At 38.2% G+C, this 42129-nt stretch carries 32 protein-coding genes and 1 tRNA gene; 9 read left to right on the plus strand and 24 right to left on the minus strand.

What is annotated here, in order from left to right; translation table 11 throughout:
• The first annotated feature begins 170 nt into the window (after positions 1-170).
• The 3 genes from nrdA (at position 171) to yfaE (ending at position 3921) form a co-directional block, all read left to right on the plus strand.
• Positions 171-2453 carry a class 1a ribonucleoside-diphosphate reductase subunit alpha gene (gene nrdA, locus I6F10_RS07565; protein ID WP_002961160.1) on the plus strand — a complete coding sequence of 761 codons (2283 nt, stop codon included), beginning with the start codon at positions 171-173 and terminating at the stop codon, positions 2451-2453.
• 65 nt (positions 2454-2518) lie between these two features.
• Positions 2519-3649: a class Ia ribonucleoside-diphosphate reductase subunit beta gene (gene nrdB, locus I6F10_RS07570; RefSeq protein ID WP_002961159.1), complete on the plus strand. Its 1131-nt coding sequence runs from the start codon at positions 2519-2521 to the stop codon at positions 3647-3649.
• Positions 3649-3921: a class I ribonucleotide reductase maintenance protein YfaE gene (gene yfaE / locus I6F10_RS07575; RefSeq protein ID WP_007583035.1), complete on the plus strand. Its 273-nt coding sequence runs from the start codon at positions 3649-3651 to the stop codon at positions 3919-3921. The genes nrdB and yfaE overlap by 1 nt, the downstream gene beginning before the upstream one ends.
• Positions 3922-4000: 79 nt before the next feature.
• Here the strand turns inward: yfaE and pbpC are convergent, their stop codons facing one another.
• The 4 genes from pbpC to I6F10_RS07595 all read right to left on the minus strand — a co-directional run bounded on the left by pbpC (position 4001) and on the right by I6F10_RS07595 (position 13447).
• Positions 4001-6382 (minus strand): penicillin-binding protein 1C, encoded by a 2382-nt coding sequence (gene pbpC / locus I6F10_RS07580; protein WP_165743585.1) that lies wholly within the window; start codon positions 6380-6382, stop codon positions 4001-4003.
• The gene (locus I6F10_RS07585; protein WP_197098680.1) at positions 6363-12287 is read right to left on the minus strand and encodes an alpha-2-macroglobulin family protein; all 5925 of its coding nucleotides are present in this window, start codon (positions 12285-12287) and stop codon (positions 6363-6365) included. Before I6F10_RS07585 ends, pbpC begins: the two co-directional genes overlap by 20 nt.
• Before the next feature lie 65 nt (positions 12288-12352).
• The gene (locus I6F10_RS07590; RefSeq protein ID WP_165743582.1) at positions 12353-12946 is read right to left on the minus strand and encodes a DUF1287 domain-containing protein; all 594 of its coding nucleotides are present in this window, start codon (positions 12944-12946) and stop codon (positions 12353-12355) included.
• 27 nt (positions 12947-12973) lie between these two features.
• The gene (locus I6F10_RS07595; RefSeq protein WP_165743581.1) at positions 12974-13447 is read right to left on the minus strand and encodes a hypothetical protein; all 474 of its coding nucleotides are present in this window, start codon (positions 13445-13447) and stop codon (positions 12974-12976) included.
• Between the two features lie 284 nt (positions 13448-13731).
• Here I6F10_RS07595 and I6F10_RS07600 point away from each other — a divergent pair, with 284 nt between their 5' ends.
• A complete protein-coding gene (locus I6F10_RS07600) occupies positions 13732-14727 on the plus strand; it encodes an alpha/beta fold hydrolase (protein ID WP_165743579.1) in 996 nt (331 codons plus the stop codon).
• A 136-nt stretch (positions 14728-14863) separates the two neighbouring features.
• Here I6F10_RS07600 and I6F10_RS07605 read toward each other — a convergent pair whose 3' ends face one another.
• Both I6F10_RS07605 and I6F10_RS07610 read right to left on the minus strand, forming a co-directional pair.
• Complete coding sequence (locus I6F10_RS07605) at positions 14864-15292, minus strand: tetratricopeptide repeat protein (RefSeq protein WP_197098681.1); 429 nt, start codon at positions 15290-15292, stop codon at positions 14864-14866.
• A 199-nt stretch (positions 15293-15491) separates the two neighbouring features.
• Positions 15492-15671: a hypothetical protein gene (locus I6F10_RS07610; protein ID WP_024592379.1), complete on the minus strand. Its 180-nt coding sequence runs from the start codon at positions 15669-15671 to the stop codon at positions 15492-15494.
• 284 nt (positions 15672-15955) lie between these two features.
• Between I6F10_RS07610 and I6F10_RS07615 the strand changes: the two genes are divergently transcribed.
• Positions 15956-16345 (plus strand): YkgJ family cysteine cluster protein, encoded by a 390-nt coding sequence (locus I6F10_RS07615; protein ID WP_024590141.1) that lies wholly within the window; start codon positions 15956-15958, stop codon positions 16343-16345.
• 215 nt (positions 16346-16560) lie between these two features.
• Positions 16561-18930 (plus strand): TonB-dependent receptor, encoded by a 2370-nt coding sequence (locus I6F10_RS07620; protein ID WP_197098682.1) that lies wholly within the window; start codon positions 16561-16563, stop codon positions 18928-18930.
• Between the two features lie 368 nt (positions 18931-19298).
• Here the strand turns inward: I6F10_RS07620 and I6F10_RS07625 are convergent, their stop codons facing one another.
• The 7 genes from I6F10_RS07625 to I6F10_RS07655 form a co-directional block, all read right to left on the minus strand.
• Entirely contained in the window at positions 19299-19919 is a 621-nt protein-coding gene (locus I6F10_RS07625; protein ID WP_002962890.1) for an FKBP-type peptidyl-prolyl cis-trans isomerase, read from the minus strand.
• A gap of 69 nt (positions 19920-19988) precedes the next feature.
• Complete coding sequence (locus tag I6F10_RS07630; protein ID WP_197098683.1) at positions 19989-20375, minus strand: hypothetical protein; 387 nt, start codon at positions 20373-20375, stop codon at positions 19989-19991.
• 53 nt (positions 20376-20428) lie between these two features.
• Positions 20429-20519 (minus strand) — tRNA-Ser (locus I6F10_RS07635).
• Between the two features lie 144 nt (positions 20520-20663).
• Positions 20664-21041 carry a hypothetical protein gene (locus I6F10_RS07640; protein ID WP_002962892.1) on the minus strand — a complete coding sequence of 126 codons (378 nt, stop codon included), beginning with the start codon at positions 21039-21041 and terminating at the stop codon, positions 20664-20666.
• 202 nt (positions 21042-21243) lie between these two features.
• On the minus strand, positions 21244-21792 hold the full coding sequence (locus I6F10_RS07645; RefSeq protein WP_165723417.1) for an NAD(P)H nitroreductase: 549 nt from the start codon (positions 21790-21792) through the stop codon (positions 21244-21246).
• A gap of 130 nt (positions 21793-21922) precedes the next feature.
• Positions 21923-22606 carry an HvfX family Cu-binding RiPP maturation protein gene (locus I6F10_RS07650; protein WP_165723416.1) on the minus strand — a complete coding sequence of 228 codons (684 nt, stop codon included), beginning with the start codon at positions 22604-22606 and terminating at the stop codon, positions 21923-21925.
• Between the two features lie 93 nt (positions 22607-22699).
• Positions 22700-24661 carry an oxidoreductase gene (locus tag I6F10_RS07655; protein WP_197098684.1) on the minus strand — a complete coding sequence of 654 codons (1962 nt, stop codon included), beginning with the start codon at positions 24659-24661 and terminating at the stop codon, positions 22700-22702.
• Between the two features lie 219 nt (positions 24662-24880).
• On the opposite strand from I6F10_RS07655, the gene sppA reads away from it, so the two are divergent.
• Both sppA and ansA read left to right on the plus strand, forming a co-directional pair.
• On the plus strand, positions 24881-26746 hold the full coding sequence (gene sppA / locus I6F10_RS07660; RefSeq protein WP_197098685.1) for a signal peptide peptidase SppA: 1866 nt from the start codon (positions 24881-24883) through the stop codon (positions 26744-26746).
• 82 nt (positions 26747-26828) lie between these two features.
• Complete coding sequence (gene ansA / locus I6F10_RS07665) at positions 26829-27839, plus strand: asparaginase (RefSeq protein WP_002962901.1); 1011 nt, start codon at positions 26829-26831, stop codon at positions 27837-27839.
• Between the two features lie 68 nt (positions 27840-27907).
• On the opposite strand, the gene gndA is transcribed toward ansA, so the two are convergent.
• A complete protein-coding gene (gndA, locus tag I6F10_RS07670) occupies positions 27908-29281 on the minus strand; it encodes an NADP-dependent phosphogluconate dehydrogenase (RefSeq protein ID WP_165743572.1) in 1374 nt (457 codons plus the stop codon).
• Between the two features lie 377 nt (positions 29282-29658).
• On the opposite strand from gndA, the gene pyk reads away from it, so the two are divergent.
• Complete coding sequence (pyk, locus tag I6F10_RS07675; protein ID WP_002962904.1) at positions 29659-31095, plus strand: pyruvate kinase; 1437 nt, start codon at positions 29659-29661, stop codon at positions 31093-31095.
• A gap of 64 nt (positions 31096-31159) precedes the next feature.
• Here the strand turns inward: pyk and I6F10_RS07680 are convergent, their stop codons facing one another.
• From I6F10_RS07680 to thrS, 10 genes are all read right to left on the minus strand, one after another.
• Positions 31160-31984 carry a LytR/AlgR family response regulator transcription factor gene (locus I6F10_RS07680; protein ID WP_024596642.1) on the minus strand — a complete coding sequence of 275 codons (825 nt, stop codon included), beginning with the start codon at positions 31982-31984 and terminating at the stop codon, positions 31160-31162.
• Positions 31977-33053, minus strand: coding sequence for a sensor histidine kinase (locus I6F10_RS07685; protein WP_165743570.1), 1077 nt, complete (start codon positions 33051-33053; stop codon positions 31977-31979). Before I6F10_RS07685 ends, I6F10_RS07680 begins: the two co-directional genes overlap by 8 nt.
• 249 nt (positions 33054-33302) lie before the next feature.
• Positions 33303-34859, minus strand: a complete 1557-nt coding sequence (locus I6F10_RS07690) for a SulP family inorganic anion transporter (protein ID WP_197098686.1) — start codon at positions 34857-34859, stop codon at positions 33303-33305.
• Between the two features lie 129 nt (positions 34860-34988).
• Entirely contained in the window at positions 34989-35447 is a 459-nt protein-coding gene (locus I6F10_RS07695) for an Lrp/AsnC family transcriptional regulator (RefSeq protein ID WP_002960703.1), read from the minus strand.
• A gap of 106 nt (positions 35448-35553) precedes the next feature.
• Positions 35554-36195, minus strand: a complete 642-nt coding sequence (locus I6F10_RS07700) for an MBL fold metallo-hydrolase (protein ID WP_197098687.1) — start codon at positions 36193-36195, stop codon at positions 35554-35556.
• A gap of 1 nt (position 36196) precedes the next feature.
• On the minus strand, positions 36197-38014 hold the full coding sequence (locus I6F10_RS07705) for a M14 family metallopeptidase (protein ID WP_197098688.1): 1818 nt from the start codon (positions 38012-38014) through the stop codon (positions 36197-36199).
• 441 nt (positions 38015-38455) lie between these two features.
• Positions 38456-38815: a 50S ribosomal protein L20 gene (gene rplT / locus I6F10_RS07710; protein WP_002960711.1), complete on the minus strand. Its 360-nt coding sequence runs from the start codon at positions 38813-38815 to the stop codon at positions 38456-38458.
• Positions 38816-38830: 15 nt separating this feature from the next.
• Positions 38831-39031, minus strand: a complete 201-nt coding sequence (gene rpmI, locus I6F10_RS07715) for a 50S ribosomal protein L35 (RefSeq protein ID WP_002960713.1) — start codon at positions 39029-39031, stop codon at positions 38831-38833.
• Positions 39032-39242: 211 nt separating this feature from the next.
• Positions 39243-39803 (minus strand): translation initiation factor IF-3, encoded by a 561-nt coding sequence (gene infC / locus I6F10_RS07720; RefSeq protein ID WP_002960714.1) that lies wholly within the window; start codon positions 39801-39803, stop codon positions 39243-39245.
• 59 nt (positions 39804-39862) lie between these two features.
• A complete protein-coding gene (gene thrS / locus I6F10_RS07725; protein ID WP_197098689.1) occupies positions 39863-41773 on the minus strand; it encodes a threonine--tRNA ligase in 1911 nt (636 codons plus the stop codon).
• Between the last annotated feature and the right edge of the window lie 356 nt (positions 41774-42129).

The raw sequence follows: 42129 nt of genomic DNA on the forward strand, positions 1-42129 counted from the left end.
GACCACACTATCTTGTGATCTCTAAATTGAACAACACCAGATATTGTGGCCAAATGTTATTCAATTAAATTCGCAAATATGGCGAAACTTATAATAAATGAGTATATACCTTGCCTCGGCGAGGTATAAAGCATTGGTCAAAATACATAATTCCCAAGGAATACAGGCAAATGAACCAACAGTTATCTGTAAGCAAACGTGACGGGCGTAAAGAGCCTCTTGATCTGGATAAGATCCATCGCGTTATTGAGTGGGCCGCCGAAGGTTTAAACAACGTTTCGGTTTCGCAAGTTGAATTAAAGTCGCACATTCAGTTTTACGACGGTATTCGTACTAAAGACATTCACGAAACCATCATCAAAGCAGCAGCGGATCAGATTTCAAAAGAATCGCCTGATTACCAATACTTAGCTGCACGTTTAGCTGTATTCCATTTACGTAAAAAAGCGTACGGTCAATTTGAGCCACCACGTTTATTTGACCACGTAACAAAAATGGTTGGCGATAAACGCTATGATGCTCATTTACTAGTAGATTACACAGAGCAAGAGTTAGATGAGCTTGATGCATACCTTGATCATTCTCGCGATCTTAACTTTAGCTACGCTGCTGTAAAGCAACTTGAAGGTAAGTATCTCGTTCAAAACCGTGTATCGGGTGAAATATACGAAAGTGCACAGTTTTTATATATTTTAGTTGCGGCAAGCTTATTTTCAGATTACCCACGTGAAACACGTACTGATTACATTAAACGTTTTTACGATGCAGTATCTTTATTTAAAATATCTCTACCAACGCCAATTATGTCGGGTGTACGTACGCCTACTCGCCAATTTAGCTCGTGTGTATTAATTGAATGTGGCGACAGCCTTGATTCAATCAATGCAACGTCGTCAGCTATTGTTAAATACGTTTCACAACGTGCGGGAATTGGTATTAATGCAGGTAGAATACGTGCGCTAGGTAGCCATATTCGTAACGGCGAAGCGTATCACACAGGTTGTATCCCTTTTTATAAGCACTTTCAAACAGCGGTTAAAAGTTGTTCACAAGGTGGTGTACGTGGCGGCGCAGCAACATTATTCTACCCGCTTTGGCATTTAGAAGTAGAGAACCTACTTGTACTTAAAAATAACCGTGGTGTAGATGACAACCGCGTTCGCCACCTAGATTACGGCGTACAGTTTAATAAATTAATGTACTCTCGTTTAATTAAAGATGATTACATTACATTATTTAGCCCATCAGATGTGCCTGGCCTTTATGATGCATTTTTTGAAGACCAAGCTGAGTTTGACGCACTTTACGTTAAATACGAACAAGACGAGTCTATTCGTAAAAAACGCATTAAAGCCATTGAGCTTTTCTCTATGTTTGCGCAAGAGCGTGCAAGTACTGGTCGTATTTATTTACAAAATGTGGATCACTGTAATACACACAGCCCATTTATTTCTAAAGTTGCGCCAATTCGCCAATCTAACTTATGTTTAGAAATTGCATTGCCAACTAAGCCACTTAATAACGTGAATGACGAAGAAGGCGAAATTGCCCTTTGTACACTTTCTGCGTTTAACCTAGGTGCAATAGAGTCACTTGATGAGCTTGAAGAGCTAGCTGAACTTGCAGTACGCGCACTTGATAACTTACTTGATTTCCAAGACTACCCTGTACCGGCTGCTAAAAATGCAACTATGGGTCGTCGTACACTAGGAATAGGCGTAATTAACTACGCATACTACCTAGCTAAAAACGGTAAGCGTTATTCTGATGGCAGCGCTAATGCATTAACACATAAAACCTTTGAAGCTATTCAATATTACTTAATGAAAGCATCAAACGAGCTTGCTAAAGAGCGTGGCGCGTGTCCTAAGTTTAACGAAACAACGTATTCACAAGGTATTATGCCAACAGATACGTACAAACGTGATTTAGATAAAATTTGTGATGAGCCACTTCATCTTGATTGGGATACACTACGTGCAAGTATTAAAGAGCACGGTATGCGTAACTCAACACTAAGTGCATTAATGCCATCAGAAACATCGTCGCAAATCTCTAACGCAACTAACGGTATTGAGCCACCACGTGGACATATTAGCGTTAAAGCAAGTAAAGACGGTATTTTAAAACAAGTTGTTCCTGAGTATGAGCGTTTAAAAGATCAGTACGAGCTACTATGGGACATTCCATCAAACGATGGTTATTTACAGCTTGTTGGCATAATGCAAAAATTTGTTGACCAAACAATTTCTGCAAATACAAATTATGATCCAAACAAGTTCGAAGGCGGTAAAGTACCTATGCAAGTCTTATTAAAAGACTTACTAAGCGCGTACAAACTAGGTGTTAAAACCTTGTATTACCACAATACTCGCGATGGCGCCTCAGATTCACAAGAAGATGCTCCAGAAGTGGAAGATGACGATTGTGAAGGCGGCGCGTGTAAAATATAACTGCTGATTTTTATTTTAAGCGGGCATTTAGCCCGCTTTTTCTGATAGTTTTTTGAGTGATAAACATGTCTTATACTACTTTTAGCCGAAACCATAATAACCAAATGCAAGAGCCAATGTTTTTTGGCCAAACTGTAAACGTATCTCGTTACGACCAACAAAAATACCCAATTTTTGAAAAGTTAATTGAAAAGCAACTGTCTTTCTTTTGGCGTCCTGAGGAAGTAGATGTAAGTAAAGACCGTTTAGACTTTCAAGCATTACCAGATCACGAAAAGCATATATTTTTAAGCAACTTAAAATACCAAACACTGCTTGATAGTGTACAAGGTCGTTCGCCAAACGTGGCTCTACTTCCAATTGTATCGCTACCAGAGCTTGAAACATGGATAGAAACGTGGGCGTTCAGTGAAACAATTCACAGCCGTTCATACACGCATATTATCCGTAACGTAACACAAGCACCTGAGCTTATTTTTGATGACATTGTTAGCAACGATAAAATTAGCGAACGTGCTGATGCCGTAACTAAATACTACGATGACTTAATTAACTCTGTATCGCTTTACAACTTATACGGTGAAGGCAAACACGAGATTAACGGTAAAACAGTTATCATTAATTTATTTGAGCTTAAAAAGAAACTTTACCTGGCTATGATGTCGGTAAATATTCTTGAAGCGATTCGCTTTTACGTAAGCTTTGCATGTTCGTTTGCATTTGCTGAGCGCGAGCTAATGGAAGGTAACGCTAAAATCATCAAGCTAATTGCACGCGATGAAGCACTTCACCTTTCTGGTACTCAGCATATTTTAAACATTATGCAAGACGGTAAGGACGATCCAGAAATGGCGATTGTTGCTGCCCAGTGCCGCGACGAAGCAATTAAAATGTTTGTTGATGCTGCAGAGCAAGAAAAAGAGTGGGCCGAATACTTATTTAAAGATGGTTCGATGATTGGCTTGAATAAACATATTTTATGTCAGTACGTTGAATACATTACCAATGCACGTATGACTGCAATTGGTTTGCCAGCACAGTTTGAAAATAACAGTAACCCTATCCCGTGGATAAACTCGTGGTTAGTGTCTGATAACGTGCAAGTAGCACCACAAGAAGCAGAAATAAGCTCATACCTTGTTGGTCAAATAGACTCTCAAGTTGATGCATCAGAATTTGGTGATTTTGATTTATAATGAGTGACAAGTCTACTGCAAGCATAACGCTTGCAGAAAACAGCCAGTGTATAGAATTTACCGCAGGCTGCCCTTCTCTTTTACAGTGCTTAGAGTCCATGAAAATAGACGTCGCATTCCAATGCCGTGAAGGTTACTGCGGCGCTTGTAGAGCAACGTTAGTGTCAGGTAGTGTTGAATATAACGAAGAGCCACTTGCGTTTGTGCGCGAAGGCGAAATACTCCTGTGCTGCTGTAAACCCAATGGCAATGTAAGTATTAATTTAAAGTAGTCTAAACGCTAAATACAGTTTATAAACGCCAATCTAATTGTTTAATACCCGATAACTAGCTCTTTAGCTTATTTACGTATCACTGAACGAGCTTTACACGCATTGAAACTGATGCGCTACGCCCTAAATTATCAACCACTCTTACGTCAAATTCGCCTACTTGCGGGTGCCAGAAAAAAGGCGTATCTCGCTCTACTTTACCAACAAAGCTGTTATCTACAAACCAATATAAAATACGTGAATCTGTATCTGTGATTGCACTAAAAGGCAGGCCTTCTTTTTTCAATTTACTGGCTCTTATCGTGTAGCTAATTAAATTACTCGGGGATGTAATACTCGGTGCTGAGCCACGTGTACTCGTGTCATTAATTAAGCATGAATCTAAATAAGGTGGAGGCTGGCGTTTAACAATACCTGCTTGTTTAAATAATCTGACTAAGTCAGATGGCCAAAATTCATAAACTGCCTTTGTAGTTGTAGATTCAACATACTGACAAGCACGTAATCCCGATACTTTATCAATATAAATTTCACGATGTACATCGGACACTTTAATTGGCGACTTACCTGGAATAAAAAGCCCTTTTTCTGTTTTAGGGCAATGCACATTAGGTAAATCACCTGTTGTTGAACAAATATCTACTTCTGTAATATTTAAACTACCTGGTTTTATATTGCCTTTGATTAAGCCGTAACTATCTAATGAACGTATTATTTCAAAAAATAAAGGCGCGGCTGCTTGTCGCCCAATAAAAGATGGGTGCCCTTCTCCTGAGAAATTACCCACCCATGTAGCTAAAACATACGGACCAACAATACCTACTGACCATGCATCGCGAAAAGCAAATGAAGTACCTGTTTTCCAATATACAGGGTATGATTGCCTTCTTTCTTTTTGAAATGAAATTTCATCAACTGCACTATTTTTACTTAGCATTTGTAAAGTCAGGTAGGCTGCCTCTGGGCTGATGAGCTGCTTAATATGATTGTTTTGATTATTTGGGTTGTTTTGGTTAATAACAGTGGCGTCTTTTTTTAATATAACTTCATCCTTATACACCCCTAAATTAGCTAACATAGCGTATAACTTAACGAGCTCTAGCATCGTTACTTCACTGCCGCCCAGCGCAAGCGCTAAACCATAAAACTCTTTGGGCTGAAGCTTTTTAACATCGGCTGCAACGAGTAAATCGTATAGCCCAACATTTTGTAAGCGATACATCAAATTAACAGCAGGCACATTACGGCTCAGCACTAGCGATTCAGTAGCCGATATAGGCCCTAAAAACTGCTGATCGTAATTCTCTGGTGTATATCCTCCAAAGCGTTTGGGGGCATCTTTTACAAGCGTTAATGGATGAATTAACCCTTCCTCTATAGCAAGCGCATAAATAAATGGTTTAAGGGTTGAACCTGGTGAACGCTTAGCTCTTACACCATTTACTTGACCGCTAATGTCATTATTAAAAAAATCCACAGAGCCTAATTCAGCAACTACTTCCATAGTTTTATAATTTAGTAAAATAGCAGACGTATTACTAAGCCCGTCTCTATGCCTGCGATTAATGTAATTTCTTGCATGGCGCTGAAGTAAGTTTTGTAAATTAAGGTCTATCGACGTTTTATATTCTCCAGGCTTTAGGTGCGGGTACTCGCTTTGTAAATTATTAATAAAATGTGGGGCTTCAAAAGGCAAGTCTGAAGAGGCATATACCTTTATCGGTAATTGCATAGCTGCTAGCCAGTGTTTATCGTCTGGGTACTTTTCAAGCCAACGAGTAAACAGTTTTTTTCTTGTTTCTAGCAATACCAGTTTAGCCGATTTTTTAATGGGATTTCGTTTGGTTGGGTTTTGCGAGATTAAGCTAAGTAATAATGACTCAGGTAAATTAAGATCAATAGCTGGTTTCTTAAAATAAATTAAACTGGCTGCACCAACACCTTCAATATTTGATCCATAAGGCGCTAAGTTAAAATACGCCTCGAGTATTTGGTTTTTACTGTAGTGTCGCTCAATTTGTAACGCTCGAAGTATTTGTTCTACTTTTCCAAAAATAACATGCGTGTTCATCCCAAAGTGTAACCGGGCTACTTGCATTGTTATTGTTGACGCACCGACTCGGTGACTTCTTTTAATATAGCTAGTATAAAACGCATTTATTAAAGCAATAAAATCGACACCAATATGCTCATAAAAGTCTTGGTCTTCATACAGTAAAGTAGCTTGTTGAATGCTCAAAGGGATTTTATCTATTGGCGTCCATAATCTATATCTATCGTCTGCGGCTAAATTTAAACGAAGTAATTTATCACTGCTATCGTAAAAAGCCGTTGAGTAAGCATTGGGCTGGGTAATATCAGGCTTTGGAGTAAATAAATACAACAGCACTGCAAGCAGTGCTGTTGTAAAAAAAGCCGTTTTTATTATAAAACTAAGCTTTTTATTTAGCGGCGGTAACATCAAAACGACCCGATTTTGAGTGCGCTTTGATACTTAAATCATACATAGATTCAGCATAAGCCGATGGCACTACAAAGCTGCCAGATGCTGTAGCCTTAACTTTGTAAGTAAGCTCAGTCATGCTATCGCCAAAGCTGTCATACAATATAACGCGATCCTCTCGTATATCTTTATAATCAGAGGTCCAGCGATTATAACTATTGCGAACGCTGTCTCTGAGTACTTCAAACCCACCAGGTAGTAAATCAATAACAGCAACATCCGAAATATTTTTACCCGTTGTACTACGCACTCGTAATACAACGTTTAGTTCTTGACCTTGAACAGCGGTGGTTATCACATTACCTTTATCGTCTTGGTATTCTCTGACAACTTCTAAACCATTACTTAATGACTTTTGTGGCACGTTTGTATCAAAACCAGCTTGGCTCATCATGTAAAATGAGCGAGGTGGCGCTAATACATCAAGCGTTTTAACGTCATTTAAAAACGAGGCTTTAGGATAAGGTGTATAGGTTACGTCTAATGCCTTTTTTTCTGCCATTGTCGTTGTTGCCATTATTTTTACATCTTCAGGCTGGGCTTGTGATAACGCAACTTTTGAGTATGCCGTCATAGCAAGTACAGACCAAGCAGACGACAACGTGTTGAAGTCTCCTTTAAAAATAGGGTCAACGACATTAAACAAATCATCTTTAGTTAACTGCTTTAAGCGAGCAGGAAAATGTTTTGATAACAAATAAATATACTGTCCGTCGTGAGCTAAACGTGAGTCGTAAGCGCCCCAATTATCGTGCTGGGTATCTTGCCCAATTTTATAGCTATGGATCAGTGCTTGCGCTTTGTCGCTTGCACGTAATAGCTGATAAGTTGCGCCCATAAACGCGGACGTTATATCTTGTTGCCATACTTTGCTATTACTCGCATTTACACTTTTTTCTAAATCAGATAAGTAATTAGTTGTTACCTCACCTTGTCGTGTTAACAAATAAATGGCATAAGCGCGGTTTCTGTCATTCGTCTCTAAAGATCCGCTCGCTATACTGCGCACACCTTCAAAACCACTGCTCCACATATCATAAGGTATTGCTACGCCCGCTTCTTTTGCATCTAATAAAAAATGCATAACATAAAGAGAAGAATAAATAGATGCACTAGAATTACCCGGCCATAACATAAACCTGCCATCAGGTAACTGACGTTGACGAAGGGTATCTATTAAGTTGTTTATACGCTCACGTTTATAAGATACATCGCCCATATAACTCGGGTGTTCTAAATAACTCAGCACCGGAAACACACTACTCACTACCTGCTCGGTACACATATGAGGAAAGTTATCTAAATAACTAATAAGACCATCAACAAGCGCTAACGGGCTTTGTGAAGCGGTAATATTATTTTGTGATAAGTTAGGATATAGCTGTCTCGAAACCGCTATTTCTTTTTTACCTGATTCACTAAAGCCACTTTCAAAGCTACTAACAAATGCAACCGCAGGGCGCACACTTAACGTTGCCGTGCGTTGGCTAACATTGTCACCCGATAACGCAGTAAATGTAATTGATGCAGCGCCAAGCTTATCAAGCACTTTCACTCTAAACGTTAATGTGTCTTCTGATTTTTCATCAATATTTAGCGTTAATTTTTTATCGCTTATTATTTCAATTTTGCTTGAAGTAAGCGCTTCTACCGTAATTGGCAGTTGTTTACCTGAATCCTCAACGCCATTAGCAATACCAAGTACAATATCAAACTCATCGCCTGGTGCTGCTGTCGTTAATACATTAGGAGTTAATACAAAGGGCCCTTTCACAAGTGTTGTACTTTCTTTAACACCAACACCCTCGTCATTTACGGCAATAGCAATTACACGTACCTGACCTGCAAAAGTATCTGGGATAGTAAACGTATGTTTTTTCGTTTTAGCATCAGCCGATAAAATACCAGACCAAAATGCGACTGGTTTTTGTACCTTACGAGAAAACGGGTTAAGTTGCTTGCTCTTGCGGTTCATTGCCATTGAGTCATCATAACCACCACCCGCAGCTGCAAGCTCTTGCACTAGTTTAAATTCAGGTAAAATAAGATCAACAATTTGCATAGTACTAACTTCTAAAGCACGTTTTTGTAAGAAGTGATTTAACGGCTTTGGCGTCCGATAATTTGCCACTTGTAAAATACCTTCATCTACAGCAAATAACAGAACACGTGAAGGTGATTTGGCACTATATGAAATGACTAAATCGTCACCTGGTTTTACTTTATCAGGTATGTTTACGTCAAAATCTATTGCGCGTTTACTTCGTTCAATCGCAAATGGTTTAACTGCGTAGCTTAATGGGCTTGTAAATATTTCTTTCGATTCAAGGCTTCGAACAAATGAAACATTAACATACGCATTGCCTTCTATCCCTTGAGGTAACGTTATGGTTTGTATGCTACTTGTTGTTTTACTCTCAAACCATTTAAAAGCGTGTACTTTATTAGTTTCAATTGTAATTAAACCCGAGCCAACATAAGGCGCTACAATACTTATTTCAATTGTTTCGCCCGGTTTGTAATCCGGTTTATTTAATTGAACTTGCAGTTCAGCATTCTTTTCAAGCTTACCCGCTAAGTTACCCGTGCCGGTTATCGTAAATGATACCCTACTAACGGTATTCCCTTTGCCATCAACGAGTTCTATTAAGTAATCACCTGGTTCAGCAGTGGGTAATTCGTAGTTTGCGCCATCTTGTTTAATGTAAAACGGATTGCTTGATACCTGTTTGTTTTTTCTAACCGATTGGTACTTATAAGTGCCGTTATTTTGTTGCACCAACGTAGATACATATTGTTGTTCTATTAAATTTAGCGATAAATCATCACGAGCAACTTGCTCAGTTTCTGAATTAATATTAATAAATTTTACAACACGTTTTGACTCTTTTGATATGTAGCTTAAATCGCCATCGGCTTTATAACCAACTAACTGCTCAACGGGTGAAACAAGCACCGAGCTGCTTGCACGAACACTTTTACCACCGCCTTCTTCATACCCTTGTACTGCAAAATTTAACTGATAAGTACCTGCCTCATAGCGAGTTAAGTCAATATCAAATTCTGCCTTGCCTTGTTCATCAGTTTTGGTTTCGGTTAATGATTCATAACTGTGTCTAATATTTTTTCCTTCACTGTGGGGATCAGAAAACACATAACCTTTGTATTCATTAAAGTAAAAACCAGCTGGAGATAAACGTAAATCAGCAGTAACACGTCTATTTTGAGCGGGTGTACCAAATAAATTTTGAAGGCTCACCAATGCTTTAAATTTTGAGCTGTTTACCCACCCCTTTGCAGATGATTGAGAAAATTGACTACTAATTTTCAATCTATCGGGTACAAACTCTTCAACTTTAAACTGAGTACTGCCTAATTGGTCGCGGCTATTATTATTTTTAATAAGTTGGACCGATACATAATACGTTCCGGTATTGGCGCTATTTTGTGTTTTAAAGTCAAAATCAAGCAATCCATACTTATCTAAGCTCACTCGTTTATTATAAACAGTTGTCCCTTTAGGATCGGTAATTATAAGTTCAAGCGGTATATCGCCCAGTTTTGCAAAGTTTTGTTGCTTCACAATCGTGGCAAGTTTAACACTATCGCCTGGTCGATAAATTCCACGATCAGAAAAAACAAACGCATCTATTTTATTACTACCACTGAGCCCAGAACTTACACCGCCGGTATCAAACCGAGAGTAGTTAACCATTCGAGCATAGCGATTATAAGGAATAAAAGACATGTCACTTTTAGTTTCGACTACAAAAGCAACGGGAGTTTGATCATCAGTAAACCACGTTGTGTTGTCGAAAAATGCGTGCCCCTCAGAATCTGTTTTAGCATTTAAAATAACTAATCCGTTTTTCCCCAATAACGACACCTTCGCTTTTGCTACCGGTTTTCCTGTTTCAATAGATTGGACAAATATATCGCGAGATCCATCTGCATTATTTTTTACCAAAATACCTAAATCAGTAATAAGGATAAGTCGTTTTTCTTGGGGGCCATATACGTAATTATCTTCTGTATTTAACGCTTGAGCATTTATAAAAAATAAGCCTAAACCAACTGACTCATTATACTTACTACTCAAATCAATAGATGAATAGACCGCTTTTTTAGGGTGCTCCGATTTTAAATTAACTTGTCTGGTAAAAATTGAACTTATGTTTTGTTCTGTAAAGTAATAATTATTAAATTCTGGATTAGAAATATCACCACTGGTTTGACTTATAAGGTGGTTAATTTGATTGGCTTCTACCCTACCTACTTTAACTTGAAGTGCGTTTACACCGCGGGTCAAAAATGACAATTTATGATCGCCATTTTTTGATAATATAGAGCCCTTAGACATAATATTTACTTGTGTCGGATAAGCCGGCGTATCTAAAATAGTGTCGTATTTATTCACCATCGTAAACTCACCCGTCGACTTTAATCCCTTATCAATCGCGATATAAACTTGCTGGTTTTGAGGGGCGTCAAACGTAAAACTGTGTAACTTAGTTGTATCTTGCGCGGTAGGAATCGCATTTAACTTAACTTTTTGAGATTGCTTAAGCACTGCATCAGTAACTTCTCGTGGGCTACTGAAGTACTTATAATTACCTTTTGAATCTTTAGCCGGTAATACGTAAGCAACTGTTTTACTAACCACATCTTGCGATGAAATATCATCTGTGAAGTCTAAAACAAGTGTTTGTTCGGGCTCCCCTTGCGTATTTTTTACCATCAACACATTGGCAGTATTTACTCTAAAAAAGCTATTTACACTTGGGATCAACACGGCGTCTTTAATCTCTACTGTTGTTTGAGAAGGACCCATAACCGGCTTTACACCGCTATTAAGAACAAAATACAGATAGCTTTCGGTATCTTGAATACGTATTTGCTCTGAAGTAATGTAAATCTCTCGTTGATGCTTGTCGTAAGTAACATCAAATTTGTATTGTGCTAGTTCGTTTTTGCCATCTTGCTCAAGTGATTGAGTCAGCTTTAAATTATTTTTTATGGTGCTTAAATCTGTTGGGTGAGTCGCTTTTAATGTTGCAATCACCTTGTGACTTTTTTTAACGTTAGGATCTTGATAAAAAGCGAGTGAGCTAAGCGTTAGTTCAAAATCGGGAGTTTTAAATACATGCTCATTATCGCTTAGATGTATATCACTTTTAAAAATAGATGAATCAAAACGTACCTTATATTCTTGCCCTGCTGACCAATCTTGTTTTGGGATAAATTTAAGCTGGCTTTCACTATTCCAAGACCACTGTCCAATTAGCTCAGGCGTGACTTTTATACCTGTGGGAATCACTTTGCCAACAAGCGCAAGCTTTGCGACAGAGTAAGACACTGCATCCGTGTTTTCTACATCATCTAAAACGGGAGTAAAATCAATATAAAGCGGTTCAGGGTTTAAAACATCAGATAAAGTGGTAACAGCAGGTGTAGAGTGAGTTGCTTTGTAACTAATTGGCTGTGGTAAGGAAAGAAAAAAACAATAGCCTGCTATAATTAATATCAACATTAGCACGGCGCTAAAAAATGCTGTTTTGCGCTCTTTAGCAAACCTAAGCACATTATTTATAGCAGTAATTAACCATTTCGGTTTATGCCAAATAATGACACCAAATGCATTTAAAATAACAAAAAATGTGGTCAGTAAAACCCACACACTGCCAACTGTTTTTTCGGTTACATTTACGTTGCCAAGTAAGCTTGCAACCAAACTAAACAAACCCGTACCTATCGCTGAAAAAGCAATACTCATAAATAAGCTAGCTATTTTGGGAGCGAGTTTACTTTGTTTAAGATTAACCTCTTTTGGGCTAGCCTCTTTTGAATCGGTTTTTGTATTCACGTTCAAAATCCTTTTTCTTTATACTGCAATATCAATAAATGAGAGAACTCATACTTATAATCTGGTTATTTATATTCTTGTGGGACGAAACGGTAATGCCCCGTAATTTTAAAATCGAAAAGCATGTCGCTTTTTTCAGGTCCTCGACCAATATTATGAACAATTAATGGATTCCCTGTGTCTTTTGCTAACTCATTCACAACCATACCAATGTGCGGCAAATTACCTGGCAGCATCCACGTTACAATGTCACCCGTTTTATAGTCGTTCACGTTACTTGATTTAGCGAGCACTTGGCCATGATTTTTAAAGTAAGCCTGTAAGTTTGGCACACGGCGGTGGTCTATATTTTTATCCGGTTTGGTTAAACCCCAAATACGCTTAGAGGGATATAGCTCAAAACTTTTTAACATGTCCTCATGCACAAGCTTTTGCAAATCAATACCTAAAAGTCGATATGATCGAATAACTACATCGGTACACACCCCTACATTAGCGGGCACATCGCCACCCGGATAAGTAATAGAGCGATAAGACCCGTCATAGGTAACGTTATGTGTTGTTCTTTCAAGTAACGCAGCCACAATATCGTCATCAAACGATGCCGCATAGGCATTTACACTAAGTAAGCTCAGTAAAAAAACAGTAAAGCGTGTCATATGCAATCCTTTGAAAATGTTAATTAACTACAACGCTTGAACCACGAGTTCAGGCACGTTTATTTTCTTGCCATTATTTGTAAAGTGCTTATCAAGACCATACGCCATGACTTCAAGTGGCGCAGCATTATAACCAACCTGCTGAATTTCGGTTATGTAACGCAACATAAAAGCCTCGGCGCCAAGTTCACTCCATTGGGCTACGTGAACAAGTTCATGAAAATGCACAGCTAAATTATCAGCTACGTAAGGAAGCATGTAATAAGTGTTTTTGTATGTAGTACCTGCAGCATCCATGTCAATAAAATCGTCTAATCCCATTTCACGCAAAAAAGGAAAGTTAGGTTTGGGTATTTCATCGACAATAACGGAAAAGGCATTTTTTAAAAATTCGACAGGATAAAACCCTGCAAACTCACTGGCAAATTTCTCACAGCTAATTCTTTGGGTTTTATATTTAATATTTGTTGCATCAATCCATTGTTCTATTTGTTCGAGCACGTCCTTCCTCCAAAATACTCACTTAACATTGTATAAATGTTGTAAGCCAACAACTCAATTGTAACAAAAGTAAATTAACGAATCTCTTTTTAAAGTACAAAAAGCTGCTAAAAAACCACTTACCCTCTAATCAACTATATATTTGGTAATGTGCTTTAAAAACACAGGTATTGTTACTGTGTCCTTATTAGTAGTAACTTGTAATTATTAACTGAATGCAATTGTGTAAATAACGGGTCTGGTAAATTAATAAAGCGTCATTACCAAAAATAACGAGTTTACTTATGCACCCAGATATACAAAAAAATCTTAAAGTAAAACCTGCTCACATCGTCTCATTTATTGTGTTTTTATTAGTTTCAATGTCTACGCTTACCGCTCAGGTATATGCCGCTGATGCTGTATGGCCTTCAAAAACCGCTTACAAATATGCAAATGTAAACGGTAAAAAGATATTTTACCGAGAGGCTGGCATCCAGAATAAGCAAACCATTGTGCTTTTACATGGCTATCCGTCGTCTTCACATACTTATCGTGAGCTAATTCCGCTTTTATCAGGGCGTTATCATGTTATAGCACCTGATTATTTAGGTTCTGGTTACAGCGAACGCCCAAACCCAGAAACTCAAAAATATACTTTTGAATTACTAGCTCAATACGTTGAAGGGTTACTAACAACGCTTAAAGTAAAGCGCTACAGCCTATATATACAAGACTTTGGAGCGCCCGTAGGCTTTAGAATGTTATTAAATAATCCTAATAAACTTGATGCACTTATTGTACAAAATGGTAATGCGTATTTAGAGGGGCTACCCCTACCGAGGCAAGCATTTTTTAAAGCCGCGAATGAAGATAGTTCGAAAGCTCAGCAAGATAAAATTTATTCGTTCACGTCTGAACAAGCCATTATTAATAAGCAGTATTTACGAGACGTACAAAGTAACCCAGAAGTGATGAGCCCAGATAGCTGGACGCATGATCTTCACTTTTTACAAACCAAAGCCGATAGAGTAATTCAAGTGCAATTGCTACAAGATTACTACAACAACCTTCTCGACTATCCAAAGTGGCAAGCTTATTTACGCAAGTACCAACCACCAACGTTAATTATATGGGGTAAAAACGACCCTGCGTTTATAGCCGAAGGCGCTAAAGCATACTTAAAAGATGTACCGAACGCTGAACTGCATTTACTCGATTCAGGGCACTTTAGCGTTGAAGAAAAACCAGTAGAAATTGCAAAGTACATTGTCGATTTTATGAATAAGCTAGCTCAATAATAAGCCTTTCCTTTTGGTTTAGTATTTATAGCGAACATAAAAAAGCCCTGAGGCTAGAAACCATCAGCGCTTTATTAAGCTCAAGCTAAATCCACAAAAATCACATTTAATATGGATAAGTTATGCTTTTATGTATTTAACCTTCTTCTTCAATAAGCGACTCTAGTAGGTCGTGTATTTCAGCTTTAAGCTCTTTGTCTTCAATTTTATTGGCGCTGACTTTAGCATTTTGAAGGTTTTTAATAGCTTCATCTTTTTGGCCAAGCTCAAGCTGTAATGTAGCCATTGAAAAAGAAACCGACGACATGTGATCTTTGTTATTAATCGCAATCGACTTTTCTAATGCTTTTTCATAAGTCGTGATTGCCTCTTCTAGATCTTCGGTAAAATCAGCTAAAGTTTCCCATTGTACAGGGTGATCTTTTGAGGTGTTTTCGTTTTCAATACAAATAGCTTTTAATTGAGCAAATAACGACTCAAACTTTTCACGGTTATTTTTGTTAGCCGCCGCCATTAAATCTTCTGCTAGATCATGTACCGCTTTATATACTTTTGTATTCATCATCACTGGTTATCCTTTAATGCAGCTAAACTCATTTACTCACTCAATTTAGCTAAAATGTATCATTACAGTCATTATAAAACGTATTTAAACAACTGATTTATTTAATTTGGTGTATAGCGTAATAATACATTAATAATGAACATCGCGTAGGCGTTAAACACTCTGTGATTAAACTTTATCGCAATTGCTCTTGGTAAACTTACACGCTGAATAAACTTGCAACCCAATCCAACGTAAAAATGGTCGTAAACACTTTAAGTGCAATGACAACTAAAAATAATAGGATGATTGCCGCTTTAGCTTTGCTACTTTTAAGATTGTTCCAATACAATAACTTTGCATTAAATTCTGTTTTTAACTTAGTGACAGCCTCTTTCATAATAACGCCCTGCTTAGGTATCCGCGCTCAGCAACATTTAACAATCACACAGTTTCTCAAGCGGGGTTTGTAACATTTTTCGCTACCTTTAGAGTAAACCATTAAATAAAGCCTGTACTATATAAAATGTAACAAGGGGTTTTAACTTAAGTTATTGTATCTAACTATTGTTTACACACCCAAAAATTAAAGGATGGGTAAATTCAGTAGAGCGTTAATAATAAATTTGGTGCTACACTAATAACTAACTTAAATTCGTTAACAGCCAACTAAATTAGCCAATTATGAAAGAATGCAACCAGTGTGGTAAATGCTGTATTAAATATGGCGGCGGCGATTTAAGCGCAACGAAAGAGGAAATAGATTTATGGGAGCTCTTTAACCCCGAAATTTATGAATACGTTAAAAACAACGAAATTTGGTTTGACCCAAAAACAGGCTTAAGACTTCAAGTATGCCCATTTTTAGAAATTGCGCCTAAAAAAGATCCTCTCGCTAAAAATATGTATACCTGCAGTATTTACCTCGACCGCCCAGAAGACTGCCGCCACTACCCTAGTCTTATTTCAGAGATGATCCGCGACGAATGCGAAATGATTGAATCTGTAGATATAACAAATCAGACAAGAGCGCAGCATAAACTAGATGCGATAATGATAGATAGCCGCTATTAAATAAATAGGTTTACCGGTTAGCGCTATGAGTTCTTCGGTCAAATAGATAAGTTTTCTATTCACAAACCTATTATTTGAATTTTTATAATATTGGCTTAATCGTCATTTTTAGATTATTCATCGCAAAATTCAAAGTTATACTATAACATTGTTGATTCGTTAATTTTGCGGTGTTATATTATATCACAACATAATAACCACGAACCAATATATCCATGACAAAGTTAACATTAATCTCCTCTGCTATTTTTTCTGTTTTATGTTCTCAATCAGCTTTGGCTGCAACCGTTACTGGTAAAGTAGTGGATGATAAAAATCAACCTATTAAAAATGCCTCTATCCATGTCCATGGCAAAAACCAAAGCGTTAAAAGTAATGATTTAGGCGAGTTTGCTATCGATATAGATGCAGACAGCCAATTACATATTAGTAAAGACAACTACGTAGACTCTCGTATTGCTGTTAGCGAATCTTCAAATAATCTGTCTGTGTCACTTAAACCAACATCGGTTGAGACAGTGGTTGTTTATGCCTCTGCACTTCATAAAAATAGCCTCGAGATGATATCGCCAGTAAGCGTGCTCTCAGGTGATGAATTAAGAAATAAATCTAAACCAACTCTTGGTGAAACTCTAAAAGGTTTACCAGGCGTAAATGCAAGTTACTTTGGCCCTGTATCATCAAGCCCAATTATTCGTGGTTTAGATGGCCCTCGCGTTAAAATCACACAAAACGGATTAGATGCCAGTGATGCATCACGCATTGGCCCAGACCATGCGACATCAAGCGATAGCCTAGCAGCAGAACAAATTGAAGTATTACGTGGCCCAAGTACCCTACTTTATGGCTCTGGCGCAATTGGCGGTGTTGTAAACGTGGTTGATAACCGCATTCCTACAGACAATATCGACGAGCTTACGGGTGCTGCTGAATACAGCCACGATACAGTGTCAAACTCAAACACAGTAGCTGCAAAACTTGAAACAGGTAATGAAGGCTTTAACTTTCATTTTGATGGCACTAAGCGCAGTGGCGATGATTACCAAACACCTACCTTTACTATTGCCGACGATGATGGCGATGTAGAAACAGAGAATTCTGTAGAAAATACTTTTATTGATAGCGAAACACTCAACTTTGGTACCAGCTATGTGGGCGATCATTTAACGATTGGTTTTTCTTACGGTAGTATTGATACTGATTACGGTATTCCTGGGCATGAGCATCATCACGATCACGAAGGTGAAACTGAAGAAGAGCATGCAGAACATGAAGATGAAGCTGCTGAGGAGCCAGTTTACGCACATTTAGAGCAAAATCGCTGGCAAGGGCTTGTAAGTTACGCCCTTCATAATAACTGGATTGAAACCATCAACCTACGTGTTGGCTATACAGATTACTCGCACAGCGAAATTGAAGATGGCGAAATTGGTACTACTTTTAAAAATAAAACGACTGAAGCACGTTTAAATGTAGAGCATAAGTTTGCTGATTGGCACGGAATGATGGGCTATCACTACAGCGATTCTGACTACGATGCAATTGGTGAAGAAGCCTTTACACCCGCAAGTGTAACTACAACTAACGCATTATATTTACTAGAAGAGCGTGAATTTGGCGACGTTACAATTGAACTTGGCGCACGTGTTGAAGATTACAAAATTGAAAGCCAAATCACGGCACACGAGCATAGCCACGATGAAGTAGAAATAGATCACAGCGACGAAGAAACCATTGGGTATAATGAAAGTTTTACCAATTTAAGTGCCTCTGCTGGTGCCATTTGGCAATACAAGCCGGGTCATAGTATCGCTACAAGTATTTCTCATTCAGAACGAGCACCGCTTTCGGCAGAACTTTTATCTAACGGCTTACACATTGCAACTGGCACTTACGAGCTAGGCCTTGGTTACAATATTGAAGATAATGAAGCGCATTTTGAGCCAGAAAATATCAAGCAGGAAACTTCAACAAACTTAGATTTAAGCTTTAGACGCTTTAGCGGTGATTTTGGTTACACCGTTAACTTTTTCTATAACGATATCAAAAACTTTTATTTTCAAGAAAATACGGGTTTAGTTTACGATGAAGAAGATGGTTTAGAATCAGCTATTGGTGCACATGACGATGCTGTTGCGGTTTATCAGTTTACAAGTAAAGACGCAGAGCTTTATGGAATTGAGTTTGACGCGCATTACCAAGTAACACCAAGCGCTATGGTTAAAGTATTTGGTGACTCAACTCGTGCAAAACTAAAAGACGACGATGGTAATTTACCACGTATCCCTGCCAATAAATTAGGCTCTGAGTTACAGTACGATTTAGGTGACTTACAACTAACATTAACGGGTACTCATTACTTTGATCAAAACGATGTAACTGCCTTTGAAACTCAAACTGATGGCTATACGTTATTTGATGCACAAGCTAATTACCAATTAGGTTTAGGCAGTGTCGATGCACAGCTGTATATAAACGTTGATAACATTACTGATGAGTTAGGTTTTGTACATAGCTCATTTATTAAAGATAAAGCCCCACTACCTGGCAGAAACTTCCGCTTTGGTGTTCGTGGCTATTTTTAATAATTAAAAGTACTTTTAGTTTATATATTTATAAACCGCATTTTATTAATGCGGTTTTTTATTTTTAGAATATATAATATCAACACGCAGTTATACTTAATCGATTTGAAGGATTAAACCTGATGCTAACTGCGTTAAGAATTTCTGATATACGACTGCATGGATGCTGGAGGTAGAGCAATGCAAGAGCAATTAGTGGTAACAACTAAACAACGAAATTTTTGCCTTGTTATCGACACAATTTTCTTAGCGAAAAATAGATCACTTAATTAAGCTAATTGGTATAAAACTCTTAAATTACAAACACAAAAAAGCCGTATTCAAATTGAATACGGCTTTTTAAATTCTTAAATTAAAATTTATTTAATTTAAGAAATGATTTCGTGTAGCTCAACATCAAATACAAGCGTTGAGAAAGGTGCGATTGCAGCACCTGCGCCACGTTCACCATAAGCAAGCTCATGAGGAACGTAGATACGCCATTTAGTACCTACAGGCATCATTTGTAATGCTTCAGTCCAGCCTTTGATCACGCCACCAACTGGAAATTCAGCTGGTTGACCGCGCTCGTATGAGCTATCAAACACAGTACCGTTAATTAGTGTACCGTGGTAATCAACACGTACTGTAGACTCAGCTGTTGGCTTTTCGCCTTCGCCAGTCGCTAGTACTTCATATTGAAGACCAGACTCAGTTACTGTGATTTCAGGACGTTTTGCGTTTTCTTCTAAGAATGCAATACCTTCTGCAGAAAGTACTTTAGATTCTTCTTCACGACGAGCTTGGATCTCTTCGTTAATCTTTTCGAATGCAGCTTGAATCTCAGGGATCTCAACTTGAAATGCGCTACCAGCGTACGCATCTTTCATGCCTTCAAATACTGAATTTAGGTTTAAGCCTTCAAAAGGATTAGACTTAAGTTGCTCACCCATTTGTAAGCCAATACCGTAACTTGCTTTTTCAGCATCTGTAGTAAAATTATCTGACATAATGTGTTTTTCACGTTTTGTTAGTTAAAAGACACGTATATGCTATCACAAAATAAACCCCGTTTGGGGCTAGTTTTTGCTGAGTTTTAGCTTAATTAGGCCAACAATATAACTACAAAGCGGTAAAGTGAATAAAATTCCAACAAGTAAAGGAATAGCTAATAATCCAGATTCACCAGACAATAAAAATGGCACTGCAACTAAGCCTACTAAACCAATAAAAGCAGAGCCAATTACTGGCCAATGTTTATCATATTTAGTAATAAGATGGGCAGCCAAAAGATTAAAACCAAGACCATAAGCAAAAGCGGTAATTAAAGGATATTCTGGTTGTGCGTCGACCGCCATTTTTGCCAACAAGCTAATAGCACTTTGATAGCAGTAACCAAATACCATCCATAATAAAAGATGTTTTATTAATAGCTGTGAGGTTGATAGGTCCGTTGCTTTAGTCATTAATTAAACTCCACAAAGCAAAAAACCGCCTATAAGGCGGTTTTTTTAAATAATGGTGGAGAGATAGGGATTTGAACCCTAGATGGGCTATAAACCCATGCCGGTTTTCAAGACCGGTGCATTCGACCACTCTGCCATCTCTCCGTACGGCGCGAATAATATGGTTAAACGTGTTACTTGTAAAGAGCTAAATATAAATTAATCGTAAATAATAATTAAACGACTAAAAACAAGTCACATTGCTCTTTTGTTGCGCTATTTACTGCAACACGCTTATTAATTCAATACTCAGTAATATTGTTTGGGCCTGCGAGCAATCCAAGAACAGATCAAACAAGCCAATAAACTCAGTGCCGTGAATGTTACACTTTGAAAAATTAAGTCAAACCGATTTAAATCATCACTTGGCACTATTACAAACATAAAAGCGGGGAGTACACTTAGCGCTAAAACATAACAACACACTTTAAATGCCCGTCCAAAGTCAAAACGTTTAGACTGTTGCATCCACAAAGTTAACAGTATTAGCATACCTATTGCAGAGCCTGCTATAAAATGCGCTGCATTTGTACTCATTGCAACATACAAAGTTACAAAAGCACCAACGATTCCCCAAATTGACCACGCAAGCCAGTTTTCTTTTTCCTGTAAAAATAAATTTCCCATTGTTTTCGTCTTCTTTATCGTTATTTTTATTAAGACTTTCCATAATGTATCAAAAAACAACCGATTAAAAAACAAACTGAAGAAGAATTATTAACTTTTGTGCTTCCAAGCGCTTCTCACAGCCAAACCACTAACTCTTTTATATTACTCTTGGTAACCTTAATGAATTATGACTATGCAAATTGCATAAAGTTCATACTATTCACAAATTACTAAAATAATGTTCTGGTTTATGGCGAGGTGGCTTTTTACACTCGACTTGAGGAGTACCAATGTATAAGTACCCTACAATTTCATCTTGCTCATGTAAGTTAAGCGCTTTTTTGACTGCTCTACTTTGTGCAAAGTAACCTGTGCGCCAAACACCACCTAAACCTTGAGCAAATGCAGCTTGTTGCATTGCTAATACACTACAGCCTGCACTTTGTACTTGCTCGATACGAGGAACTTTTGGGTGTTCTTGATATTTAGCAATTGCTATTACAATCATAGGCGCACGAAGGGGAAGCTCTTTAGCACGGTTAATTACTTTTTCTGTCTGTTGCTCTGCCACTGCACTTTGATGGTAAATTTCACCCAGTTTATTGCGTGCATCACCTTGAGCAATGATGAACTGCCACGGTGCTATACAGCCATGATCAGGAACACGTAATGCTGCTTGCTTAATTATGTCGAGCTGCTCAGGCGTAGGACCCGGCTCTGTTAGTTTAGAGTCTGATTGGCGGGTAAGTAAAAGCTCGATAGCGTTCATAACGATTCCTCAAAATTCAAAACGATAGAGTAACATTTAAAACCTTAAATAATAAATACCGAGAAATTAAAAATGCAAAACGGCCGCAAAGGGTCAACTATGCAGCCGTTAATAAAATACATTTAATGCGTTATTTTTTTATAACGTTTCGCTTTAACCAGTAATCAATACTAACAAAACGCCCACCGCCCATAAAAAATAAACTTAGGAGCATAGCAAAATAAATTGCCGAAAATTCTATGCCATTATTTAAAATAGATGGTTTACCTTTTTCGTATAGGTAATCAGGAAAGCCATGCTCTTCAACTAAGCCTAGAATTTTCCCTATCCTGTCTTGTACTTCTAATGAGTTTTCGAGGCTTTCTTTTGCACCAGGGATAGATAGCCAATCAAGTACTTGCGCAGCACTTGTTTCTGGATTAGTCGGCGCTATTGCAAACCACCCGTTATGCCAATGTACTGAAGTAGCCGCTACAACCATTGTGAACATAAGCGGGATACTGACTAAGCGAGTTAAAAGGCCAAATAATAACAACCAACCACCTAAAAATTCACTCCATCCAGCTAAGAAAGCTAGTAAATCAGGAAACGGTAAGCCTAAACCCCATTCACTATTACCAAACCATTGAACGACATCAGGAGATGCTAAAAAGTTATTTAGAAAGCCTTCTTTTTCAGTGCTTATAGCAAGTTTGTTATAACCTGCGATGATCATAACAGGAGCTAAAATTAAGCGAAATAGTAAAGCAGGTAAACCATCTAAAAACGATAGTTTACCCAATATTGTGTTATAAAAACTGATTAGTTTATTCATGCGTATCCTGTGTGTTCAATGTTTATTAAGTTATAGACTATAAACAACAAAGACCGTATAAATTGATAAACTATTTCAATTTATTTACAAAGGTTAAATACTTCTCGCCACTTGTAGGGCTTCAAAAATAGCGCGTTTAGCATCAATTGCAGCAGCCAATTTAGCTCCGCCTATCACATGCACTTTTGCGTTATCTGTGTAACCTTCTAGCACTTCGCTATTAGAAACCTGACCAATACAGGCAATAACAGTATCTACCGGCAGTACTTGAACTTCTCCAGCAACATTAATTGTTAACCCATTTTTATCAAAACTTTGATATTGGCAGTCAGCAATTTGTTTAACACCATGCTGTTTAGCAACTTGGCGATGTATCCAACCAGTGGTTTTACCAAGCTCACTACCAAAACGACCCGAACTTCGTTTTAACATATACAATTGGCGCTCGTCTTTATGAGGTTGTGCATCACACTCAATCCCCCATTGCGTTTTAAACTCGCTAATGGATTGTGATTTATGTTCACTTAAAAAAGCAACCATATCAAAACCAATACCGCCAGCACCTAAAATAGCGATTGATTTGCCCAATTCTACTTCGCCGCGTATAACTTCGTCATAAGCAAACACACGCTTATCATCACTACATTTAATAGAAGCTTCACGCGGCCTAACGCCTGTTGCAAAAACAATATCATCATAATCTTTAAGCATTGAATCGTCGTAAGCTTTACTAAGCTCCACAGTTACTTTTAATCGCTCGAGCTCATTAGTGAAGTAAGTAAGTGTATGGTTAAAGTCTTCTTTACCCGGTATCTGCATGGCTAAATTAAATTGGCCGCCCATTTGCGATTTTTGATCAATTAACGTGACGTTATGCCCTTTTTGAGCCAAGTAACAACTTGCTGATAAACCAGCAGGACCTGCACCGACAACTAATACATTTTTAGCTTTAGCTGCTTGCTCTAGCGGGTAATCTAGCTCAAATGCAGCTTGTGGATTAACTAAACACGTAGCACGTTTATTTTTAAATACGTGATCTAGACAACCCTGGTTACAGCCAATACAAATATTGATTTGTTTAGATTGATTGTTTACGTACTTATTAAAAAACTCAGGATCAGCTAATAATGGACGTGCCATCGAAATTAAATCAGCCTCGCCTGCATTTAAAATATCGTTAGCAATTTCTGGAGTATTAATTCGGTTAACAGCAATAACTGGCACGCTCACCACGTCTTTTAAACGTTTTGATGCTTCTTTAAATGCACCCGGTGGCACCATACTCGCAATAGTCGGTACACGCGCTTCGTGCCAACCAATACCAGTGTTAAATATATCAACACCCGCTTTTTCAAGTTCGGTAGCCTGAATAACAACTTCCTCTGGTGTTGAACCGTTTGGAATCAAATCAATGACCGACAATCTAAAAATAATTAAGAATTTTTCAGATACTTTTGCTCTTACAGCTTTAACTATTTCAAGTGCAAGTCGCATTCTATTTTCTAAGCTGCCACCAAACTCATCATCGCGTTTATTGGTGTGCGGCGCCATAAATTCATTAATCAAATACCCTTCAGAACCCATGACCTCTACGCCATCGTAGCCGGCTTTTTCAGCCATATAGGCAGAATGCGCAAAGTCTTTAATTGTTTTTTTAATCGAGCCAAGCGACATCGCTTTAGGTTTATAAGGATTAATAGGTGCTTTTATTGCACTTGGTGCTTGATTGAAAGGATGGTATGCATAACGTCCAGCATGTAATAATTGCAAACAAATTTTTCCACCGTGTTTATGCACAGCATCTGTGTAAGCGCGATGCTTAAACACATCGTAATAACTATTAAATGAGGAAGAAATAGGTGTTAGCTTGCCACGTAAATTAGGGCTGTATCCGCCTGTAATTAACATCGCGGTGCCACCTTTTGCACGTGCTTCATAAAATGCACGTAAGCGTTTGCGGTTATGCCAGCCCTCTTCAAGACCTGTATGCATTGAGCCCATAACCAAGCGGTTACGTAATTGTGTGTGTTTTAGTTGTAATTGTTGTTCTAACATCTTGTGCCCCGTTAACTGGTCTAACCTGTATACATTAGCTAATTCTGCTTTAATGGCAAGTAATAAGCAATATGTGCATGCATTTAATTAAAAATAGCAGTAAAAACTTACGTTTATATAGGTTCATAAACACTTCGTTACGATTTAGCAGTTAAATTTATTTTTATTCTAAGCTAAGATGGGACTAATGTATTAACTGTACCAAATTAAGGAGCTATTTTGATAGCAAAGGTATTTAAAGGTATTTGGGCTGGAATTAATTTTTCTCGTCGCTTAATACTAAACATTTTGTTTTTATTACTGGTAATTGTTTTCTTTGTGTCACTCTCAAGTGACGATGATCAAATAATAGTTGAAAATGGCTCTGTACTTAGGCTTAACTTAAATGGCCCTATTGTTGAAGAGAAAACATATATAGACCCAGTTGAAGCCGCAATTAGTGATGCAACTTCTGGTTCTGAAGCACCAAGCGAAATATTACTCGACGATATTGTTGAAGTAATAAACGAAGCGACTAAAGACGATCGCATTACAGTAATGCTGCTTGATTTACAAGAAATGCCTAAAGCGCATTTAAACAAACTTAAGCAAATTACCAATGCTATCGATGCATTTAAACAAGCTGGCAAAAAAGTGATTGCATCGGGTTATTACTATACCCAAGCACAATACTATATTGCATCACATGCTGATGAAATAGCTATGCACCCATACGGTAGCGTAGGTATTGAAGGTTATGGCATGTATCCGCTTTACTTTAAAGATGCACTTGAAAAGCTTGAAGTCACGCAGCATATTTTCCGTGTTGGTACATTTAAGTCAGCAGTAGAACCTTTCATTCGTAACGACATGTCTGAAGCAGCCAAAGAAGCTAACCGTGTTTGGTTAGGCGCTCTTTGGAGCGAATACAAACAAGATGTTGCTGCGGTTCGCCCATTTGATGAGTCAAATTTCGACGAGACAATGGACGTATATCTTGAAAAAATGAAAGCTGCAGATGGCGATGCAGGTAAATATGCACTTGACCACCAGTGGGTTGATTCTTTAAAAACAAATCAGCAAGTTCGCAAACAATTAATTGATTTAGTGGGCACACAAGAAGATGGTAAGACATTTAAGCAAGTTTCATTTCGTGAATACTTAAGCTTAATTAAACCGCCTATTGAAATTGATAACCCTATTACCGAAAAAGTAGCGGTAGTTGTTGCTAAAGGTACGATTGTTGATGGTGAGCGTAAAGCGGGCGAAATTGGGGGTGACTCTACAGCTGCCCTACTTCGTAAAGCACGCCTTGATGATAAAGTTAAAGCGGTTGTACTACGTATCGACTCTGGTGGCGGTAGTATGTTTGCCTCTGAAGTTATTCGTGCTGAAGTATTAGCCCTTAAGGCTGCTGGTAAACCTGTTATTGCTTCAATGAGTTCTGTGGCTGCATCAGGTGGTTATTGGATTGCCTCTGCTGCAAACGAAATTTGGGCAGCACCAAGTACAATTACAGGCTCAATTGGTGTATTTGGTACCTTTATGACATTTGAGAAAACCTTATCGAAAATTGGTGTTTATTCAGATGGCGTTGCAACAACCGAAATGGCTGGCTTTTCTATCACTCGTCCACTAAATGAAAAAATGGGTCAAGTAATTCAAATGAACGTTGAGGAAGCATACGGACGCTTTTTAAATGTTGTTGCTGATGCGCGTAATATGACGCCTGAGCAGGTTGACAAAATTGCCCAAGGCCGTGTATGGATTGCATCTCAAGCACTTGAACTAGGTTTGGTTGATAAGCTAGGCGACAAACAAGGTGCGATTGAAGCCGCTGCTGCACTTGCCAAGCTTAATCATTATGAAGTTAAAACTATTAAACAAGATTTAAGCTCGCAAGAAAAAATGATCCAAAACATTTTTGGTAATGCGTCTATTAAATCTATGCTTGGTTTGCAAACACAAAAAACATCTGTGTTAGCAACACAAGCTAATTTACAAAGTGTTATTAACCAATTAAGTACTGAAGTTGAAAACCTTAAAGATTACAACGATCCACAAGGTGTATACGCACGCTGTTTAGTGTGTAACGTTGCACAATAAAAGTGCATAGCTTCACCTAATCAGCTGTATTTAAAGCTGCTTAACGTTATACTAGGCCCAGTTTTTTTACTGGGCTTTTTTTATGAAACGTAAACGCATTTATATCGCTTATACTGGCGGTACTATAGGTATGAAAAAATCGAGTCGAGGCTATATTCCGGCTGAAGGTTTTTTAACAGAAACCGTAGTGAATAACGCAGAATTTAATCGTGATGAAATGCCTTTGTTTGATATTCACGAATACTGCCCTCTTATAGATTCTTCAGACATGTCACCAGAGCATTGGCAACTCATTGCTAATGATATCAAAGATAAATACCAAGATTATGATGGTTTTGTGGTGCTCCATGGCACTGATACTATGGCGTATACAGCCTCAGCGCTGTCATTTATGTTCGAAAATTTGACTAAACCTGTGATTGTAACCGGCTCACAAATTCCGCTCTCACAATTACGTTCTGATGGCCAAGTAAACTTACTTAATGCCATGTATTTAGCTGCAAATTATCCTATTGCTGAAGTAAGTCTCTTTTTTAATAACCAACTGTTTAGAGGTAATAGAGCAACTAAAGCACACGCGGATGGGTTTAATGCTTTTGCCTCGCCGAATCTAGACCCCTTAGCGTTATCAGGTATTAATATTCAACTTATTAAAGGTCAGCTTAGCCCATATGTTGAAAATGAGCTGCAAGTTACACCTATTACACCTCAACCTATCGGGGTGCTTTATTTGTATCCTGGTATTAGCCAAGAGGTAGTTAAAAGCTTGGTCAATGGCAATATCAAATCACTGGTGCTACTGAGTTTTGGTGTAGGTAATGCACCACAAGATCCGAGCTTTTTGTCAATACTCGAAGAAGCAAGTAAACGTGGCGTCGTAATTGTTAACTTAACTCAGTGTTTAAAAGGTCATGTAAACATGGGTGGCTATGCAACAGGTAATGCGCTATTAAATATTGGTGTAATAAGTGGGTATGATATGACCCTTGAAGCATGTTTAACTAAGTTACATTATTTATTTAGCCAAAAGCTTGAAGTCGAAACGATTCGTCATTTAATGCAAGATAACTTACGTGGTGAGTTGAGCCGTTAATTTTTACAGGCTAAAAATACAAAAGGCACGCTAAATAGCGTGCCTTTATCGTTTTAAACAACTGTTTTTTATCTAACTTTAGCGTCTATATCTACTAAATCAGTTAAATGACACATTTCACCACTGTGGGTTTTTATGCCGTGCTCACCAAAGTAATCACGCTGGGCTTGAACTAAATGCCCATTACTCGGTGTAGTTAATGTTGCTAAATACGTTTGTGTAGCTCCCAATACAGGGAATGCTAAACCAGTCATTATTGCTTGACCGGTAATTTTTCGCAAAGAGTTAGACTCTTTTTCAAGAGTGTCAATAAATTCAACACCTTGTGCAACGCTATCAAGGTAGTCAGCACGGATTATACAACCAGCGCGCCACGTTTGAAGCGTTTTAGATAAATCTACTTTCCACTGATGAGTACGTGATGCACCTTTGATTAGCGCTAAACCTTGACGATACGCAAGTAAGCTTGCAAGTAAGAACGCGTCTTTTAGCTCTTCTAAATCAATTTCAACATTGTTCGTTGATTTAGATGCATATGTCATCTCTTGTGCAGCCGTTGTGTTACATGCATTAGTTAAATGACGAGCTTGAACAGCAGCAACAAGTGAAGGGACAGCAATACCAAGTTCGAGTGCATTTTGCGCAGTCCAAAGACCAGTACCTTTAGCGCCAACTTTATTATCAATTAAGTCCGCAAGCGGTACATTATTATGATTTTCAAGTGACAATATATGGCTAGAAATAGACAGTAAGTAACTATTTAATTGACCTTCTGACCAGTCATTAAATATCTCAGCTACTTCTTTTGGAGAACGATTAGTACCTAAACGAAGTAATTGGTACACTTCTGCAATAAGTTGCATCAGTGCGTATTCAATACCGTTGTGAACCATTTTTACAAAATGACCACTTGCTGATTGGCCAACACGTGCAAAACACGAGTCGCCATTATAGCTAGCAGCTACTTTTTCAAACCATGGCTCAATACGTTCCCAACCACCTTCAGAACCACTTGCCATCATTGCAGGACCATGACGAGCGCCTTCTGCACCGCCAGAAATTCCCATAGTGGCAAATTCAAATTTATTTTGGTATTTGAGTTTACGCGTTATACCGTCTTTATAATTACTATTGCCGCAATCGACTATCATATCGTCACAATTAACGCCGGCCTCTACAAGTTCATTACAAACTGTATCAACTAACTCACCAGCAGGAACAAGTAATAAAATAGAACGAGGTGCCTCTAAACGCCTTACCATGTCACTTAAATCAGAGACAATGTGAAGCCTATCAGCCATGCCTTGTGATTTGGCACAACTTAGTAACTCTTCACCCGCATGTGGGTTTTTATCATAAGCGACTAGCGTTATCCCTTTTTCAATCAAGTTTAGGGCAAGATTTTTTCCCATAACGCCTAACCCTACTAATGCAACTTGCATCTAGTGTCCTCCTCGGTAACAACTATTTGGTTAGAAAATTCAGTGTATAAATTAAATAATACCGCGTGCATTATACTCATACAGTCATAAAATACTAACTATGAGCCCATACAACATGCTTTTTTATTACAGATAAATAAGCTACGTAATTATATCAAACATCAATGCTCTCGGGGTGACTAAAAGCAACGCTAATTGAAATTAAGATCATTGACGCATTCTGACACCGGTGTCATAATGATGACACAATAGTTTTGTATAAAATAGTGGCAAACCTTTGAAGTTTGCACATAGTTAAAATATTTTAATCTAATATAGATATTTTAATTCAACAAAATAACGTCAACATGCTTTCACCAAGCAAACAGGAGAAATTGATGCTAAGACGCACGAAAATAGTTGCTACCCTTGGACCTGCTACCGATAGAGATAACAACTTAGAAAAAATTATTATCGCTGGGGCTAATGTAGTACGTTTAAACTTCTCACATGGTGTTGCCCAAGATCATAAAGACCGTGCGCAAGCTGTACGCGATATTGCAAAAAAATTAGGCAAGCATATTGCTATCCTTGCTGACCTTCAAGGCCCTAAAATCCGCGTTTCTACTTTTAAAGAAGGTAAGGTAACGCTTGCTGTAGGTGCAAAGTTCACTCTTGATGCAAAAATGGAAAAAGGCGAAGGCGATGTTAACTCTGTAGGTATTGATTATAAAGAATTACCTAACGATGTTAGCCCTAACGACTTACTACTCCTAAATGACGGCCTTATTCAACTAACTGTTGATGAAGTAGCTGGGCACTTAGTACATTGTACTGTAACTGTTGGCGGTGTTTTATCTAACAATAAAGGTATTAACCGTTTAGGTGGTGGCTTAACTGCTCCAGCATTTACTGAAAAAGATAAAGAAGATTTAATAACTGCCGCTGAAATTGACGTAGATTACATTGCCGTATCATTCCCACGTAGTGGCGACGATATGCGCTACGTACGCTCACTTGCTGAAGCTGCTGGTTCAAAAGCACAACTACTTGCAAAAATTGAACGTGCTGAAGCCGTTGAAACGCAAGAAGCTGTTGATGACATCATTCTAGCGTCTGACGCTGTAATGGTTGCTCGTGGTGACTTAGGTGTTGAAATTGGTGATGCAGCTCTTATGGGCAAGCAAAAACTAATTATTCGTCGTGCTCGTTCATTAAACCGTACTGTAGTAACAGCAACGCAAATGATGGAATCGATGATCGATAACCCTATGCCTACACGTGCAGAAGTTATGGATGTTGCAAATGCTGTTCTTGATGGAACAGATGCTGTAATGCTTTCAGCTGAAACAGCTGCAGGTGATTACCCTGAAGAAACTGTTGCAACTATGGCACGTGTTTGTTTAGGTGCTGAATCTCAAAAAGAAACGCATGTTTCTAAGCATCGTTTAGATAGTCGTTTTTCTAACAATGCAGAATCTATCGCACTTTCTGCTATGTATGCAGCTAATCACTTAGATTCTGTTAAAGCTATCATCACGCTTACTGAATCTGGTAGCACGGCTAAATTAATGTCACGTATCAGCTCAGGCTTACCAATCTACTCGCTTTCACGCCATGCGAGTACATTAGGTCAAACAGCACTTTATCGTGGTGTTTACCCAGTATTTTTTGATTCTACAAAAACTGAAAAAGACGGTATGGTAAAAGCGGCACTTGATACTTTAGTTTCTCAAGGTTCTTTACAGTCTGGTGATACAGTAATTATTACTCACGGTGACTCAATGGAAACTGTGGGCGCAACTAACACAATGAAAATTGTAACTGTCGCATAATTACTAAATATAAAAAATGCGAGCTTAGCTCGCATTTTTTGTGCCTGTAATAAAAGCGTTGGTTTTAACTTGCTAATGCCGCTTTAACCTTATCTCGGTAGCTACGGCTCACTTTTAATTCTTGTCCGTTTTCAAGAACTAATAAATACTCGCCACTTACTTGTGTAACCAGCTTACTAATTTGTTTTGTATTTACTATTGCACTGCGGTGTACACGCACAAATAACTGAGGGTCTAGCTCTTGCTCAAGCTCTTTCATTGTTTTACGAAGTATATGCGTTTGTCCATCTTCACAGTGTAAACACATATAGTCACCTGCAGCATCAACCCATTGGATAGTCGCTACAGGTACCCGTATAATTTCACCCTGCTCTTTTACTGCAAGCGATTCTGGGTAACGTCTATCTGTTAAGGTATCGCCAGTGGCTAATTTTTTTAATATTTCTTCGCAATTATTACCAGTAATACCGGCTACAAAACTCGCTAGTTTTTTCTTATGGGCGTTGTCTTGCTGCGTTTTTAAATAAGTATGCACTTTTTCTACCGCCTGTTTTAATCTGTTATCATCAACGGGTTTTAAAATGTAATCGAGAGCATGAATTTCAAATGCTTTTACAGCAAACTGATCAAAAGCAGTTACAAATACTATAGCAGGTAATACTTTTGTACTTTCGCTAAGCGCTCTTGCCACCTCAAAGCCATTCATACCTGGCATCTGAATATCTAAAAAAACCAAATCGATTTTCTCGCTTTGGCACATTTCAATTGCATCAGCGCCTGAACTACATAATTTAATTACTTCAATATCAGAATATTCTTCAAGTCTTACCGCTAAACCTTTTCGCGCTAACGGTTCATCATCAACAATGAGTGTTTTTATTTTAGTCATTTTTCACAGCCTTCTCAAAAGGTACTCGCAGATTAACTTTTAATCCACTTGGCGTATTATGTGATAATACAAACGAATAATTATTTTCATACAACGTTTTTAATCTATCTTTGGTGTTAGCAACACCTACACCTTGAGCGTTAACTAATTGGCCATCAAGTATTTCAGTGCCTGGGCCGTTGTCACCCACTTCTAGTAATAATTCATTCGCAAATACTTGTGCTTTAATATCAATTACACCACCTTCTGTCAGATGGGCAATGGCATATTTAATCGCGTTTTCTATAATTGGTTGCAAAATTAAGCTCGGTACTAAAGCCTCTTTTGCTTGCTCGCTAATATCTACATTTACTTTCAACCGCTCATCAAAACGGACGCGCTCTATTTCTAAATAAAGCATGAGAGCATGTAGCTCTTGCTCAAGCGGTACTTTTTTAATTGGATCGGTATTAAGTGTGTAACGTAAAAAGTCACTTAACCTTGCTACCATTAAGTTAGCATCTTTGTTTTCTTTAACCAAAATTAAAGTAGAAATAGCGTTAAGTGTATTGAATAGAAAATGGGGGTTGAGCTGATACCTGAGCATTTTTAGTTGCGCTTCGTGTGCCATCGTTGTGGCCTTTAACGCTTTTTGTCGCTCACTTTGTAATAACTGATAATATTTAACGCCAAAGTACAAACCACTCCAACATAAAATAATATAAACCGAATCTAAACCTTGCTGCAGGTAATAAAACCATTCCTCTGGTCTATAACCATGGCGGTATATTTCCCATAGATTGAATTTTTGAACGACAGCCCATAGAGTGCCCGTTATATAAGAGGCACCAAATACTACAATCATTAACACCCAGGGCGAAGCATTCCAAATTTTACGGTAAACATACCTAAGCGGCACTGTCATCAAACAACCAGCGTAAGCATTCAATAAAATAACAAATACGTATATATCACGCATTTCAAATACTTTAGAGCCGATATAATTTACTAACGCGTAACCAATCCAGCCCGCGATTTGCAAAAGCCAAAAAAAACGTTGCCTGTTATCGACTAAAGATTGCCAGTTCAAAATAGATGTTTACTCCGTATGGTTAAAACTAATTCCATAAAATAGGCGTTTGTTATTTTTATTATTTTTACCTATGTAGGGCTAATTTTCACAAAATTAGGTAGTCTTATTATATAGATTTATGAGTTTGCATAGCACTACAGCTTGCCTTGCTTTTTAAGAGTCTTACCGCAAACAAATAGTCGAGACACTAAAAAAGCGAAAGGTTATCCGCCTTCCGCTTTTTAAATATCAATAGCCTTGTGTAAATTAAGCTAGTTTATCTGATGCTACTTTGTAGGTTGGATCTTCAATCACATTCACTTCAACTAAATCTCGTGCTTTATGAAGCAACTGCGTACAGTCTTTACTTAAGTGACGTAAATGAAGTTGTTTACCTGCTTTTGTGTATTTGTCAGCAAGTGTATCAATTGCTTCTATTGCACTGTGGTCAGATACGCGGCTGTGTTTAAATTCAACAATCACATTTTTAGGATCATTTTTCACATCGAATAACTCAGAAAAGTTTTTAACAGAGCCAAAGAATAACGGGCCATGTAGTTCGTACACCTTAGCGCCTTCCTGATCAATGTAGTTAGTTGTATATATCTGCTTCGCATGCTGCCAAGCAAAGACTAGAGCCGATACAATAACACCCACACATACAGCAATCGCTAAATCAGTAATAACAGTCACGCCCGACACAAGAACAATTACAAATGCATCAGATAATGGTACGCGCTTCATCATTTTAAAGCTTGCCCATTCAAATGTACCAAGTACTACCATAAACATAACACCAACAAGTGCAGCTAATGGGATCATTTCAATTAAGCTAGAGGCAAAAATAATAAAACCAAGTAGCATAAGTGCAGCGCTTATACCTGATAAACGAGAGCGACCACCTGAATTTATATTGATCATTGATTGACCAATCATTGCACAACCACCCATTGCACCAAACATACCGCAGGTAATATTTGCAGCACCTTGACCAATACATTCTTTATTACTATGACCACGGGTTTCTGTAATCTCATCAATTAAGCTAAGCGTTAATAAAGATTCAATTAAACCAATAGCCGCTAAAATAAGTGCATAAGGAAAAATAATTTGTAGCGTTTCGAAAGTAAACGGTACCATAGGAATATGAAATTCAGGTAAGCCGCCAGCGATTGTTGCAGCTTCGTCGCCTGTCATTCCTTTTAAGAAATCTAATACTGTATGCGCCTCTAAATCAAACCCAATCACTAATCCAGTTACAGTTACAATAGCAACTAGAGATGAAGGCACTGCTGTAGTCAATTTTGGCAAAAAGTGGATTATTGTCATGGTTAATGCAACTAAGCCAAGCATGATAAATAATGGATTACCTGTCATCCATTCTTGTCCGCCCATACCGTCTGGCACTTTAAACTGCCCTAGCTGAGCTAAAAATATAACAATTGCTAACCCGTTTACAAAACCAAGCATTACCGGATGAGGAACCATACGGATAAACTTACCGAGCTTAAATACACCCGCGAGAATTTGCAGTATTCCCATCAGCAACACAGTTGCAAATAGATACTCAACACCGTGATCAAGCACTAAACTTACCATGACAACAGCTAGTGCACCGGTTGCACCTGAAATCATACCAGGGCGACCACCAAAAATAGCCGTAATTAAACCAACGATAAACGCGGCATATAGACCAACCAAAGGTTCTACATTTGCAACAAATGCAAACGCAACTGCTTCTGGGACTAAGGCTAACGCCACAGTTAATCCAGATAGAATATCGTTTTTAGCAGAGCTAGGCGCCCTACTGAGTAAGTTAAACATTGAGGTCCTCAAATGGTGTAATGGGTATCAAAAAAAGCGCTAAATTCTACCAAATTAGCGCTCAGTTAACAATTGTCATTATGTGGTTAAGCTAAACTAAAAATGGTTTAGCTTTTAAAAGAAGTGCTTTTACAAAGGAAGGGAAGTACTGCGTTTTACACATGTCATTGTTACATTAGAATGTACTTCTTGGACGTATTCTAAGCTTAGTAAATTATCGCGCACAAAATGCTCATACCCTTCTATGCCTTGTGAAATTATGCGTAGCATAAAGTCCATGGTACCAGCCATAGTGTAACACTCTGTTACCTCGTCGTAGCTCATGATCAGCTTTTCAAACTCAGCAAGATTCTTTTTACCGTGATTTGATAAACGCACATGTGCATATACAAGCATATCAAAGCCAAGTTTTTTCTCATCTAAAAGAGCCACTTTGCTTTTTATATAACCATCTTGCTCTAGCTTAGCGATTCGACGCCAGCATGGAGATTGAGACAAGCCTACTTTATCTGCAATTTCTGCGGTTGATAAACTAGCATCTTGTTGTAAAAGTGCCAATATTTGGCGATCTACGTGATTTAGAGACATTTTATTTCTTATTTATCAAATAAACTGGTTAAATTATACAGCCATTTTAAAACTCAGTCTGCTTATTTTTAATGTTTATGCAGTTTGTAAACTTAAAATAAGCAACTTAACCAAACTTACCACTTACAAAAGGATTTGTTTTCTTTTCAAATCCCACCGTAGTGTCGCTACCATGTCCTGCCAGTATTTTAGTATTATCAGGTAAGGTTAAAATATGCGTCTTAATCGACTCTATAAGTTGTTCACTGTTCCCCTTAGGGAAATCAGTGCGCCCTACTGAGCCTTTAAAAATAACATCACCTACAATAACGCACTCATAGTCTGGTTGATAAAACACTATATGACCGGGTGTATGCCCCGGGCAATGTTTAACTAAAAAGCTAAGTTTACCTACGCTCACGGTATCGTTATGGTTTAGCCAAATATCCGGATAAAAAGGCTCAATGGGTTTAAACCCGAACATTTGTGCTTGCATAGGTAAGTTTTCAAACCAGAAGTACTCCTCTTTTTGTGGGCCAATAATTTGTACGTTAAATTGATTACGTAAAATATCAGCCCCACCCACATGATCTAAATGCCCGTGCGTTAACCAAATAGCACTTAACGCTAGTTTATGCTCATTAAGGACCGTTATTATTTTATCAGTGTCGCCACCTGGGTCGATAACCACAGCGTGTTTAGTTTCGCTACACCAAATAATACGGCTGTTTTGTGCAAAGGCAGTTACAGGTATAGTTATGATTTCCATATTAAATTTCTTTACTTTTTTGATCTGGAATAACAACTTCTTCTTCGAATGACATAAGTATTGGATACTTTAAGTACGCTTGATCATAAAATGGACTTTGCTCATATAACCAGTTTAATCGAGCTTCTGCGTCACTCGCGAATGATTTATCTTTAAGTTTTTCATCAAACTTAAGCGCAAGCTTTGGGTTATCTTTTAGCATTTGGCGTGCATAAGGAATTAGCGCATAGTTTTCCATATATTCAGTACGCTGAAAAATAGTATTAAACTCACCCCACGCAAAAAATGAATCAGGTGCTTCCGGGTGCAATAAATGAACTGCTAATTCACCTGCTTTTTGTTGAGTATTGACTTGATACCAACCATCTAAATCTACATTTATAGCAGGGACGTAATCAAAAGTTGCTGATACTCTAAAACGCCCTTCAAATGGTGCTTTATCAAACGTGTAGTCTGCCACCTTTGCAACTTTCAAAGGCTGTGTGTTTGCCCCTTCAAGTTTATTAATAGAGACACCATGTAACTTTAGTTTTTCAATAATGTTGCTATATACAGGCGGAATAAAAAAAGCTTTAGGTACTTCAACTGTATGTTGTACATCTTTTTGCCAATAAATAGGTAAGTCAGTATATGTATGTTCTTTACCCAAATATTTCACTTCATTTTGGCCTGAGAGCGCATTCATGCTTGATGAATATTCAATGCCTTTAAACTGCGCAATCGTATCAGCTTGCTTGGCATAGCCACGCTTTACTATTAACTGTTTAGGAACAAATTCTTGTTCTTTTTTAACTGCATTAGCTAATTCATGACTGTGCTTTGATAGCGCAGTAATAGCACCATCTAAAAATACATAAGTTCCCAATACACGTTGCTTGTAAGGCTTCAATGAATGATTTTCGATTAAAATAGTTGGCAATGACTTTAAATCCCCCCAACCATTTGAAAAACGTGGCGTAGCAACCCAGCCCGCTAACCCTTTTTTAAAGTCGCGCTTGTCCATAACAAAAACAAGTGGTCCTGGGGTGTGTCCTTGCTTCGCTAGCGTATCGTCAATAAGAGGTTTAAAAAACTGGTTTAATGTATCTGATACCGCAGGCGATTCGCTCGAAAATACCGGATTGTAACCATAAGTCACATCGTATTGGTAATCTGCGCCGTCAGTAACGTGTACATCAATGTATAAATTTGGGTTGTAATCGTTAATAACCTTTAAAACACTTCTAACTTCTGGGGTATCTAATTTAGTAAAATCACGATTTAAATTAAGGTTATTAGCATTTGTTCTAAAGCCCATTTTTGCAGGGCCCCGTTGATTAATGCGATTGAATGCACTGCTACGTTCGTGGCCATCTACATTTAAAATAGGAATAAATAATATGTTTACCTTTTTTAAAATGTCACGGCGCTTACCCGTCGCTATATCTCTGAGTAACATGAACATGGCATCTTTACCGTCTATTTCCCCAGAATGTATTCCTGCCTGAATAAAAATAGTTGGCTTAGTGCTATTAGCCATTTGCCTTGCTTCAAAAAAACCTTGCTCACTGGCAATTAGCATTTTTATTGCACGCTTACTATTACTATAGCCAATGGTTTGAGATTGAAACTGAGTAGGGTTTGCAGCAACTAACCTATCTACAAATGCCATTGTATTTGCATAATCGGGCGACGCTTCACCTGCAGATAACTCGAAGTCAGTAGTTAACGGCCCTTGTTTTTGTAAAAGCTCTACGCTTTTCCCCTGCCACTCAATGAGTGGAGGTAAGTGTGCGTCATACGCCACACTTGCAGATAAAATTAGTAAACTTGCAAACATAAAATTCTCTAACAAACGCCTTAATTATATAAATTATATCAACTAAATTTTTTATAATGAGGAAACTGCGGTGATTCAACAAAAAAATGCAGCCAAATACATCTCACTCATTCGCACCTGTATTTTTAGGCTTTATAACCTTATTAAATATTATACCAATCCGCAGTAATACTTAATCATTTTGCGGGGCTAAACATGTCGCTACCTGCGTTAAAAAACTCTCATTTACGACTGCATGGATGCAGAAGGTAGAGCAATGCAGAAGCAATTGCCGAGAACAACTAAATAGCGAATTTTTTGCCTAGCTATCAATACGTTTTTACGCTCTCAAAATAGATCCTTTAATTAATCGAATTGGTATTACTCATTGGTTTAAGTTACTAAATTACAGGCACAAAAAAAGGAGCCATAGGCTCCTTTTTAATACTTATATAAAAAAGCTTAAGCGGCTAGGCCTTCTTTTGCTTTTTCTACAAGCGCTGCGAATGCAACTTGGTCGTAAACAGCGATATCTGCAAGGATCTTACGATCGATTTCTACAGAAGTCTTTTTAAGACCATTGATAAAACGGCTGTAAGACAGACCATTTTGACGTGAAGCAGCATTGATACGTGCAATCCATAATTGACGGAAAGTACGTTTCTTCGCACGACGGTCACGGTAAGCGTATTGACCCGCTTTAGTAACAGCCTGGAAAGCTACGCGGTAAACACGTGAACGTGCTCCGTAGTAACCTTTTGCTTGTTTTAAAACTTTTTTGTGACGTGCACGTGCGACAACGCCGCGTTTAACTCTTGCCATTTCTAAAAACCCCTATTAAGCGAACGGTAACATACGTGAAACTAGACCATGGTCATTTTTATGAACCATCATCTTAGGACGTAGGTGTAACTTACGCTTAGAAGTTTTCTTAGTCAGAATATGACGAAGATGCGCTTGTTTACGCTTGAAACCGCCAGAAGCAGTCTTTTTGAAACGCTTAGCAGCGCCACTGTGACTTTTTAGCTTATAAGCCATTGCAATAACTCCAATTGTATTGCTTTTAAATTAGTAAGCAGGCGTGAGATATATTGCTATAGCTCCACTTTTAGGCCTGACTTACTGCCATGTTCCGGTGAAGACCCAACATAAATGCCGCAATCTTACTTTAAAACCGGTTAACTCAGGTGAATATTCGCATATTGCTTGCAGACCTGAGCTAATTTCGGTGCGTATTATCGCTTAAAAATTATTTTTTAGCAACAGGCGCCATCATCATAACCATTTGGCGGCCTTCAACACGATTTGGGAAAGACTCAACTACTGCAAGCTCTTCTAAATCGGCTTTGATACGGTTTAATAATTCTATACCAATTTCTTGGTGAGCCATTTCACGACCACGGAAGCGGATAGTAATCTTAGCTTTATCACCAGCTTCTAAGAACTTACGTAAGTTGCGAAGCTTAACCTGATAATCACCTTCATCCGTACCAGGACGGAATTTGATTTCTTTTATCTGGATTTGCTTTTGCTTCTTCTTCTGCTCTTTTAGTTCTTTGCTTTTTTCAAAGATGAACTTACCGTAGTCCATGATTCTACAAACAGGCGGCTCAGCGTTTGGACTGATCTCAACAAGATCAACACCCGCTGCATCGGCCATAGTTTGCGCGTCTTGTAATGACTGAATTCCAGCTTGTTCGCCTTCAATGTCAATTAAACGAACTTCTTGCGCTGTAATTTCTTCGTTAATACGATTTTTTTGAGCTGTTTGTTGCCCTTTCTTGCCGCCTCTAATAGTACGTTCCTCCAAGAATATCAATAATATAAGCGTGTAAATGGCTGTTTGTTCATGCCTTACACGCTCGATTTTTACTGTCGATTTTTAATTTCTTCACTAATTTTAGCTACAAAATCATCAACATTAAATTTGCCAAGGTCTTCACCTGTGCGAGTACGCACTGCTACTTCTTGTTGTTCAACTTCTTTATCGCCAACAACAAGTAAATATGGAATACGCTTCAGTGTATGCTCACGGATTTTAAAGCCAATCTTCTCATTTCTCAAGTCAGCAGCGGCTCTAATTCCAAGTTTATTTAATTTTTGTACAACTTCTTTAACATAAGGAGCCTGTTTATCGGTAATATTCATAATTACCACTTGCTTTGGTGCAAGCCACGTCGGGAATAAACCAGCGTACTCTTCAGTTAAAATGCCAATAAAGCGTTCAATAGAACCTAAAATAGCACGATGTATCATTACAGGTGTACGACGCTCGTTATTTTCTGCTACATAAGTAGCACCTAAACGACCCGGTAATGCAAAGTCTAATTGCACTGTACCACACTGCCACGCTCTGTCTAAACAATCGTACAAAGTAAATTCAATCTTCGGACCGTAAAACGCGCCTTCGCCCGGAAGATAATCAAATTCAATATCGTTTAGCTTAAGTGCATCAGCTAAAGCAAGCTCTGCTTTATCCCACATATGGTCTTCACCAATGCGTTGTTCTGGGCGAGTAGATAGCTTAACTACAATCTTCTCAAATCCGAATGTTTCATATGTATCATAAACCATCTTAATACACGATGACACTTCGTCCATTATCTGCTCTTCAGTACAGAAAATGTGAGCATCATCTTGTGTAAAGCCACGTACACGCATTAAACCGTGTAGTGCACCTGATGGTTCATTACGGTGACAACAACCAAATTCAGCCATACGAAGTGGTAAATCACGGTACGATTTTAACCCTTGGTTAAAAATTTGCACGTGACCAGGACAGTTCATAGGTTTAATTGCGTATTCACGTTTTTCAGACTCAGTGGTAAACATTGCTTCTGAATATTTTTCCCAGTGACCTGATTTTTCCCAAAGTGAACGGTCCATCATCATTGGACCTTTTACTTCTTCGTACTCATATTCGCGTAATTTTTCACGTACAAATTCTTCAAGCTCGCGGTAAATGCTCCAACCATCGTTGTGCCAAAATACCATGCCTGGTGCTTCTTCTTGCCAATGCCATAAATCAAGCGCTTTACCAATACGACGGTGATCGCGTTTTTCAGCTTCTTCAAGGCGCTTTAAATACGCTTTAAGTTGCTTTTTATCGCCCCACGCGGTGCCATAAATGCGTTGTAGCATTTTGTTTTCTGAATCACCACGCCAATATGCACCCGCCACTTTCATTATTTTAAAGTTTTGGCAAAATTTCATGTTAGGAACGTGAGGTCCACGACACATGTCTACATATTCTTCGTGATGATATAAACCTGGGCGGTCATCTTTAGCGATGTTTTCGTCCAGAATTTCTATTTTGTATGTTTCGCCACGCGCTTCAAATGTATCGCGTGCTTCTTGCCAGCTTACTGTTTTTTTCACTACGTCGTAGTTGGTTTTTGCAAGTTGCAGCATACGCTTTTCAATTGCTTCAAGATCATCTTGTGATAATGAGTGTTCCATATCGATATCGTAGTAAAAACCGTTATCAATGGTAGGACCAATTGCCATTTTTGCGTCTGGGAAAAGTTGCTTAACTGCATGACCAATTAAGTGAGCACAAGAGTGACGAATGATTTCAAGGCCGTCATCGTCTTTAGCGGTAATGATCTCAAGACGAGAATCTTCACAAATTTTATCACATGCATCAACACGGTCGCCATTTACACGGCCCGCAATGGTCGCTTTAGCTAAACCAGGACCAATGTCGTTTGCAACATCAAGCGTGCTTACAGGGTTTTCAAAACTACGTTGACTTCCGTCTGGAAGAGTAATAACTGGCATTATAAATCCTTGCTACAGTGGTGACACCTACAATGTATCACGTGTATTTTTAATAAATTAAATGAGAATGACTCGACAACGCTTTTACGAATAAGCATTGACTAATATATGTAGATGAGGAGTCTATTCAACTACAAAGATATATTGTCGCGTGCCGCGCATTTAATTACAAGTTTAAAGGGGTGAAATCCACCCGTTTTATCCACAAAATGTAGCTTTTAAAGCAAAAAAATCAGTAACTATTCAGCCTCATCTGAAATGAATATATCAGGCAGCTGATTTTTGAATAATAACTCAAGGGCTAGGCTTGCAGATACATATTGTTTTCTGCAAGTCGATAAATAGCTTCTCAGCAA

Origin of the sequence: Pseudoalteromonas sp. SWYJZ98, assembly GCF_015864495.1 — a bacterium.
Taxonomy (GTDB): domain Bacteria; phylum Pseudomonadota; class Gammaproteobacteria; order Enterobacterales; family Alteromonadaceae; genus Pseudoalteromonas; species Pseudoalteromonas distincta.

Excerpts from the sequence above, each read along its gene's own strand:
- I6F10_RS07640 (WP_002962892.1), bottom strand. The coding sequence starts at position 21,041 with ATGGGAAATTTATTTTTACAGGAAAAAGAAAACTGGCTTGCGTGGTCA.
- I6F10_RS07605 (WP_197098681.1), bottom strand. The coding sequence starts at position 15,292 with ATGATGAATACAAAAGTATATAAAGCGGTACATGATCTAGCAGAAGAT.
- I6F10_RS07695 (WP_002960703.1), bottom strand. The coding sequence starts at position 35,447 with ATGTCTCTAAATCACGTAGATCGCCAAATATTGGCACTTTTACAACAA.
- I6F10_RS07620 (WP_197098682.1), top strand. The coding sequence starts at position 16,561 with ATGACAAAGTTAACATTAATCTCCTCTGCTATTTTTTCTGTTTTATGT.
- ansA (WP_002962901.1), top strand. The coding sequence starts at position 26,829 with ATGAAACGTAAACGCATTTATATCGCTTATACTGGCGGTACTATAGGT.
- I6F10_RS07650 (WP_165723416.1), bottom strand. The coding sequence starts at position 22,606 with ATGAATAAACTAATCAGTTTTTATAACACAATATTGGGTAAACTATCG.
- gndA (WP_165743572.1), bottom strand. The coding sequence starts at position 29,281 with ATGCAAGTTGCATTAGTAGGGTTAGGCGTTATGGGAAAAAATCTTGCC.
- I6F10_RS07600 (WP_165743579.1), top strand. The coding sequence starts at position 13,732 with ATGCACCCAGATATACAAAAAAATCTTAAAGTAAAACCTGCTCACATC.
- thrS (WP_197098689.1), bottom strand. The coding sequence starts at position 41,773 with ATGCCAGTTATTACTCTTCCAGACGGAAGTCAACGTAGTTTTGAAAAC.
- rplT (WP_002960711.1), bottom strand. The coding sequence starts at position 38,815 with ATGGCAAGAGTTAAACGCGGCGTTGTCGCACGTGCACGTCACAAAAAA.
- rpmI (WP_002960713.1), bottom strand. The coding sequence starts at position 39,031 with ATGGCTTATAAGCTAAAAAGTCACAGTGGCGCTGCTAAGCGTTTCAAA.
- pbpC (WP_165743585.1), bottom strand. The coding sequence starts at position 6,382 with ATGTTACCGCCGCTAAATAAAAAGCTTAGTTTTATAATAAAAACGGCT.
- yfaE (WP_007583035.1), top strand. The coding sequence starts at position 3,649 with ATGAGTGACAAGTCTACTGCAAGCATAACGCTTGCAGAAAACAGCCAG.
- I6F10_RS07630 (WP_197098683.1), bottom strand. The coding sequence starts at position 20,375 with ATGACTAAAGCAACGGACCTATCAACCTCACAGCTATTAATAAAACAT.
- I6F10_RS07645 (WP_165723417.1), bottom strand. The coding sequence starts at position 21,792 with ATGAACGCTATCGAGCTTTTACTTACCCGCCAATCAGACTCTAAACTA.
- I6F10_RS07590 (WP_165743582.1), bottom strand. The coding sequence starts at position 12,946 with ATGACACGCTTTACTGTTTTTTTACTGAGCTTACTTAGTGTAAATGCC.
- nrdA (WP_002961160.1), top strand. The coding sequence starts at position 171 with ATGAACCAACAGTTATCTGTAAGCAAACGTGACGGGCGTAAAGAGCCT.
- I6F10_RS07690 (WP_197098686.1), bottom strand. The coding sequence starts at position 34,859 with ATGTTTAACTTACTCAGTAGGGCGCCTAGCTCTGCTAAAAACGATATT.
- I6F10_RS07680 (WP_024596642.1), bottom strand. The coding sequence starts at position 31,984 with ATGACTAAAATAAAAACACTCATTGTTGATGATGAACCGTTAGCGCGA.
- nrdB (WP_002961159.1), top strand. The coding sequence starts at position 2,519 with ATGTCTTATACTACTTTTAGCCGAAACCATAATAACCAAATGCAAGAG.
- I6F10_RS07700 (WP_197098687.1), bottom strand. The coding sequence starts at position 36,195 with ATGGAAATCATAACTATACCTGTAACTGCCTTTGCACAAAACAGCCGT.
- I6F10_RS07610 (WP_024592379.1), bottom strand. The coding sequence starts at position 15,671 with ATGAAAGAGGCTGTCACTAAGTTAAAAACAGAATTTAATGCAAAGTTA.
- I6F10_RS07625 (WP_002962890.1), bottom strand. The coding sequence starts at position 19,919 with ATGTCAGATAATTTTACTACAGATGCTGAAAAAGCAAGTTACGGTATT.
- I6F10_RS07705 (WP_197098688.1), bottom strand. The coding sequence starts at position 38,014 with ATGTTTGCAAGTTTACTAATTTTATCTGCAAGTGTGGCGTATGACGCA.
- I6F10_RS07615 (WP_024590141.1), top strand. The coding sequence starts at position 15,956 with ATGAAAGAATGCAACCAGTGTGGTAAATGCTGTATTAAATATGGCGGC.
- pyk (WP_002962904.1), top strand. The coding sequence starts at position 29,659 with ATGCTAAGACGCACGAAAATAGTTGCTACCCTTGGACCTGCTACCGAT.
- I6F10_RS07655 (WP_197098684.1), bottom strand. The coding sequence starts at position 24,661 with ATGTTAGAACAACAATTACAACTAAAACACACACAATTACGTAACCGC.